Below are 57671 nucleotides of genomic sequence, written 5' to 3'. Positions count from 1 at the left end.
TTGTCGTCGATGAAATGTCCCTTCCCGGTAAGCAGCCGCTGGTCTTCCAGACGCTTGACCGGCTGGCCCGCACCAAAACGCATATTGCCGGGAAGAATGTTCATCGGAGGGTCCTTGATTTCAGAAATTTCGGCGGGTTTTAACGGATTTTCGGCGCGAGACAACACGCCCGGAAACGACGAGGTAATGCGCCTTATGCAACGCGCAAGCCAGCTTCAACCGAGATCGCGCAACGCGGCCTCGACGACCTTGCGCTGCTCGGCGGTGAGCGGCGCCTGCGGCGGCACGGGGTCGCCGACATCGTAGCCCTGGCTCGCGAGCCCGGCCTTGATGCAGGCGGCGAGGTTGAAGCGGGCGAACGCCTCGTTGATGCGCCAGAGCTTGCGCTGCAAGGTCATCGCCTCGTCCCAGCGGGCGCGGCGGCAGAGATTGTAGAGCTCGACGCTCTGGCGCGGGATGATGCAGGCCGGGCCGGCCATCCAGCCATGGCCGCCGATCAGCATCACCGCGGCCGGAATATGGGCGGAGGCCGAGAACACTTTCAGGCTGTCGCCGCAGCGGTTCATGATCGACAGCAGCCGGCCGGTGTTGGTCGAGGCGTCCTTGATGTAGCCGATCCGCGGATGCTGGGCGAGGCGCGCGATGACGTCGAGCGTGAGGTCGGAGCGCTGGAAATTCGGATTGGTGTAGATCACGACCGGGATGTCGACGGCGTCGGCGATGGCGCGGAAATAGGATTCCACCTGCGCGTCACTAAGCGGAAAATACGCCTCCATGATCGCCAGAATGCCGGCAGCACCCCGCTTCTGATAGGCCTTGGCCTGTGCCACCGCATCCGCCGTCGAGGTCGAGGCGACGCCGGCGACCACCGGCACGCGGCCCTGCGCGGCCTCGATCGTGGTCGCCACCACCTGCATGCGCTGCGCATTGTTGAGATAGGCGAACTCGCCGGTCGAACCGAGCGGCGTCAACCCATGGACGCCGGCCTTGACCAGATCGTCGCAGAGCCGGCCCAGCACCTCGGTGCGGACATGGCCGGCGGGATCGACCGGAGACACCAGATACGGAAAGACGCCGTGAAAGTCAGCCATTTGCGAGCCTCGTTGACGGCGAGACATAATCGGGATCGTGCGCAAAGGGAAGCGGCTCGCCGCTGCGCAGGGCGCCGAGCACCGCGGCAAAGTCGGTTACGGCGCGGAAACCGAGCAGCCGTTCGGCCTTGCTCGCATCGTAGATCCGGCCGATCGATTGCGGCAAATGCCAGCCTTGGCGCTCGAACAGCGCCGAAGCATCGGGGAAATGGCGCGCGATCACGCCGGCGGCGTCCGTCTTCAGATCAGCGACGTCGCTGCGCGCAAACGGCGTCGGCGCGCTGATCACCAAGACCTCGAAGCCGCGGATCTTCTCCAGCGCCACGACATGGGCATCGGCGGCATCCTCGACCGTGAGACGGCGATACAGCAGCTCGGTCGCCTTCAGGTTCTCGCCGTGGATATCGCGGATCGTATCGTCGTCCTCGGGGAAGAAGCGGCTGGTGCGCAGCACCGCGCAGTTCAGCCCATGCTCGCGGCTGAAGAGCCGGCACAGCCCCTCGGCAGCAAGTTTCGTCACCCCGTAGATGTTGCGCGGCTCGAGCGGCCCTGTCGCCTCGTCAAGCCACACCGCCGCATGGCCTTCCTCGTCGCGGATCGCCTGCGAGATCATCAGCGAGGTCGTCGAGGTGAACACGAAGCGGTCGTGGCCGGCGGCGGCGGCCGCCTGCAGCAGATTGAGCGTGCCTGACACGTTGACGTCGACAAAGGCCTGCGGCGCGAACCGCGCGATGTCGGGCTTGTGCAGCGCGCCGCCATGGATCACGGCCTCGATGCCGTGATCGCCGAACACCCGATCGATCACCGACCGGTCGACCACGGAGCCGACCACATTGGTCGCCTCGCCCGGGACGACGTCGAGGCCAGTCACGTCATGGCCGGCCTGTCGAAGCCGCAGCGCAAGGAAGCGGCCGAGCCAGCCGGAAGAGCCGGTCAACAATACGCGCATGAATTCCGCCCGGCCTTGTGCTCTCAGAACACCTTGGCGATCGCGGCCTGCGCGTCGCCCTGGATCTGTTTCAGATGATCCGGCCCGCGGAAGGTCTCGGCGTAGATCTTGTAGACATCCTCGGTGCCGGACGGACGCGCGGCAAACCAGCCGGCCTCGGTTTCGACCTTGATGCCGCCGAACGGCTGATCGTTGCCCGGCGCCTTGGTCCTGACCGCGCGCACGGGATCGCCGGCGAGCTCGGTCATGTTGAGCTGCTCGGGCCCGAGCGCCTTCAGCGCATTCTTCTGCTTCGGCGTCGCCGCGACATCGATGCGCTCGTAATAGGGAACGCCGAGTTCGGCGGTCAGCTCGTTGAACAACTCGCTCGGATCGCGACCGGTCTTGGCGATGATCTCCGCCGCCAGCAGGCCGAGGATGATGCCGTCCTTGTCCGTGGTCCACGCCGAGCCGTCGCGCTTCAGGAACGACGCGCCGGCGCTCTCCTCGCCGGCAAAGCCGAAGCCGCCGCTGCCGAGCCCTTCGACGAACCATTTGAAGCCGACCGGCGTCTCGACCAGCTTGCGGTTCAGCTTCTTGGCCACTCGATCTATGATCGAGCTCGACACGATGGTCTTGCCGATCGCTGCGCTCCCGCTCCATTGCGGCCGATGCGCGAACAGATAGGCGATCGCGGTGGCGAGGAAGTGGTTCGGGTTCATCAGCCCGTTCGAGCGGGTCACGATGCCATGGCGATCGGCATCGGTATCGTTGGCAAAGGCGACGTCGAATCGGTCGCGCATCCCGATCAGGCTCGCCATCGCATAAGGCGACGAGCAGTCCATCCGGATCTTGCCGTCCCAGTCCGCGGTCATGAAACGGAAGGTGGGATCGACCGCCTCATTGACGACGGTAGCGTTGATGCCGTAGCGCGCGATGATCGGCTGCCAGTAATGCACCGCCGCGCCGCCGAGCGGATCGATGCCGATCTTGACGCCGGCGGATTTGATCAGCGCCAGATCGACGGTGTTGCCGAGATCGGCAACATAGGGCGTGATGTAGTCGTGCAGATGCGTGGTCGCGGCCTTGCGCGCCCGATCATACGGCATCCGCGCGACGCCCTTGAGACCGGCCTCGATGTAGCGGTTGGCGTTCTTCTCGACCACAGCGGTGACGTCGGTGTCGGCCGGACCGCCATGCGGCGGATTGTATTTGTAGCCGCCGTCCTCCGGCGGGTTGTGTGACGGCGTGATGACGACGCCGTCGGCAAGGCCCGTGCTGCGTCCCTTGTTGTAGCTCAGGATTGCATGCGAGATCACCGGCGTCGGGGTGTAGCCGCCCTGCCCGTCGATCATGATCTCGACGCCGTTCGCCGCGAACACCTCGACCGCGCTGGCCAATGCCGGCTCGGCGAGCGCATGGGTATCGATGCCGATGAACAGCGGCCCGGTCAGCCCCTTCTCGCGTCGGTAATCGCAGATCGCCTGCGTGGTGGCGAGGATGTGGTCTTCGTTGAAGGAATTCTTCAGCGACGAGCCGCGATGGCCCGAGGTGCCGAAGGCAACCCGTTGGGTGGGATTGCTGGCGTCGGGCTTGCCGGCAAAATAGGCCGTGACCAGCCGCGGCACATTGGCAAGCGCTGAGGGATCGACGGGTTTGCCGGCGGCAGGATTAGGTGCAGTCACGTGACCTCTCAGATCTGGTATCGCCGACCATCCGCACAACGAGTGATACTCATTGCGTAACATCCTGGCGTGCTACCATGGCGGCTTACGTTCAATCAAGCCGAGGACTTTTCGTTCCCTGCGAAACGCAGCTATGCTCTACGACACGTCGATCTGCTGCACCTTCTCGCGCAGCTCGTCGACCAGCACCCGCTTGTTCTCGGTATAGTCGATCGGCACCACCACGAGATGCACGCCGCCGCCGGAGAAGGCCCGCTCCAGGGTCGGGACGATCGCCTCCGTGCTCTCGATCCGCGAACCCTTGGCGCCATAGCTCTCGGCATATTTGACGAAATCCGGATTGCCGAAAGTGAGGCCGAAATCCGGGAAGTTGTCGACCGCCTGCTTCCAGCGGATCATGCCGTAGGCAGAATCCTCCAGGATCAGGATCACCAGATTGAGCTTGAGGCGGACCGCCGTCTCCATCTCCTGCGAGTTCATCATGAAGCCGCCGTCGCCGCAGACCGCGAGCACGCGGTTCTTCGGATACAGCATCGCCGCCATCATCGCCGACGGCAGGCCGGCACCCATGGTGGCGAGCGCGTTATCGAGCAGCAACGAGTTCGCGAGCAGCGTGCGGTAGTTGCGCGCAAACCAGATCTTGTACATGCCGTTGTCGAGCGCGACGATGCCGTCTTCGGGAATGACCTGCCGCACATCGTGCACGATGCGCTGCGGCGTCGGCGGCCAGCGGCCTTCGGTGGCGCGATCGGTGATCCTCGCCAGAATTCCTTCGCGCAGGCTGAGCAGCGCGCTGGCGGACGGCAGCTTTCCCGCGACCCGATCGGCCAGCAATTCGAGGCTCGGCCCGACATCGCCGATCACCTCGCATTGCGGGAAGTAGACCTGCTCGACATTCGCCGCCGTGTAGCTGACATGGATCACCTGCGGCCCCTTCGGGCCCATGATGAAGGGCGGCTTCTCGATCGTGTCGTGACCGATCGCGATGATCAGGTCGGCGCGGTCGATCGCCTCGTGCACATAGTCGCGCTCGCTCAGCGCGGCAGTTCCCATGTACTGGTTGGTACCGCCCGATACCGTGCCCTTGCCCATCTGGGTCGTGAAGAACGGGATCTTGGTCCGCCGCACGAAGTCGCCGATCCCGGCGGTCGAGCGCGGGCGCGATGCCGCCGCGCCGAGCATGATCAGCGGGCGCTGCGCCTTCAGGATCATGTCGGCGGCGCGGTCGAGCGCAGCCGCATGCGCGATCGGAATTTCGATCGGATGCGGCGGCACGATCTCGACCGGCGCCATCTCCTCGCGCGCGATATCCTCCGGCAGTTCGAGCAGCACCGGCCCCGGCCGTTCCTGCGTTGCGATCCGGAAGGCGTCGCGGACCAGCGTCGGAATGGTGGCGCCGCTGACGATCTGCAGCGACAGCTTGGTCAGCGGACGGAATGTGTTGACGATGTCGACGATCTGGAACTTGGCCTGCCGGCTGCTCAAGATGCCCTTCTGGCCCGTGAGCATCACCATCGGCATCGCGCCGAGCAGCGCATAGGCGGCGCCGGTGGTCAGGTTGAGCGCGCCGGGACCCAGCGTCGTCATGCAGACGCCGGGCTTTCCGGTCAGGCGGCCATAGGTCGCCGCCATGAAAGCCGCCGCCTGCTCATGCCGGGTCACGATCAGCTTGATCGAGGATTTACGCAGGCTCTCGACGACGTCGAGATTCTCCTCGCCGGGAACGCCGAACACCCGTTCCACGCCCTCATTCTCGAGGGCCGCGACCAGCAAATCGGAACCTTTGACCATATCAGCCTCGCATCGTTGATTGCATGCCGCGCGCGGAGCATAGCCGCATCGCGCGCCGCCGGAAACTCTCTTGCGATCTCACGGCTTGTGCGCCCTGATCCAGGCGTCGGCCACGGGCAGCACACGCGCGGCGAGATCGGCCGAGATCGCGATCGCTTGCAAGGAGCGCGCCACCGTCACCCGCCCGCCGCTGGTCGATTGCGACGGGGCAAACGCGGCGAGCTGTGCCGCGTGGTCCTGATCGGTAAAATTGATCATGAAGTTCGGCACGAACTGGTCGCGGAAATTCGGCCCTTGCCTGGCCAGCAACGTATCGAAATTGGCCTGGACGAAGTCCCAGGCGAGCTGCGGATGCTCGCCTGCGGACGCAACCGAATTGATCATCCCTGTGACGATCGTGTCGGGCAATTCGTTGGTCAGCGTCAACCCCAGCGTCGCGCGCGCCAGCTCAGCATCGCGGGCGCTGGCCACGGCGAAATAATAGCGCAGCCGCTCATTGGTCGCCGTGCTGTTGCGTGCGAGCGCCAGCAGTTTGTCATATGTCGCCCGATCGGCCGTGATGCCGACGACATGGGTGACCGCATCGCGCAGCGTGGTCGGCAGCGATTTGGGATCATCGAGGAACGCCGCAAAGCGCCGCTTCGCCTCGGCGATGATGGCCGCGTCACCGAGGTCGCCAAGCGTCGAGATCAGGCTCGCGCGGAGCAGCGCAGTGTCGTCGTCACCCGAGCCGCCGCCATCCCATCCGATCCGGTCGAACACCGGGCGCAGTTTGGCGCGGGCATAGGCCTGGATCACACCCCGCTCGCTGCGGTCGCGCGACAGGCGGTTGAGCGTGGCAAAGGTCGAGATCACCTGATCCCACACCGCGCGATGGTCGCCGGCATCCAGCGCGTCGAGCAGCGCGAGATAGGACGGCGCTTCGGCGCGGCCCGCCTGCACCAGCGCCCAGCTGTCGGTGACGACATTGAGCCGGTCGGCAACCTGCATTTGCGGGAAGGTGTTCAACAATGCGGCACGGTTCTTGGGGCCGTATTCGACCCTGAAGTAGCCGACATCGCCGAGATTGACCTTGATCGCATCGCCGCATGCGCCGGCCGGAATATCTGTACTACCCTTCAGCAGGATCTCGTCAAACGGCCTGCCCTGCGCCGGTCCAGCCGCAACCGGGATCGGCCAGTCGTGGGCCGGCAGCGGCGGATCGTTGGCCGGGGCGATCACGAAACGGTCCTGCTGCAACGTCAGGCGTTGCGCGGTGCCATCGCAGGCCGTCTCGGCCATGACCAGCGGCACGCCATCCTGCTCCGTGAAGGAGGCGGCGATGCCGGTGATCGTCTTGCCGCCGGACGTCTCGAGCGCCTGCCAGAGATCGGCGGTGGTGGAATTGCTGTGGGCATGTGCGGCCATGTACTTGCGGATGCCGTCGCGGAACGCCTGCTCGCCGAGATAATTCTCGAGCATGCGGATCAGCGCCTGGCCCTTGTTGTAGGTGATGGCGTCGAACGCCGTGACGGCTTCGCTGTGGTCGGCGATCGGCTGCTGCACCGGGTGTGAGGTGCGGCGCGCATCGAGCGCCATGGCAAACTGCTTCGCGCCGTAGCCGTTCAGCCAGCTCTGCCATTGCGGATAGAACTGCTCCGAGGCCTTGGTCGCCATCCAGCTGGCAAAGCCCTCGTTGAGCCAGAGATTGTCCCACCACGCCATGGTGACGAGATCGCCGAACCACATATGCGCCATCTCGTGCGCGATGATGCCGAAGATGCCGCGCCGCGCCGTCTCGGCATTGGTCGCGGGATCGAACAGCAGTCGGCTCTCGAAGAAGGTGATACCGCCCCAGTTCTCCATCGCGCCGCCGAACCCGCCGGGAACCGCGATCAAATCGAGCTTCGGCAGCGGATATTTGACGCCGAAATAGTCGTTGTAATAGGCGAGCAGCTTCACCGCGCTGTCGAGCGCGAACCGGCCCTGCCCGCTCTTGCCCTCCGTCGTCACCACGCCGATGGTGACGCCGCCGGCATCCGCCGTGATCCGCTCAAGTTCGCCGACGGTGAGCACGAACAGATAGCTCGACATTTTCGGCGTCGGCGCGAACGTGACCTTCTTGAGATCGCCGGCGGCCGCCGCCTCGCTCGCGATGGGCATGTTGCCGACCGCTAGCAGATTGCGCGGGATCACGACGGTCAGCGCGAAGCTCGCCTTGAACGACGGCTCGTCCCAGCACGGAAAGATCCGCCTTGCATCGGCCGGCTCCAGCTTGCTGGAGATCAGCCGCTTGATCCCGGTCGGGGTCGGATAGTCGACCACAAACAGCCCGGTGCCGAATTTGTTGATCTGCGCCGTGAACGCGATGCGGAGCTTGTGCCGGCCCACCGCAAGCGGCTTGGCGAAGGTCAGCGTCGCGGTCTGCGCGGTGGCGTCGGTCGCGACCTCCGCGCGCTGCGCGCCGTCATCGATCGTGGCCTCGGCGAATGTCGTGTTGATCGCGTTCAGCGTTAGTTGCGCCGTAGCCTCACGCACCTCGATGTCGACGGTCTCCACGCCAGGCAGCGCCAGGCTGGTGATATCGGGCGTCAGCTCGATCGCGTAGCTCAACGGGACAACCGTCTTCGGCAGCTTCCCGGGTGTGCCGTCGAACGAAAATGTCTGCTCGGCCTGCGCGCCTGCGGCCGTCGCCAGCAGCAAGCCGATTGCCGTGGCAAGACGACGCAGCAGCGCGGTTCGGACATGGGTCGCAGGCTTGTTCATCGCGCAGCTCACCGGGTTCTCGGGATTTGGGATGTCATTGCGGAAGGACGTAGCAGGCAATCTAGTAGAGAAGATGTCGCCACAAAACTGACAACTCCGCGACATCCGACATCGCAACGGGTCGCATCGATTGGTGCGCCGCTCGCTACCGCGGCTCGACCTCGCGGCCTTGTTGCTCAACCGCGGGGTGGAAGGTTAACCTGCGGCTGGCATTCCAGCCGCGGCATCCGGCGACGGGAGACAACAATGTTCGGAAAGTTCTCGCGCCGGCAGTTTGCGGGCCTTGCAGGCCTCTCGGCGCTCGGTTTGACCGGCCCTGCCGAGGCCGCGAACCACGCTCCGCGGCCTGACGGCGCGAACTTTCCCGCCGGCTTCGTCTGGGGCACTGCGACCTCGTCCTACCAGGTCGAGGGCGCGGTCAAGGAGGACGGCCGCGGTCCGTCGATCTGGGACACATTCACCCACACATCGGGCAAGATCGAGGACGGCTCTACCGGCGATCGCGCCAACGAGCACTACCACCGCTACAAGGACGATGTCCGCCTCATCAAGGATCTCGGCGCCAGGGCCTATCGCTTTTCGATCGCCTGGCCACGGGTGTTCCCCGATGGCACCGGCACGCCGAACCCGAAGGGCCTCGACTTCTACAACCGCCTGGTCGACGAGTTGCTCGCGAACGGCATCGAGCCGTACGCCACGCTCTATCACTGGGACCTGCCGCAGGCGTTGCAGGACCGAGTCGGCGGCTGGCGCTCACGCGACACGTCGAGGGCATTTAGCGATTACGCCGGCTATGTGGCGCAGCGGTTGACCGACCGGGTCAAGAACATCTTCACCCTCAACGAGGTCGGGCGTTTCCTCCCGTTCGGCTATGCACTCGGCGTTGACGCGCCGGGCCTGACGCTGCCGCCGGCCGAGGTGAACCAGGCGCGCCACCATGTCGCGCTGGCGCACGGGCTCGCGGTGCAGGCGATCCGCGCCAAGGGCCGCCCCGGCACGCGGGTCGGTCCCGCCGAGAACATCACCGCCTGCGTGCCCGCGGTCAACACGCCGGAGAACATTCGCGCCACCGAGATCGCGACACGCGAACTCAATGCGGGTTTCCTCGGCGTCCTCCTCGAAGGCAAGTACACCGAGGGCTTCCTGCAATATGCCGGTGCGGACGCGCCCAAATTCACCGCCGAGGAGCTGAAGATCATCGCGCAGCCCAACGATTTCGTCGGGCTCAACATCTACGCGCCGCACTGCTATGTCCTCGCCACCGACACTGCCCCCGGCTGGAAGCCGCTGCCGATGCCGGGCTCCTTCCCGCATATGAATTCGGATTGGCTGCGGATCGCGCCGGAGACGATCTACTGGGCGCCGCGGATTGCGGCCAAGCTCTGGAACATCAAGAGCATCTATATCAGCGAGAACGGCACGTCCGGCGAGGACAAGCTGCAGCCGGACGGGCAGATCTACGACCTCGACCGCATCATGTTCCTGCGCAACTACCTCGCCCAATTGCAGCGCGCGACCGCCGACGGCGTCCCGGTCCACGGCTATTTCCTGTGGAGCCTGATGGACAATTTCGAATGGATCTACGGGTACGCGAAGCGCTTCGGCCTGTACCGGGTGGATTTCGAGACCCAGGCGCGCGTGCCGAAACTGAGCGCGGCGTTCTATCGCGACGTGATCGCGCGCAACGCCATCGGCGTGTGATCTATCCCGCCTGCGGCCGCGCGCCCGACCACGCGCGCCGCAGCAGGTCGCTGATGCCGCTGTCCTCGATCGGCCGCGGATTCCAGTAAGGATTCCTGGTAGCGAGTGCGGCCGCCTTTGCGATGCCGTCTTCGGGCATGCCGATCTCGGCGAGCGAGCGCGGCGCGCCGAGCCTTTCCGACAGATCGAACAGGCCATCGGCCGCATCAGCGGCTCCAAGCGCCCGCGCGGCACGGCCGATCGCATCGCGCGCGGCCGGCGTGTTGTAGGCGATGGTGTGCGGCAGCAGCACCGCATGGGTTTCGGCATGCGGCAGGTCGAACAGCGCGCCGACGGTGTGGCAGAGCTTGTGATGCAGCGCCATGCCGACGGTGCCGAGACAGACCGCGCACAGCCAGGCGCCATACAGGGCATCGGATCGCGCGTCGAGGTCGTGCGGCCCCGCGATCACGTTCGGCAGCGATGTCGCGAGTTTTGCGATCGCCTCTTCCGCCATCAGCGAGGTGATCGGATTGCCGTCCCGCGCATACAGCGCCTCGGCCGCATGTGCGATCGCGTTGAGGCCGGATATCGCCGAGAACTTTGCCGGCATCGAGATCGTCAGGTTGACATCGTAGATCACGGCTTCGGGCAATATCTTCGGCGAGGATTGCGTGGTCTTGACGCCGTCGACAGTCTCTCCGAGCACCGGCGTCATCTCGGAGCCGGCATAGCTGGTGGGGACGATCAGTTGCGGCAGGTCGGTGCGCAACGCAATCGCCTTGCTGAGGCCAGTCGCGGCACCCGCGCCGATCGCAACCACGCCGTCGGGCTTCAACTCGCGGACCATCTGCATCGCACGTTCGGTGACCGCGACAGGGGTGTGCACAACAGCGCCGTCGAACGCGCCAGCCATGCGGCCGCCGGTCAAGCCTCGGAGATCGCCGAGCTCGGCCTGCTGCCGCCGGCTTGCGAGCACCAGCGCGCGGCTGATGCCGAGCCGGCCGATTTCGTCCGCCAGCGCGGCAACCGTGCCGGTCCCGAACACGACCCGCATCGGGCTGACCTGATAGGTGAATGATTGTGACATCGTGACTTCCGAACTTTGCGTTAGCTCCGGCGCCAGTCGCGCGGCGTGCAGCCGAAGCGATGCCGGAAGCGCCGGGTAAAATGCGACAGATCGGAGAAGCCCCAATCGAACGCGATGTCGCCGATCGCGCGCCCGGCGATCGCGGGATTCTTCAGATCGCGCGCCGCGCCATCGAGGCGACGGTTCATCACATAGCTGGCGAATGTGGTGCCGGCCCGCTCGAACAATTTGTGGACGTAACGCTCGCTGATGCCGATCGCGGCGGCGATCGCGGCAACGCCGAGGCCGGGCTCGCGCAGCCTGCGGTCGACGGCGCGGCGCAGCGCGAGCCAGGTTGCATCGGCAAGACTCGCGCTCTCGGCAACGCCCGCGCGGCCAGTCCGCGACAGGCTGAGCGCCACCAGGTCGAGCAGCACGCCGAACAGCCGGGCGTTGTCAGTATCCGATGCGCGGAGCGCCGAATTGTTCAGCACCTGCGCGGTCTCGGCGATGAGATGGCCGACGAACGGATCATCGGAGATCCGCGCCGGGGCCACCTCCGGCGCCGACGGCAGCCGCTCATCGAGCGCCTCGGCCGGCACCCAGAACGAGGCGACCTGCAGCGCGGGACCGCGGTCGTGCAGCAGCGAGAACCGCTGCCCGCTGTCGAAGATACCGACCTGCCCGGGCGAGAGGCTGATCTCGCGCCCAGCCTGCTGGATACGGCAGCGGCCGGCGAGCTTGAGATTGAGATAATAACAGCGCCGGCTGGACGCCGCGATATCGGCAGCCGAGCGCCGCACGACATGCTCCGGGAAACTGACCCGGTTGACCGCGCCGTCGCCGAGCCCAACGGGCCAGGAAACCCGGCGTCGCCGGCGGCTCCGGCGTCAAGTTCATGAAGGCCTGGCAGATCGCCTCGCGATAATAGGCGAACTGCTCGCCTGGCCGCGTGTCCGCGGTATTCCAGCTCAGCCTGCGCGAGCGATCCGCGGCGGCGATTTGCTGCATCAGTTCACTCCGAGCCCAATCCGGTTCGGCTACAGCCAAGCGCGTTCCGTGGCCCCGGGTCAATATCCATCAGGAATTGCTTGAGCTCGGCGCTTATCCCGGGCGTTCGGGGGCGCGGCGGCCGATCTCACAAACCACGCAGGGAGGTACAACATGTCGACCTATGTTCTTGTCCATGGCGCCTGGCATACCGGCGCCGAGTTTGAGCCGGTTGCGGCCGCCATCCGCAAGGCCGGCCATGTCGTCCACACCCCGACGATCAAGGGCAACCGCCCCGGCGACCGGAAGGATACTGGTCTTGCCGAGGCGATCCAGTCGATCGTGGATTATCTCGCCGAGCACAATCTGAATGAAATCGTGCTGGTCGGTCACAGCTATGGCGGCATGGTCATCACGGGCGTTGCCGACGCCGCCGCCAGCCGCATCCGCCGGCTGGTGTACTGGAATGCGTTCGTGCCCAACAATGGCGAATGCCTCAACGACATGGTGCCGCCGCACTATGTCGGCCTGTTCGATGCCATCTATGCCGAGCGCGGCGACGGCTCGGTGGTGTTGCCGTTCCCGATCTGGCGCGAGGCCTTCATCAACGACGCCGACCTCGAGACCGCGCAGCGGGCCTATGACAAGCTCAACCCGCACCCGCTCAAGACCTTCCAGGACAAGATCGCGCTGCGGAGCAATCCGGCCGAGATGCCGATCGCAAAATCCTACGTCAACTGCACCGAGGACACGGCGATGCCGCACGGCCTGCCCTGGCATCCGCGGCTGTCGGAGAAGCTCGGGCTATTCCGCCTGGTCCAGGTGCCGGGTAGCCACGAGCTCTGCTTCTCCAATCCCGAGCGTCTGGCGCAAGCCTTCCTCGACGCCGGCCGCGATTAGGCCACGGCCTCGTACATAGGCGCGGTCGCAAGGAAGCGCGCATAGGCGTCCGCGTCCGGCGGCGTGAATTTTTCGACGAACGGGTTGCGGCGCGACGCCTTGGTGCCGATGTCCGCCAACAGCTCGTCGAAATGCTTGAAGTGATAGGGCGCGACGCAGAGCCCGCCATAGACGCCCGCCGCCGGCCGCTCGACGCGCTTGAAGTTCAGCATCATCGCGATGTTGTCATGCATCTCGGCCGCGCTCGGCTGCCGCGCGAGCTGGCCGTCGGCATAGCGCACCAGCCAGTTCGCCGCGAGGTCCGCGCACAGCACGGTGCAGAAGCTCGAATTGAACCCGACAAAGCCCATGTCGGGCAGATCCGGGTTGGCGATCAGCCGATAGAGCCGGTACTGCCCGTCGGGCTCGACCAGCTTGTTCTGATACTCCTCGGGGAGGAACGGCACACCGAGCTTGTAGCCGATCGCGAGCACCGCGACGTCAGCCGCGACACGCTGGCCGCCGCTCATCACGATGGCCTTGCCCTCATAATGATCGAAGGTGCCCTGCACCGCCTTGATCCGGCCGTCGGCGACCATCGGGTAGAAGCCGGGGGTCGCGATCGGCACCGAGCAGTTGACGCCGTCCTCGATCCGCTCCTTCGGCACCATGCCGCACTGCTTCAGCTTGAGCTGCATCTTCAGCATGCTCTCGAGCCCGCGCCAGTTCGCCCAGACGAACGGCTTGGCCACGACATGCGCGAGGCGCGCCATCGGCCCGATGCCCCAGCTCGCGAACATCTGCTCCTGCGCGCGGATGTAGAGGATGCGCTTGAAGTTGACGAGGCCGCCGACGAAATAGGGGATCCGCCAGACCGGCTCGCGAAACACGATGGTGACCTCGCTGGCGCCGGAATTGACCGCATTCACGGCGATGTCGGTCGCCGATTTGGAGCCGCCGAGCACCACCACCTTGCGGCCCTTGGCGAGATCAGGATCGCTGTACTGCGACGAGTGCAGGATCTGGCCGCCCTGCGCCTTGAAGCCGTCCTCGCCGGAAAGCGGCAGCGAGTGCGGCTCGTTGAATTGCCCGGTGCAGACGGCGACGAAGTCAAAATCCTCGTGGCCGGTGGCGCCGTCGGTCGAGCGCAGTTCGAGCGTCCAGCCCGGTCTGCCATCGGCGCGGCGCGTCATGCTCTCGACCCTGGTATCGAACCGCATCGCACCGTCGAGCCCGTGGCTGCGGGCATAGTCCCGCAGATAGGCATGGACCTGTGGGCCCTTCGGCCATTCCGGATAGGACTCCGGCATCGCCTTGTCGGTGTAGCGATAGAGCTCCTTCGGGCTCTGGGTCTGGACGTCGGGGTAGGAGCGCGCCGGCTCCCAGACCCCGCCGAGATCGCCGCTGCGCTCGATGATGGTCACCTTGTGGCCGCGACCGGCAAAGGCTTTGCCGGCGGCGAGCCCGGAAATGCCGGCGCCGATGACGCACACCTGCTTCTGCTTGACCATGAAACGTCTCCGCGATGAATGAACAGGCCCATTTCCCTAAGCGCACGCGTCCCCGTCATCGCCGGAGCCAACTCCGGCGATCGCTGTCTCGGGTGCGCTGTCTGTGTGCTCGCCGGACTAGTCGTTGGCTTCCGGCGGCAGGAAATCCACCTCGTGTTCGGCGGAAATGCGCACCACCTCGACGGGGTCCTGCAGATTATGCAGCTTCTCAAACAGAGCCTCGAGCTTCTGCATCGGCGACACCCAGAACAGCGCCCGCGCCGGCTTGTCTGACTTGTTGAAATAGCCGTGCGGGATGCCGCGCGGCATGCGCACGAGGTCGCCGGCCTTGGCCTGCACCCAGACGCCGTCGAGCTTGAGGTCGAGCACGCCCTCCTGCACCAGGATGAATTCGTCCTGGGTCGGGTGGATGTGGACCGGCACGAACTGGCCGGGATCGCTGTTGGTCTCGAACGCGAAGGTCGAGTCGGTGACCGCCTTCGGATAGTAGACCTGGCCCAGGATATTCCAGGTCTTGCCGCCGTAGCCGGTGCCGGTTCGGGTAATGCCTTTTTCGAGCGTGCCCATGTCAGCCTCTCCAGTTTTGGATGCGTATTGCCGACACGGAGCCTGTCGCCAGCTGGAAGGGCTGTCTAGCCGATAAACGAATCCGCAGCCGGCACGATCATGCTGCAATGCGGGAGCGTCGAGCCCGCGGCTTCTGCCCAATGCTGCCGCATCCGCCTGCGCGCCGATCGGGCAGATTGCGCTACGAAACGGCGTTCCCCTTTGCCGGTGGATGCACTAGGCTGCATGATGTTTTAGACCTCAAACAACTCCGGACGGCCGGCGTGACTGCTGTTGGCAACGAGGTTTCGGCAAGAGGAAGGCTCAAGGATTTCGCGCGCGTCGCGACGGCGCGCGTCGACGACGCGGCTGAAGCGATCGGCCGCATCTTCTGTCCACACGAGCTGACGCCGGTCGATCGTTCTGAGCGTGCTTTCTCGGCGCACCACAATTGCGCCGGGTTCGACGGGTTCTCGGTCAACTATGTCGCCTATGGCGGATCGGTCGCGATCAACCCGGGTTACCTCGACCGTTTCTTCCTGTTGCAGATGCCGCTGTCCGGCTCGGCCACGGTGCGGACCGCCGCGCGCGAGCTCACCACCGGACCACGACACTGTGCCTCGCTGCTGTCACCGACGATTCCGACCGAAATGACCTGGCGCGGCGACTGCGCCCAGCTCATCCTGCTGCTCGACCGCAAGCTGGTCGAGCATCGCGCCGCAGCGCTTGGCGGCGTGGCGGTCCGGCCGGTCGAGTTCGATCCGGCCGTTGCACTGAGCGGGCCACTCGGGCAGACGCTCTCGGCCAGGATCGAGCAACTGGTGACGACCGCCGAGCAGATCGGGCCGCACAAGAGCTTGTCAGCGGTCGCGGCGGCCGATTGGCGCGAGTCGTTTCTCAATGTCCTGCTCAACGAGCAGCGGCACACCTTGAGTTCGGCGATCGATGTCTTCAACGGCCGCGCTGAGGCCCAGCCTGCGGCGCTGAAGCGCGTGCGGGCCTATCTCGAGACCCGCGCGACCGAACCGCTGGATCTCGCCGAGCTTGCCGAGATCGCAGGAACCGGCGTCCGCGCGCTGCAACTCGGCTTCCGCCGTCACTTCGGCACCACCGTTTCCGAGATGCTGCTCGACATCCGCCTCGCCCATCTCAACGCCCGCCTCAAGACGGCGCGGACGGGCGAACGCATCGTCGATATTGCATTCGACCTCGGCTTTACCCATCTGAGCCGAATGGCGAGCGCCTACCGCGCCAAGTTCGGCGAGAGCCCGAAGGCGACCCTGCATCGGCTGAGCTGAGCTGCGATTCCGATCGGCGGGGCCGCGCCCTGCCCATCCGGCCAGTTTCACCGCCGGCCGCAACATCCCAGATTGAGGGAAGCCAACGGAGTTTCCCATGACCGAACCGACCACTCTCGCCTCGCTGTCATCAGCCCTTTCCGAGACCATTGCGCGCGCTGCGCCGGCAATCGTCTCCGTGCATTCGCACCGCGCGCGCGCCTCCGGCTTTGTCTGGAAGACCGGCCTCGTCGTCACTGCGGACGAAGCGCTCGCCGACGAGGGCGAGATCGAAATCCAGTTTGCCGACGGCAGCCGCCGACAGGCCACCGTCGTCGGACGCGACCACACCACCGACATCGCGCTGCTGCGCGTCGACGGCGACGTCGCGCCGATCAAGCTGTCGACCGAAATCCCCGCGCTCGGATCGCTCGCGGTGATCGTCGCGGCCGACCGCGGCGCGCCGATCGCGCGGCTCGGCATGGTCTCGCGGTCGGGCGCGGCCTGGCGTAGCCTGCGCGGCGGCGAGATCGACGCGCGGATCGAGCTCGACGTCCGGCTGCGGCACAGCCAGCAGGGCGGGCTGGCGCTGAATGCCGCAGGTGCGCCGTTCGGCATGGCGGTGCTCGGCCCGCGCCGCGTGCTGACGATCCCTGCCGCGACCATCGAGCGGGTCGCGGCCCAGCTCGAGAAGAGCGGCCGCATCGCACGCGGATATCTTGGCGTCGGGCTGCAGCCGGTCCGTCTCGACGACGGCCTCGGTGCGATGGTGATGAATGTCGACAAGGCCGGCCCGTCAGCTGCCGCCGGCATCCGCCAGGGCGACGTGATCATTGCCGTCAACGGCGAGAAGTTGTCCGGCGTGCGGGCGCTGTCGCGCGGCCTCGGGCCGCAGAGCGTCGGCAGCGTGGTCGAGCTTACCGTGCATCGCGGCGGCGAGCCGTTGAACTTCAAAGTGACGGTCGGCGAAAGGCCCGAGACGTGAGCAGCGAGCCTGCCGCCGACATCATCATTGCACTCGAGATCGACGACCCCGCCCTCGCCGACCGGCTGGCGACGCTGCTCGGCAGCGTCGCCGGCCTGCGGCTCGCCGCTCCGGGCGAACAGGCGACGGCGACGCTCGTCGCGCGCAACCGGGAGACCGCGGGCGGCGGCGACTTCGAGCTGACGCCGCGCGAGCTCGACGTGCTGGCGCTGCTGGCCGAAGGCGCATCCAACAAGATGATCGCGCAGCGGCTCGGGATTTCAGTCCACACTGCCAAGTTTCATGTCGGCTCCCTGCTCGACAAGCTCGACGCCACCGGCCGCACCGATGCGGTGGCGCATGCGGCGCGGCGCGGGGTGATCAATTTGTGAGGGCGGGACGTACAAGGTTGATGCTGGCGGATTGAGACCTATCCCTCCGTCGTCCTGGCGCAAGCCAGGACCCATAACCACCGCATTCGGTGATTAACCGAGCTGCGGCCCCAGCGTCGCGCAACAATTGAGATTTGGGGTAATGGGTCCTGGCTTGCGCCAGGACGACATCAAGTGGGTTGCGCAAGTTGTGAGGCACACATCTGCATTCTCGCGACATGATCACGCAACCACTGGACAACGACCCCCAACTCAGTGATTGCGAAAATTCCGTGATGCGGACACTTAGACCAATTGCGTAGGTAGTCGTCCGGATACAGACGCCTCCTCGATCTGGTTATGCAATCTTCAGCCAACAAAAAGAAACGGCATGAAGAAGCTGATCGATCGTCATCGGGACATTCAATACACGCTCACCAACATCGAACCCGACCTCTGGAGCTGGTCATTCGAAATCAACGGCAAGATCAGGCAGGGTACCACACGCGCGCGGCTCGGCCTGCTGGCGCAGCGGCGGGTCTGCACGCTGATCGATCGCGAATTGAAAAGCGCGGAACGCGACAAGCCGAAGAAGCCTGACTAGGCCACCTGCGTCCTGGCCCCGCTTCTCGGCCGGGCGGGCGCCGCCGACTTTGGCTCATGACAAAGCGAACACGGCCGCAGCGACGTCGAGCCGTGGTCCGGCATATCGCCTGTCGTCCGGTCCATGCTGTCCGCACCCGACGCTCCAGAGCGCGGGCCACGAGAACCGCTCGAGCCCCGTCGCCGATATCGCCGCGAACGACGTCCAGCTGATGTCACCGCTGCGTCGCCACAGCACGCCGCCCGGTCCCATGTCCGGATAGAAGGCGATGTCGAGGTCGAAATCCCGCTCATCGCCGAGATCGGGACCGACCCAGTAATGCGGACTACGCCCGGGCTCGCGCCCGAGGATCAGGGTGAGCGTCTGGTTCGGCCCGCGCAGGCCGAGCCAGAGCGGTGCGATCATGTCCGGCACAGGCGTGCACAGCAGCGTTTGCGGCGCGGCGCTTGCCGCGGCGGTGCGGCCCGATAATTTCAGGGCGACTACCGTCGCGGGCGCCGGCATTCCGGACAATGGCGCGGAGCTGGTCCCGTGCGGCAATGGCGACCACGCGGCGCGGTCGAGAGATGGCAACGGCCATGCGAGCTGCTCGCGCACGGCGCCTTCGGTGTCGAGCACCTGATAGCGAAGACCATCCCGATCGAGCGCCGCCTGCACGCAATGCAGATACTCGACGCCTTCGGGCATCCGGTGTGCGGTGCCCGCCCCCGCCGTGCAGATCTGCAGCACGCCGCGATGGACCTGAACATCGAATGCGAGAATGTGGCTGCACAGATAGGCGGTCACGCCGGCGCCGACCAGGATCTCCCAGAAGCGCGCGCTGTATTCGTGGCCGATCTCGCGCTGATAGCTGCCGCTGAAGCCGTTGATGGGGTACACGGGATGATGACCCAGCACCAGCTTGTGCCGGGCATCCCTGTGCTGTTCGAGCACCGCTTGCAGCCAGTCGGTCTCGACATGCCCCTCGCCGCCCAGCCCGCTCCACAGCGTGTGCACGAACACCATCAGGAGATCGTCGCGGCGGACCCAATAGGACAGGCCCTCCTGACCCGGCGGACCATTGCGTGGCAGCTTGAGGACCTCGCGAAACACCGCCTCGCTCATCTCGTCATAGGTGGTGTGGTTGCCGGTCGTGTGCCACAGCGGCACCGCGCGCCGATCGAGCCAGCCCATTTCGGTGTCGAGCCAATGCCGCCACTGCGCCCGCAACGCGTCGGCATCGGCGGTGAGGCCGATGATCTCGTCGCCGGGGAAGAGAATGAATTCGGGCGCAGGGTGCAGCCGGCGAACCACGTTGTTCACCGACGCGAAGGTACGCTCATGCAGCGCACCTGCTACCCCCGAGCAGGCGTCGGCATAGATCACGAACTGGTGGCCCGAATTTCTCGGCAACAGAGACGGAATTGCATCATGCATGGTCGGACCACGTCCTCGCGAGCCACATCATAGAGGAAGGCAGGCCGATCGCTCAAGACAGACACTTGCGCGCAAGATCGTGGCCGGCCAGCGCTTCTGCGACCGGACACACCAAGACGTGACGCTGCGGAAAAGCTGGTCTGCCGGCACAAGCTAGGCGGCGGCGCGCCAAGCTGCTAGCCTTTTGCGCTTCAGATTGGCCAAAGCGCGATGAATCGTCATCGCACTTTGGCTCATTGTTTGGGCATGATCTTTTCGGAAAACCGCTTCACACTTTTCCTGATCATGCTCCAGCGAGCCAAGGAACCGAAGCAAATGGACAACCGTAATGATGTTTGGCGCGGCGTCGACACGATCAAGCCGCGTTTCATCGAATTGAGCGACCGGGTCTGGGCGATGCCCGAGGTCTGCTACACCGAGGCGCGCTCATCCGCCGAACATCTGGCCGAACTGCGCCACCAGGGTTTTCGCATCACCGAGAACCTCGCCGACATTCCGACCGCGGTGATGGGCGAATGGGGCGAGGGCGGCCCGGTCATCGCTTTCCTCGGCGAATATGATGCCCTGCCCGGCCTCAGCCAGGAGGCCGGCGTTGCCGAACCTCGTCCGGTCGAGAGCGGCGGCCACGGCCACGGCTGCGGTCACAATCTGCTCGGCTCCTCCGCGCTGCTCGCGGCGACCGCGGTGAAGGACTGGCTTGCTGCCAACAAGGTGCCGGGCCGGGTGCGCTACTACGGCTGTCCCGCCGAGGAAGGCGGCGCGGCAAAGGCCTTCATGGTGCGGTGTGGCGCGTTCGAGGACGCCGACATCGCCATCACCTGGCATCCGCACAGCTTCTGGGAGGTGGCGGTGACGCCGTCGCTCGCCAACACCCGCGCCGATTTCATCTTCACCGGCCGGACCTCGCATGCGGCGGCCTCGCCGCACCTCGGCCGCAGCGCGCTCGATGCGGTGGAATTGATGAATGTCGGTGTCAATTACATGCGCGAGCACATGCCGAGCGATGCCCGCGTGCATTACGCGCTGCTCGACACCGGCGGCATTGCGCCCAATGTGGTGCAGGCCCATGCCCGCGTGCGCTACTCGATCCGCGCCCGCGACCTGCCCGGCATGAACGAGCTGGTCGAGCGCGTGCACAAGATCGCGCAGGGCGCAGCCCTGATGACCGAGACCAAGATGGAGATGAAGATCATCTCCGCGGTCTCCAACATCCTGCCCAACACCCCGCTGGAGCAGACGCTGCACCGGATCATGGAAGATCTCGGCCCGCCGCATTTCGACGATGCCGACAAGGATTTCGCCGGCAAGATCCGCGCGACCCTGACCGACAAGGACATCGCCTCGGTCTACTACGCGATCGGCATGGATCCGACCGACCGGCCGCTGGCCGATTTCCTGGTGCCGATCGACGCCAAGCGCAATCCGCTGATCGGCTCGACCGATGTCGGTGACGTCAGCTGGGTGGTGCCGACGGTGCAGGTCCATGCACCGACGGTTGCAATCGGCACGCCGTTCCACACCTGGCAGGTTGTGGCGCAGGGCAAGACGCCGGCCGCGCACAAGGCGATGGTGCAGGCCGCCAAGGCGATGGCCGGCCTCGGCGTCAAGGCGCTGATGGAGCCGGAGCTGATCGCGGCCGCCAAGGCCGACCTCAAGAAGCGGACCACCCGAACGCCCTATGTCAGTCCGCTGCCGGCGAATGTTGCACCGCCGTTGGACATGTCGGTCGCCTGAGCGCCGCATCTGCGGCCGGGCCTGCGCGTCGATGCGCGGCCCGGCCAGCGCCTATTCTGATCCGATTGGAGTGGAGCGAGGGCTCTGCATTTTTGCTTTGACGCGCTTTCGCCACGCGAACCGGCGTCCGCTCCGCTCGAAAACGCGCGCGCGTGACAAAAAAGCATCTCGGAACAAAGGATAACGAACAAATTTTCCGCACTGCGAGGCGTGCGCAGGCGCGCTTTGGCGCCGAAATGCCGAACCGATGTGCGGCGCGGAGCGGTTCTGCACAAGCGATAGCCAAAAGATCTAGTCGCTGAACCTCGGGAGGCGTTGACCTGCGCGGTCATTCGGTGTGCCATCTGCCGCCAGCACGGCGGCCGGTTCCAAGGCCCGCCGCAATCACACGTGAGCCGGACCGAGGGGACAATGTTCGACAACAATCTGCGCGGGATGATCGACGACGTAAGGGACGGACGGATGGACCGCCGCGCCTTCGTCAAGCGAATGATTGCCGTCGGCCTCACCGCACCGTTGGCGAACCAGATTCTGGCGATCGGCGGCGTCGCAATGGCGCAGAGCCCCAACCCCTACAAGCCGACCAAACGCGGCGGCGGCGGTCCGCTGAAGCTGTTGTGGTGGCAGGGCCCGACCCTGCTCAATCCGCATTTCGCCACCGGCACCAAGGACCAGGACGGCTCGCGCATCTTCTACGAGCCGCTGGCCAGCTGGGACGTCGACGGCCATCTCAACCCGATCCTCGCCGCCGAGATCCCCTCGATCCAAAACGGCGGACTCGCCGCCGATGCCAAATCGGTGGTCTGGAAACTCAAACCCGGCGTCAAATGGCACGACGGCAAGCCGGTGACCGCCGACGATCTCGTGTTCAACTGGGAATATGCCAGCGATCCCGCGACCGCGGCCGTATCGATTGAGACCTATAGCGGCCTCACCGTCGAAAAGGTCGACGACCTCACGGTCCGTATCAATTTCAAGAAGCCGACACCGTTCTGGGCCAACGCCTTTGTCGGCGCTTACGGCTGCATCATTCCGAAGCATCTGTTCGCGGAGTACAAAGGCGGCAAATCCCGCGAAGCGCCGAACAATCTGAAGCCGGTCGGCACTGGCCCCTACAAATTCGTCGAATTCAAACCGGGCGATCTGATCCGCGGCGAGATCAACCCCGACTACCACATGGCCAACCGGCCATCCTTCGACACGATCGAGATGAAGGGCGGCGGCGATGCCGTCTCGGCGGCGCGGGCGGTGATCCAGACCGGCGAATATGACTTCGCCTGGAACATCCAGGTCGAAGACGAGGTGCTGCTGCGCCTGGAAAAGGGCGGCAAGGGCAAGTCGCTGTTCGCGGTCGGCGGCGACATCGAGTTCATCGCGGTCAACTTCACCGACCCGAACACCGAGGTCGACGGCGAGCGCTCGTCGATCAAGACCAAGCATCCGATCCTGTCCGACCCGCGCGTGCGCAAGGCGCTGGCGCTGCTGGTCGACCGCGAATCCATCAAGAAGGTGATCTACGGCCGCGCCGGCCGCGCCACCGCCAACTATCTCAACGGCCCCGAGGAGTTCGTCTCCAAGAACACCAAATGGGAGTTCTCGGTCGAGAAGGCGAGCGCGCTGCTCGAGGAGGCCGGCTGGAAAGTCGGCTCGGACGGCGTCCGCGAGAAGGACGGCAAGAAGCTGAAGTTCCTGTACCAGACCTCGATCAACGGCCCGCGCCAGAAGACCCAGGCGATCGTCAAGCAGGCCTGCCAGAAAGCCGGCATCGACGTCGAGCTGAAATCGGTGGTGGCGTCGGTGTTCTTCTCCTCCGACGTCGCCAACCCCGACACCTATTCCCACTTCTATGCGGACATCGAGATGTTCCAGATCCCGATGACCCAACCCGATCCCGCACTGCACATGCGCCGCTATCATTCGCGCAACGTGGCCACCAAGGAGAACAAGTGGCAGGGTCCGAACTTCCCGCGTTGGGTCAACAAGGATTTCGACGCCGCGATCGACGCGGCGGAGATCGAGACCGATCCGCTCAAGCGGGCAGACCTCTATATCAAGGGCAATGATTTGATGTGGCAGGACACGGTGATGATCCCCGTGATGCATCGCCTCGCGGTCGAAGCCTGCTCCAACACGCTGCGGCCCGCGCTGTCCGGCTGGGCCAACCAGACGGACAATCTGCAAGACTGGTATCGTGAAACCTGAGACGTCACGGGCTCGGGAATTGCTCCTCCCTCTCCCCGTTCTTATCGGGAGAGGGTTGGGGTGAGGGGCTCTATCCGCAAATGCATTGGAAGGTGAGTTCGTGGAGAGTGCCCCTCACCCGGAATTCAAGCTGCGCTTGAATTCCGACCTCTCCCCGCACGCGGGGTGAGGTGAAGGTCGCCTTTCGATTGGAAGCAAAATCAACGTGCTCTCAAGGTGCAAGCGTTAGTCAGATGATCTCCCGATGAGTCAGTATATCCTGCGCCGTCTGATGATCGCGATCCCGAGCTTGCTCGGGATCTCGCTCGTGCTGTTCGTCGTGCTGGCGCTCGCGCCGGGCGATCCGTTCAGCGAGCTCGCGACCAATCCGAACGTGCCGCCCGAGGTGCAGGCCGCGCTGCGCGCCAAGTTCGGCCTCGACGACCCGATCTATCTGCGCTACCTGCACTGGCTATCGGCGATGGCGCAGGGCGACTGGGGCTTCTCCTTTGTCAGCCGGATCAATGTCGACACGCTGATCCTGCAGCGGCTGCCGACCACGCTGTACGTGATTGGCTCGGCGCAGCTCTTGGCGCTGCTGATCGCGATCCCGGTCGGCGTCTACGCCGCCACCCGGCCTTATTCGCTGTTCGACCAGCTCGCCAACACTTTCGCCTTCATCGGCTTCTCGCTGCCGACCTTCTTCACCGGCATCCTGTTCATCCTGGTGTTCTCGGTGAAGCTGGACTGGCTGCCCTTCGTCTACACCGACGTGCCCGGCAGCGGCATCCCCTGGCTGCTGGAGATGATCCGGCAGGCCATCATGCCGGTGATGGTACTCGCCCTGTTCCAGGCGGCGTCGATGACCCGCTTCGTGCGCTCTGCGATGCTCGACGTGATCCGACTCGACTATGTCACCACCGCCCGCGCCAAGGGGCTCGGGCAGGCCAAGGTGATCGTCAAGCATGTGATGCGCAATGCGATGATCCCGGTGGTCACGCTCATCGCGCTCCAGATGCCTGCCGTGTTCGGCGGTGCCATCGTCACCGAGCAGATCTTCCGGATTCCCGGCATCGGCTCGCTCCTGATCTCCTCCATCCTCGCCAACGATACGCCGGTCGTGATGGCCGTGACCTTCGTGTTCGCGTGTCTCGTGGTGCTCTTCAACCTGATTGCAGATGTCCTCTATGGCTGGCTTGACCCTCGCATCTCCTTCCGCTGAGCGGCGCGGCTACTCGCCCTGGCGCGAAACCTGGCGGCGCTACCGCCGGCACCGGCCTGCCGTGGTCAGCGCCGTGCTGCTGCTGCTGCTGATCGCGGCCGTCGTGATCGGCCCGTTCATCTGGCGCGTCTCGATCAGCGACATCGACGTGGTGGCAGGCATGCAGGGCCCCTCACTGGCGCATCCGTTCGGCACCGACGATCTCGGCCAGGACCTGCTTGCCCGCATGATCTATGGCGGCCGCATCTCGCTCGCGGTCGGCCTCGCCGCGATGCTGGTCTCGGTGTTCGTCGGCACGCTGATCGGCGCGCTCGCCGGCATGTCGCGCGGCCCGCTCGGCTACGCGCTGATGTGGCTGACCGACCTGTTCCTGTCGTTGCCGCAACTGCCGCTGCTCTTGATGCTGATCTATCTGTTCCGCGACGGGCTCAAGGCCATGTTCGGCCCCGAGGGCGGCATCTTCATCCTGATCGTGCTTGTGATCGGCGGCCTGCGCTGGATGCCGGTCGCCCGCCTGGTGCGAGCCCAATTCCTGTCGCTGCGCGAAAAGGAATTCGTCGAGGCCGCGCGCGCGCTCGGCGCGAGCCCGACGCGGCAGGTGGTGCGCCACATCCTGCCCAATGCGCTGGGACCCGTGATCATCGCCGGCACGATCGATGTCGCCGCCGCGATCATCGCCGAATCGACGCTGTCGTTCCTCGGCCTTGGCTTCCCGCCTGATACGCCGACCTGGGGCCGCATCCTCTATGACGCCAAGGACTTTCTCGATATCGGCCCGCACTGGGCGCTGTTTCCGGGCGGCGCGATCTTCATCGCGGTCGTCGCCATCAACTTCATCGGCGACGGGCTGCGCGACGCGCTCGACGCGCGCAAGGTGATCTGATGGCGCTGCTCGACATCAAGGGCCTGAAAACCCATTTCACCACCGACGACGGCATCGTCCAGGCGGTCGACGGCGTCGACATCAGCATCAACCGCGGCGAGACGCTCTGCGTGGTCGGCGAATCCGGCTGCGGCAAGACCGTCACCGCGATGTCGATCCTGAAGCTGATCGCGATGCCGCCGGGCAAGATCGTCGCCGGCGAGATCATGTTCGAGGGCCGCGATCTGGCGCCGCTGACCAGCCATCAGCTCGACGAGATCAGGGCCAAGGAGATCGGCTTCATCTTCCAGGAGCCGATGACCTCGCTCAACCCGGTGCTGACCATCGGCGAGCAGATCGCCGAGAGCCTGCGCCGGCACGAGGCGGTGACCAGGAAGCAGGCGCTCGAGCGCACCATCGAGATGCTGCAGCTCGTGCAGATCCCAAATGCCGCAGGCCGCGTGCATCACTATCCGCACCAGTTCTCCGGCGGCATGCGCCAGCGCGTGATGATCGCGATGGCGCTGGCCTGCCGGCCCAAGCTCGTGATCGCGGACGAGCCGACCACCGCGCTCGACGTCACCATCCAGGCGCAGATCCTCGACCTGCTGCAGGACATGAAGGAGCGCCTCGGCATGGCGGTGATGCTGATCACCCACGCGATGGGCGTGGTCGCGGAGACCGCGCAGCGCGTCGTCGTGATGTATGCCGGCAAGGTGGTGGAGGAAGCGCCGGTCGACGAACTGTTCGGCAATCCGAGCCATCCCTACACCCAGGGCCTGATCCGTTCGATCCCGCGCATCGATCTCGACGCCGAGCACAAGACCCGGCTGGAAGCGATCGGCGGCTCGGTGCCGATCCTGATCAACCCGCCGCCTGGCTGCCGGTTTGCTTCCCGCTGCAAACACGCCATGAGCATCTGCACCGAGCAGGAGCCGCGGCTGCGCGAGATCGCGCCCGGCCATCGCATGGCCTGCCACCTCGGAGACGCGTCATGAGCGAACCGCTGCTGCGCGTCAGCAATCTGAAGAAGCACTTTCCGGTGCTCGGCGGCCTCTTGTCGCGCGAGGTCGGCCAGGTCTATGCGGTCGATGGCGTGTCGTTTGCGGTCAACCGCGGCGAGACGCTGGGACTGGTCGGCGAATCCGGTTGCGGCAAGTCGACCACCGGCCGCTGCGTGCTGCGGCTGATCGAGCCGACCTCGGGTGAAGTCGTGTTTGACGGCCAAAACGTGATCGGGCTTGGCGGCAGCGACCTGCGCGCCATGCGGCGCAACATGCAGCTCGTCTTCCAGGACCCGTTCGCCTCGCTCAATCCGCGCATGACGGTCGGCGCAATCCTCGCCGAACCCTTCATCATCCATAACCTCGTGACCTCGGCCAGCGAGCGCGAGGACCGCGTCGCGCGCCTGCTGGTCAAGGTCGGGCTGAAGGCCGAGCACATGCGGCGCTATCCGCATGAATTCTCCGGCGGCCAACGCCAGCGCATCGCGATCGCCCGCGCACTGACCTTGGAGCCGAAGCTGATCGTGTGCGACGAGCCGGTCTCGGCGCTCGACGTCTCGATCCAGGCCCAGGTCATCAACCTGCTCGAAGATCTGCAGGCCGAGCTGAACCTAACCTACCTGTTCGTCGCCCACGATCTGTCTGTCGTCGAACACATCTCCGACCGCGTCGCGGTGATGTATCTCGGCCGCATCGTCGAGCTCGCCAAGGCCAGCGATCTCTACCGAAATCCGCAGCATCCCTACACCAAGGCGCTGCTCTCGGCCGTGCCGGTGGCGGATCCCAAGGCGAAAAAACTGCGCATCCGCCTCAAGGGCGACGTGCCGAGCCCGATGAATCCGCCGAAGGGCTGCCACTTCCACACCCGCTGCCCGATCGCCGAAGAGCGCTGCCGGCAAACCGCGCCCGAGCTGCGGCAAGGCAGCAATGGGCATTCTGTGGCGTGCCATCTGGCGTAGGGCTGCACGCAGGCGGCTGCCGAACTGCCGACGCTCCCCACTCCCTCACCGTCACCCTGAGGCGGCCGCTTCTTCAGCGGCCCTCGAAGGGTCGACGGCCCGACCGGGGCCGTGCATCCTTCGAGGCTCGCTCCGCTCGCACCTCAGGATGACGGGGCAAAAGCCCTTGCTCACCGCCGCTTCTTCACAGCCTTTGTCTTGACCTGCGCTTTGGCCTTCGCTTTGGCTTTCGGCTTGGGCCGTGCGGCAGGCACCTGCGGCGCGCCGCTCACCTCCTCGCTCTCATTTGCCTCCGTCCGCAGCGTGTCGAGCAGCCAGTCGCGGAAGGCGCGCATGCCTGGCGTCACCTCGCGCGACTTCAGCCAGGTCAGCCAATAGGACCCCGCCGGCACTTCGGCCGCGAATGGCCGCACCAGCCGGCCGGAGGCCAGCTCATTGCCAAACATCGCAGTCGGCACCAGCCCGACGCCGACGCCGCGCGCCGCGGCCTCGGCCATCGCCACCGAACTGTCGAAGATCGGTCCCTGGATTTTCGGGCACGGCGCGCCGGCCACCGCAAACCACAGCGGCCATTCCTCGGCGCGGTAGGAGCGCAGCAAGAATTCCTGCGCGAGATCCGACGGCTTGCGCAGCCGGCTCGCCACATCGGCGCAGCACACCGGCGAGAGCGGCGCGGACAGCAGGTGGATCGCCTCGGTGCCGTGCCAGGAGCCGTCGCCGAAGCGCAGCGCAAGATCGAGCCCGTCGCCCGCGATGTCGACGCGGTTGTTGTTGGTGAGCAGGCGCAGGTCGATATAGGGATGCGCGCGCTTGAACCGGTCGACCCGCTGCAGCAGCCATCCGGTCGCAAACGTCGTGACGCAGCCGACGGTGACGACCTCGCGCGTGCCCTTGGCCTCGATGCGGTCGATCGCCGCACCGATCCGGTCGAGCGCGTCTGACAGCACCGGCAGCAGCGCCAGCCCCTCGTCGGTGAGCACCAGCCCGCGCGGCAGGCGGCGGAACAGGCTCGCGCCCAGGAGATCCTCGAGCTGCTTGACCTGGTGGCTGATCGCGGTCTGCGTCACGCGCAGCTCCAGGCCTGCGCGGGTGAAGCTCAATAGCCGCGCAGAGGCCTCGAAGGCGCGCAACGCGTTCAGCGGGAGGTGCCGGCGCACGGCGTCATGACCAAGTTTTCCTCATGCCTCGTTGTATAAATGATTGTTTGTGCTCCGTCACGCCGCCCGGCAGGTTCGCGCCGCCAACGGAGACGAGAGATGCTGACGAGACGGACATTTGGATTGCGCGCGCTGGGCCTTGCAGTTTCCTGCACTTTGCCGCGGTCAGGCGCAGCGGCCGGACAGAGCGCAGCGGCGGGACCAGGCGGACCGGCAAAACGGCTGCAGGAGGAGTTTGCACGCATCGAGCTCGCGACCAGCGGCCGGCTCGGCGTCGCCGCGCTCGACATGGAGACCGGATTGCGCGCGAGCCGGCGCGGTGACGAGCGGTTCCCGATGTGCAGCACCTTCAAGGCGCTGGCTTCTGCCGCGGTGCTGCACCGGGTCGACCGCGGCGAATCCAGCCTCGACCAGCGCGTGCAGGTTGAGGCCAAGGATATCTTGGCCTACGCGCCGGTGGCCAAGCAACACGTCGGATCGAGCATGACGCTGTCCGAACTCTGCGAGGCCGCCATCACTCTCAGCGACAATACCGCCGCCAACCTGCTGCTGCGCGAGATCGGCGGGCCTGCCGGCTTCACAAGCTTCTTCCGCACCATCGGCGATAATGTCAGCCGGCTCGATCGCTGGGAGGTGGCGCTGAATGAAGCCGTGCCGGGAGATCTGCGCGACACCACGAGTCCGGTTGCGATGCTGAAAAGCTTGCAGCGCGTGGTGATCGGTGATGTCCTGAAGGCCGCCTCGCGCCAGAAGCTCGTGGACTGGATGGTCGCCAACAAGACCGGCGACACGAGGCTGCGCGCCGGCGTGCCGCGCGACTGGCGGGTTGGCGACAAGACCGGCACCGGCGAACGCGGCACCTATAACGATATCGGCGTGTTCTGGCCGCCCGGCCGCAAGCCGATCGTGGTGACGGTCTACCTGACTGGGGCAAGTGCTCCGATGGAGAAGTGCAACGAGGTGATTGCCAACGTCGCGCGCGCCGTTGCCAATGCGAGCACCGGGCAGACCGGCTAGAGTGGCACAACGCCGCGCGGCTTGGCAGCATCCAAGGATCATGCGACGCTCAATCGGAATGGCCGACCTGTCAGCAGACCATACGGAGGACACGTATTGTTTCGCCGCATCGCTCTCGCCGTGCTGCTTGTTGCGGGCCACGTTCACAGCAGCTTTGCTGCGGCCGACCCGGCACGCTGCCGCGAGTTGATCCGCAAATACGAAACCGACAAGGCGCAGTTCAGCGCGGTCGAGATCTCGCTGACCTTGTTCGCGGCGGCCAATGCCGATTGCATCAATCTCGCCACCGAGCTGCTCGATGGCGGCGCCTCGGTCGATGCCCGCGACCGGCTCGGCGCAAGGCCGCTGAGCCACGCCGCCCGTTCCGGCCATCTCGACATGGTCGACCTGCTGCTGGCCCGTGGCGCGCCGGTCGATGCGCGCAACCTCGCGGGATCGACCGCGCTGTATCTTGCCGCCGAGCGCGGTCATGTCGCGATCGTGCAGCGCCTGATCGACCGCGGCGCCGACGTCAATCTCACCGGACGCAGCGGCGCATCGGCGGTCGCGGCCGCCGCCTATGCCGGCCGGGACATGGTGGTGCGCATGCTGCTGGCCCGCGGCGCCGACGGCCGCAAGGCCGATGACACTGGCAAGCCGCCGGTCGTGTATGCGGCCGCCGGCGGCCAGATCGGCATCGTCAAGCAACTGCTCGCGCTCGATATCGACATCAACGCCCGCTACGCCAATGACCTCACGCTGCTGATGTGGGCAGCCGGGCCGGATGAGACCGTGCCGGAGGCGCAGGCGCTCGAGGTTGTCGCGTATCTCCTGGACGCGGGCGCCGGGGTCGACGAACGCGACGCGCGGGGACGCACGGCGCTGATGATCGCCGCCGAAGGCAACCACCCGGCGATCGCGAAAGCGCTGCTCGCTCACGGCGCCGACGCGGCGCTGGCCGACAAGGCCGGCAAGCACGCCGCCGATCTCACCGTCCTGTCCGCGCTGCGCGAGGAGCTGACGCCGCGCTGAAGCATGACGCGATGGACTCATTGGTTGCGGAAGGTCCGCAGGTCGGCTAAATTCTCCTCTACGAAGAGTCTCCGTGCTCATTCGTCCTATCGCGCGACTGGCGAGCTAACGTGGAATCGACCACGGGGAAGCGCGAAGGGTTCCAACGCCGATCGCCTGGGCAACCAATCTGCTGGAAAAACAGCGTGTTGAGGAGCCCGAGCATGCCGTCATTTTACAACGAACTGTTCATCAACGATCAAGAGATCGCTGCTGCCCTTATAGGGGAAGAGCGCCGTCAACAGGACGGCGTCGAACTGATTCCGTCCGAGAATTACACCTACCCGGAGGTGCTTGAGCTGCTCGGATCGGTCTTCACCAACAAATACTCCGAGGGCTATCCGGGACGCAGATACTACGGCGGCCAGCAATATACCGACAGCATCGAGAACCTCGCACGCCAGCGGGCCTGCTCGCTTTTTCGTGCCGAGCACGCCAACGTTCAGCCGCTTTCCGGATCACCGATGAATCAGGCCGTCTATCTCGGCCTGTTGCAGCCCGGCGACACGATTCTCGCCATGGACCTGTCCCACGGCGGTCATCTCACCCACGGCGCGCCGGTGTCCCACATGGGGCGTTTGTTCAACTTCGTTCGCTACAAGACGGCCCCGTCAAACGGCGCGATCGATTTCGATGAGCTGCGCGCGATTGCGCGTGAAGCACGTCCGAAGATGGTGTTGTGCGGCTACAGCTCCTATCCGCGCGACCTGGACTATGCGGCGTTCAAGAATATCGCCGACGAAGTTGGCGCGCTCACGATGGCTGACGTGAGCCACTATGGCGGATTGGTTGCCGCGAACGTCATGCGCAATCCGCTTGATGCCGGCTTCGACATCATGACGACGACATCCCACAAGACACTGCGCGGCCCCCGCGGCGGGATCATCCTGTGCCGGAAGGAGAATGCCGGTCGGATCGATGCTTCCGTCTTTCCCGGGTTGCAGGGCGGACCTCACATGAACGTCGTGGCCGGGATTGCCGTGACGCTCAAGAAGGCGGCGACCTCGGACTTCCAGGTTTACGCGCGACAGGTTCTGCGCAACGCGAAGGTTCTTGCCGGCGCGCTGATGGAACGCGGGATGAAGCTGGTCACGGACGGGACGGACAATCACATGATGGTCGTCGATACGGTAGCTTCCGTCGGACTGGACGGGCGAGCAGCCGAGGACGTGCTCGATGCCATCGCCATCACCACAAACAAGCAAGTTATTCCAGACGATCCGCGTCCGCCGCTCAGGCCAAGCGGTATTCGAATTGGGACACCGGCAGCGACCACGCGTGGCATGGGAGATTCCGAAATGCGCCGTATCGGCGAGTTCATTGCGGGGGCTCTGCAGGCGAACGGAGACGATGCGATCCTCGCGCGTCTCAGGTCGGAGTGCATCGAGATGTGCCGAGCTTTTCCCGTTCCAGGCGTGGTGTCCCGGTCTCGACCAAACTGACCGGCTGTACGACCGGAGCTTTGACGCGCAGATATGCAGAACGTGGTCGGGCGCTCGCGCCCGACCCCAACCGCCAAACGCATATGCGACAGCCCTGCGCTCGCGTGAGGGTCAACCTGCCCGCCGCTACAACCCCGCCAGATAGTCCACCAGCGCGGCGAGGTCGTCCGGCGACGTCGCTATCATAAGGTCCGACATGCCGGGATTGTTGCCGCGGGCGCGGGTGCGGAAATCGGCGATGGTTTTCGCGAGGTAATCCCGTCCCATCCCGGCAAGCCGCGGCACCGTGCCGTCGCCCTGGAAGCGATCGAGGTGGCAGGCCGGGCAACCGACGGAAGCGCTGGCGCTGAGCGCCTTCGCGGCGACGTCCTTGGGCGCGCTGGGCTGGCCGAGATTCGGCCATGGCTTCTGCGAAAAATATTCCGCGATCGCCAGCATGTCGTCGCGCTCGAACTGGGTCGCGATCGGCTGCATGATGTCGCTCTTGCGATCGCCGCGCTTGAAATCGCGGAGCTGGATATAGAGATAGCCGGCCTGCTGACCCCAGATCGTCGGAATGGTCTTGTCGACGGGCTTGCCGTCCTCGCCGTGGCAACCGGTGCAGACCTGCACCTTCTCCTCGATCGTCTCCGCGCGCGCTTGCGCCACCATCAGCAGCAGCGCGGCGCCGCACATCATCAATTTACCGAACATTGGCCCATCCGAAGAAAACAGAGGCGGGACCGAACCGGTCCCGCCTCGCCGTCAGTGCTTGCACGCGCGATGATGCATCCCGCCCCGGCTCAGTCGAGTGTGAAGGCGATGATGTTGTTGCCGCGCTTGTAATCGAGCTGGGTGTTGCCGCCGGCGCCGACCACGACGTATTGCTTGCCGCCGATCATGTAGCTCGACGGCGGCGCGTTGACGCCGGCGCCGGCGCGGAAGCTCCACAGCTCCTTGCCGCTCGACGAATTATAGGCCGCGAACTTGCCGTTGCCTTCGCCGGTGAACACCAGGCCGCCGGCGGTGGCGAGGATGCCGCCGATCATCGGCTCGGGCGTCTTGACCTGCCATTTGATCTTGCCGGTGTTGTAGTTCACTGCGGTGATGTTGCCCGACTGCTTCTCGCTCGGGATCACCTTGAAGGCACCGCCCAGCCACAGCTTGCCGTTTGGATAGGCCGAGCTTTCGACGTGGTAGGTCATCGGCTGGTGCAGGTTGATGGCGTAGGCCAGCTCCTGTCCCGGATCGGTCGCGATCGGCGACCATTCGACGCCGCCATTGGCGCCAGGCAGCATGCGCGCGCCTTCCTTGGTCGGCAGCACCCACATGTTCTCCTGCGGCACCATCGCCTCGGAGAAGCGGATCAGGCTGCAGTCCTTGCGATCGTGCACATAGATGTGCCCGGTCTTGCCGGCATGGATGACGCCGGGAATGGTCTTGCCGTCCTTGTCCTTGACATTGACCAGCACCGTCGGGCTGACCGCGTCGAGATCCCAGACGTCATGGGCGATGTACTGGAAGTGGCAGACATACTTGCCGGTATCGAGATCGAGCGAGACCAGCGAGTTGGTGTAGAGGTTGTCGCCGGGCCGGTTCGAGCCATCGAGGTCGGGCGACGGATTGCCGACGACGAAGTAGATCCGGTTGGTCGCCAGATCGACCGACGGATTCTGCCACACGCCGCCGCCGAGCTTGGCATAGGGATCGCCGATCTTGGCGAGCATGTCCTTCTCGGCCTGGATATTGCGATGCATGTCGCGGCCGGTGGCGTCCTTGGTCGCCCAGACGCCGACGGAGTTCTCCGGAATGGTGTCGAAATTCCAGAGCTGCTTGCCGGTCTTGGCATCATAGGCGCGCACGAAGCCGCGGATGCCGTATTCGCCGCCATTGGTGCCGATCAGTACCTTGTCCTTGACCACGGTCGGCGCCATCGTCTCGCTGTAGCCGAGCTCGGGATCGGCGATGTTGGTGGTCCAGACCACCTCGCCGGTCTTGGCGTTCAGCGCCATCAGCTTGGAATCCAGCGTCGCCAGATAGACCCGGTCGCCGAGCACCTGGACGCCGCGATTGTTGGGACCGCAGCAATAGACGGTGATCGGGCCCATCTTGTGGGCATAGTGCCAGAGCTGCTGGCCGGTCTTGGCGTCTAGCGCATAGACATGGCTGAACGACGTCGTGACATACATCACGCCGTCGACGACGATCGGCGATGTCTCGAGCGACTCCTTGACGTCGGTCTGGAAAATCCAGGCGACGTGCAGGTTCTTCACATTGTCCCGGCCGATCTGCTTGCCCGGATAAAACCGCGTCTGGGCGTAATTTCCGTTGGTGAGCAGGAAGTCCTTGCCGTTCTTGTCGGCGGCGTTGAGCTGCTCCTGGGTCACTGGAGGCACATTGGCGTTACCCAGGACCGACTGCTTCTCCTGCTTGACTTCTTGTGCGATGGCAGCACCGGACAACAGGCCAACGCCGACCGCTGCGGCGAATGCCGCAAGCCCTTTCACGTACATAGTCTCCCCCGTTATTTCTTGGTTGCAGTATCAGGGATGATGTTTGCTACTTCCCCCTCGAGGCCTGGCCGCCGTAGCGAGCGCACACCGTGGTGGCCCTTGGTTGCGCTGCAATAGGTGATCAAAAAAGACAACGACAGGTATCGATGGACGGGTTCCATGTTAGCGCTGTCCTTCACAAAGACAACCGATGCGCTCAATGCGAAACCGCAACAGCATGCGGTCGCGCGCCCGAAGTGCTGCGACCGCGGGCTTGCATCAACCTGAGCAATATCGGTGGCTTCCGGCGCCTTCGCGCATCGCCGGACACATTCGCCTTCGCAGGCGCAGCACGCAAAATGAGACTAAGCGTCAAGCGACGGCGTCGCGCGAGGGGCGGCGCCGGCTGAGGCCATTGGTCTCCACCGGCGCGATCGCTTCCTCCCGGATTACTCCCAAGCCCAGGTCGAGAAATCATTCTCGAACTGCGGCACGTCCTTCCACACGCCCTTCAGCTTCTTGCTGGCGATCGTGATCAATTGCGGCTGGAACAGGAAGCCGGCAACCGCATCGGTTGCCAGCAGGCGCTGCGCGTCGCCGAGCAGCTTGGCCCGGCCGGCTTCGTCAGGCGTCGCCATGATCTGCTGATAGAGCGCGTTGAACGCCTCGGACTTGTAGCCGAGATAGTAATCCGGCTCGGTCAGCTTCACGAGGTCGAACGGCTCGACATGCGCGACCATGGTGAGGTCGTAATTGTGCGGGCCGGTGAAGACCTGCGACAGCCACTGCGCCCATTCCACGTTCTCGATCTTGGCAATGATGCCGATCTTTGCGAGCTGGGCCGCGAGCACCTCGCCGCCCTGTCGCGCGTAGGACGGCGGCGGCAGTTTCAGGCTGAGTTCAAGCGGCGTCTTGACGCCGGCCTCGGCCAGCAGCTTCTTGGCGAGTTCAGGATCGTAGGGATTGATGCCGGTGGTATCGACATAACCGAGCGATCCCGGCGCGTAGAAGCTGCCGATCGGCGTGCCGAAGCCGTCGACCGCGCCGTCGATCATCGCCTTGCGGTCGATCGCCGCCAGGATGGCGCGGCGAACGCGGACGTCGTCGAGCGGCTTCTTGCGCTCGTTGATGCCGACGATGGTTTTTGTTCGCGAGCCGCCGATCAGGACATTGAAGCGCGGATCGGCCTTGAACTGCGCCAGGCTGCGCGCCGCCGCAACCCGCGGAAACGCGTCGACGTCGCCCGACAGCAAGGAGGCGACCTGCGCGGCGGGATCGCCGATGAAGCGGATCGTCACCTTGGCGAGCTTGATCGCGGCGGCGTTGCGATAATCCGGCCATCTGACCAGCGTGATCGACGAGCCCTTGGCCCAGCTGCCGAGCGTGTAGGGTCCGGTGCCGACCGGCTGCGTCGCGTCGGTCGGCGCGCTCTTCGGCTCGACGATCGAGCCCGACGCCTGACCGAGCAGGAACGGCAGGTTCGGCTCGGAATACTTCAACGCGACGACGATCGTCTCCGGATCGGGCGCCGTCACCGACGCGAAGGCCTGGTACAGGCTCCTGTCCTTGTTGGTCGAGGTCGGCGCCGCGGCGCGGTCGAACGTGAACTTCACCGCCGCGGAATCGAACGGCTCACCGTTGTGGAATTTGACGCCCTTGCGGAGCTTGAAGGTGTAGGTCTTGAGATCGGGCGACGCTTGCCAGCTCTCGGCGAGCAGCGGCGACACCGAGCCGTCCTCGTTGATCTTGGTCAGCGTCTCATAGACGTTGTAGAGCGTGACTTCGGCGATCGCCGCAGCCGCCGCGTTGGTGGGATCGAGTCCCGGCGGCTCCAGCGTCATGCCCATCACGACGCTGTCCTTCTTGCCTTGCGCGAGGCTCGGCAGCGGCGCTGCGGCGAGTGCGGCAGCGGCCGCGATGACGCACAATTTCCTCAACATTGGTCTGCTCCCCGGACGTGCTATTTCATCAGCCTGGGCTGGTCCCGCACAATAGACTAACCGGCCTCCGCGACCACTGGCGGCAACGTCATCACGGATTCGGCGTAATGGCAGGCAGCCAGATGGGCGTCTCCCACGCTGCGTAGCGCAGGCGCGGTCTCGCGACAATGCTGGTCGGCGAGCGGGCAGCGCGGCGCGTAGGGACAGCCGGTCACAGCGGACGCCTGCGAGCCGATCGCCTGCGCGCCGCGGCGGCGCCGGACGCCACCTGCCCGGGCGCGCGGAACCGCATCCAGCAGCGCGCGCGTGTAAGGATGTGCGCTGTGGGCGAACAGATCGGCAGGCCGGCCCTGCTCGACGATCCGCCCGAGATACATCACCGCGATCTCGTCGCAGAGCAGATCGACCACCGCGAGGTCATGGCTGATCAGGATGTAGCTCAGGCCGAACTCGTCCTGCAGGTCCTGCATCAGATTGAGCACCTGCGCCTGCACCGAGACATCGAGCGCCGAGACCGGCTCGTCGGCAACGATCAGCTTCGGCTGGGTGATCAGCGCCCGCGCGATCGCGATGCGCTGGCGCTGACCGCCCGAGAATTCGTGCGGGAACTTGTCCATGTCGGCATCGCGCAATCCGACCTGCCGCAGTGCCGTGGCGACGCGCTCGCGCAGGCTGCCGCGATCGATCCGCCCGAGCGCAGTCAGCGGCTCGGCCACGATCCGCGCGATGGTCTGCCGCGGATCGAGCGAGCCATAGGGATCCTGGAACACCATCTGGAAATCGCGGCGCGCGTGGCGCAGTTCGTCCGGCGGCATCCGGTTGAGGTCGCGGCCCATCATGACGACTTGCCCCGACGACGGCCGCTCCAGCGCCATCACCAGCCGCGCAAAGGTCGATTTGCCCGACCCGGACTCACCGACGACGCCGAGGCTCTTGCCCGGCATGACCCGCACCGTGACGCCATTGAGCGCATGCACCTGCGCTGCGGGCTTGAACAGGCTTTCACGCGGCAGGGTGTAGCGCTGCGCGAGGTCCGTCACCTCGAGCAGCGGCGTCGCGGGCGCGGGCTGAGGCTGATCGAGCACAGTCATGTGCCAACGCCCCCGGCCGCCATCGAGACGTCGGTCCTGATGCAACGCACGCCATGCGCCGCGCCGACATCGACGACGGCCGGCAGCGCCGCGCGGCAACGCGCTTCGGCGATCGCGCAGCGATCGGCGAAGGTGCAGCCCGCGGGCAGGTCAGCCAGCTCCGGCACGGTGCCGGCGATGGTCGTGAGCCGCGTCCCCTTGCGTGCGCCGAGCCGTGGGCGGGCGCGGAACAGGCCCTGCGTATAGGGATGGCCCATCCGCGTGAACACGGCATTAGTTTCGCCGCTTTCGACGACGGTGCCGCCATACATCACCATCATGCGCTCGACATTCTCGGCGATCACGCCGAGATCGTGCGAGATCAGGATCATCGACATGCCGCGCTCCGCGACGAGATCGGCGATCAGATCGAGGATCTGGCCCTGGATCGTGACGTCGAGCGCGGTCGTCGGCTCATCGGCGATCAGCACGTCGGGCTGGCAGGCGAGCGCCATCGCGATCGTGATGCGCTGGCGTTGGCCGCCGGAAAACTGGTGCGGATAGGCATCGACCCGCTTCGCTGCATCGGGCAGCCCGACGCGATCGAGCAAGGCAATGGCTTCCAGCCGCGCCTCTGTTGCCGAGACACCGGTATGACGCCGCAGCGGCTCGGCGACCTGGTGCCCGATCGTGTGCATCGGATTGAGCGCGGTCATTGGTTCCTGGAAGATCATGCTGATGCGGTTGCCGCGCAGCTTGCAATAAGCCGTGTCAGGCAGGCCGACGAGCTCTGCGCCTTCGAGCCGGATGCTGCCGCTGATCACAGCGCTGTCGGGCAGCAGCCCCATCAGGGCCAGTGCCGTGACCGACTTGCCGCAACCGGATTCGCCAACCAGGCCTAGCGTCTCGCCGCGGCGAAGCGCGAAGCTGACGCCGCGGACGGCCTGCGCCGGGCCGCGGCTGGTGTTGAGCCGGACACCCAGGTCCTTCACCTCGATCAGCGGCACGCCTACCTCACGCATGCTCAACGCTCCCGCGCCAGACGGGGATCAAGCAGATCGCGCAACCCGTCACCGAGCAGGTTGAGCCCGAGCACCGCGATCGCGATCGCAACACCGGGATAGACCGCGAGCATCGGCGACTGGAACAGCAGGGTCTGCGCATCGTTGAGCATGCGGCCCCAGGACGGCTGCGGCGGCTGGGTGCCGAGCCCGAGATAGGACAGCGCGGCCTCGGCGAGGATCGCGAGCGCGAACTGGATCGTCGCCTGCACGATCAGGATCGACAGGATGTTCGGCAGCACATGCTCGATGGTAATGCGGACCGAGCCCTTTCCCGCGGCGCGCGCGGCCAGCACGAATTCGCGGGCCCAGATCGCATTGGCCGAGCCGCGGGTGACGCGGACGAAGGTCGGGATCTGGAAGATGCCGATCGCGGTGATCGAGGTCACCATGCCCGGACCCGCGACCGCGGCCAGCATGATGGCCGACAGCACGGCCGGGAAAGCGAAGGCGAAGTCGCTCATCCGCATGATGAGCTCCTCGGTCCAGCCCTTGCGAGCCGCCGCGATCAGGCCGAGGCCGACGCCGAAGGTCAGGCCGATGCCGACGGCGATGACGCCGACCATGATGGTGGAGCGCGCGCCGACCAGCAGCAGCGAGACGATATCGCGGCCGAGCACGTCGGTGCCGAGCCAGTGCGCCGCCGACGGCGCGTGCAGCTTCGAGGCGACGTCGATGTCGTAGGCCGACCACGGCGTCCAGACCAGCGACAGCAGCGCCGCGCCGAGCACGAGCAGGCTGAGCACCGCACCAAGCACGAAGCTGCGATGGCGCAGCGCGCGGCGCCAGAAGCCGGTCGCCGGCCGCGCGCCCGGTGCGATCGCCGCTGTGGCGGATGCGGTCAGCGGCGCGCTCACAGGTTGGCGACCTTGATGCGCGGATCGATGAAGGCATAGAGCACATCGACCACGAAATTGACTGTCACGACCATCGCGGCGAGCAGCATCACGCAGTTGCGCACCACGATCAGGTCGCGGTTGGCGATCGACTGGAAGATCAGCCGGCCGAGGCCGGGCAGATAGAACACGTTCTCGATCACGATGGTGCCGGCCAGCAGGTTGGCGAATTGCAGGCCCATGACAGTCATGACCGGGATCATGGCGTTGCGCAGCACATGGCGCCACAAGACCTCGCGCTTGCCGAGCCCCTTGGCGCGGGCGGTGCGGACGAAATCCTCGCGCAGCACCTCCAGCACCGCCGAGCGGGTGACGCGGGCCAGGATCGCGGCCTGCACCACGGCGAGCGAGATCGCGGGCAGCAGCAGCGAGCGGATCCCGAGCCAGATGCCGTCATCCCAGCCGGCAAATCCGCCGGCGGACAGCAATTGCAGCTTCACCGAGAACAGCAGGATCAAGAGGATCGCGAACCAGAAATTCGGCAGCGCGATGCCGATCTGGGTCAGCGACATCACGCCGACGTCGCCGATCTTGTTGTGGTTGGCCGCGGTGTAGATGCCGGCGGACAGCGCCAGCACCACCGTGATCAGCATCGACATGATCGCGAGCGGGATGGTCAGCACCAGCCGCTCCGCGATCAGGCCGGCCACCGGCGTGCCATAGACATAGCTGTTGCCGAGATCGCCGACCGCCATGCCCTTGATCCAGAGCAAATAGCGAACCGTGAGCGGCTGGTCGAGCCCGAGCTTGACGGTGAGCGCGCGCACCGCATCGGGCGAGGCGTCGGCGCCCATCAGCATCTGTGCGGCATTGCCCGGCAACGCGTCGAGCACCAGGAAAATGATCAGCGAGGCCGCGAACAGCGTCGCCACCAAGGTCAGGATCCGCCGCAGGAAGAATACGCTCATGCCCGCCCGAAGGGTAAGGAACAGGCCGCAGGTTTCAACATGTTCGCGAACGAATGCAAGCCCTTCGCCGCGTCATTCATGATTTCAGCGCCGGCCAGCGGCCGAGCAGATCGCTCGCCTCTTCGAACAGCGCCGCAACGCGCAGCAGGTCCGCGTCGGCCCGGAAGCGGCCGACCAGATGCAGGCCGATCGGCAGGCCGTCGCGGCCGAAGCCGGAGGGAATGCTGACCGCGGGATGCCCGGTCATGTTGAACAGCATGGTCCAGGGAAACCAGTGCGGCCGCACGCTGTCGAAGCTCTGGCCATCGATGTCGATGGTGCCGAACAGATCCTGATCGATCGGCAGCGCCGTGCGGGTCAGGGTCGGCATCGCCAGCAGGTCGCCGCGCGCAAGCAGCGACTGCACGCGGCGGAACAGCGCGGTGCGGTTGAACATCGCCTGCTGGTATTCGACGCCGCTGACCTTTGCGGCGAGCGCGAGCTGCTTCAGGAAGGTGGGGCTGAGGTCATCGGGATGATCGGCCGCGAGCTTCTCGAAGCGGGTGCGCCAGACCGTGTGATTGATGGCTCGCCAGATCGGCTCGATGTCGAATCCTTCACCGGAGAATTCCTCGAGTTCAGCACCGAGGCTGGCCAGCCGGTCGAGGCTCGCCTTGAAGTCAGCGGCGACGTCCGATGTCACCGGGCGGCCCGGCGGCGACAGGCAGTACAGCACCCGCCTGCCCCGGAGATCGCCGCGCGGCGTCGCGCGATCGAGATAGTCAGGCACCGGCACGCCAATCGACCAGGGATCAGACGGATCCTCGCCGGCCATCGCCTGCATCATCAACGCGGTGTCGGCGACGGTGCGGGTGGTTGGCGTGACATAGGTCTGGTTGCCGAACGCGTCCTGCACCTGGCTGTGCGGGATCACGCCGTTGCTCTGCTTGATCCCGACCACGCCGTTGCAGGCCGCCGGAATCCGGGTCGAGCCGCCGCCATCGGTCGCAACCGCCAGCGGCGCGATGCCGCTTGCGACCGCCACCGCCGCGCCGCCGCTGGAACCGCCGCTGGAGCGATCGGCGCTCCACGCATTGCGGGTGCGGCCGAACAGCGGCGAGTCGGTCAGGCACTTGCTGCCGAACTCCGGCGTCGTGGTCTTGCCGATCAATATTCCGCCCTGCGCACGGAGCCGGGCTACCGCCACGGCGTCATGATCGGGCACATTGTTCCGGTACGGCACCGCACCGAAGGTCGTGCGTACGCCTTTGGTGCTGACGATGTCCTTCACGGTGAACGGGATGCCGTGGAGCAGGCCGAGCGGCTCGCCGGCCATGACCTGCCGCTCCGCGGCCTTCGCCTGCGCCATCGCCTCATCAACGCACAGCGTAATGAAGCAGTTCAATTCGGGTTGCAGCCGCTCGGCGCGGGCCAGCACCGCAGCCGTCACCTCAACGGGAGATATTTCCCTGGCGCCGATGCGCGCGCGCAATTCGATCGCCGGGAGCAAACATGGATCTCCGCTCATCCCCAAACACGCTCCAAAAGCCGGCCAGCACGTTCGACCGCGTTGACAGGCAGAATGCCCCCCATGTTAACTCGGCGTCCAATACGAATTTAAAGGCCAACCCATACATTTTCGGTATGTCTATGGATTTGCGTCGGCTTCGTTACTTCGTGGCCGTGGCTGAGGAGCGCAGCGTTGGCAAGGCTGCCGAGCGGCTGCGGATGGCCCAGCCGCCGCTGTCGGTACAGATCCGCAAGCTCGAGGCCGAGCTCGGCACGCCGCTGTTCCGTCGCGGCACGCGCGGCATGGATTTGACCGAGGCCGGTCTCGCGCTGCTGTCGCGGGCGAGCGAGGCGCTGGCGCTGGCCGAGGAAGGCGTCGAGGCGGCGCGCGCGATCGCCTCCGGACAGCGCGGACGGCTCTCGGTCGGCTACATGTTCGTGCTGGCGAGCGCGGTGCTGCCGCGCCTAGTGCCAGAGCTGCGCCGCTCGCTGCCCGGCGTCGATCTCGATTTCGTGGAGCTTTCCGCATCGACCCGCGAGACGCTGCTGCTCGACCGCGCCGTCAGCGTGGCTCTGTGCATGCCAGCAATCCATCACCCGGAAATCCAGGTCGCCCAGATCGGCACGCAGCCGCTGATGCTGGCGATGCCGGCCCGCTCGCCGCTCGCCCGCCTCCCTGCGGTACCGGTCAGCAGATTGCAGGGACGTCCGCTCATCGCCCTGCCGCGGCCGGAGGAGCCCACCTCGTCGGCGGTATCGGCGATGCTGCGCCGGCATCAGGTCGTGATGCCGATCGTCAGCCGGGTGGAGACCGTGCACTCGGCGCTCAGCCTTGTGCTCGCCGGCGAAGGGCTCGCGATCCTGCCGGCCTGCGCCAAGCTCGGCGCGCCACCCGGCATCGCGTTCCGGCGCTTTGTCGACATCGCCGACACGATCGAGATCGCGGCTTGTTGGCGGCGCGATTCCTCCAGCCCGTTGATCCCAAATTTCCTCAAGAGCGCCGAGAAGGTCGTTGCGCGGCTGTGACGCGAGGTCTTTTCTGCTGTGGAGCAGCTACCAGGTGTCCGCGGGCAACTCCCGGCTCCGCGGCGGATCAGCGCCGGCGCGCGTGCAGGTGAAGGCGGCGCATTTGCAGGCAAAGGACAGCGCGCGCGTGAGCTCGGCCGCGCTGATCTCGCGCAGACGTTGTCGCGCGATCCGATCCAGCCGATGCAATGCGGCGAGCAGCGCGGCCTGAAAACTGTCGCCGGCGCCGATTGTATCCACGACCTTTACGGCCGGCGATGCGACCTCGATCGGTCCGGCCTCGCGATGCCAGGCACAGGCGCCATCATTGCCGCGCGTAATGACGACGAGCGACGCCCCGCCGGACAGCAGCGCCTCGGCCCGCGCAGCATAGGCCTGATCGCCGAACAGATAGGCGAAGTCGACGTCGGACATTTTTACAATGTCGGCCTTGCCGCAGAATGCCAGCATGCGGGCGCGATAGGCGTCCTTGTCCTTGACGAGGTTCGGCCGGCAGTTCGGATCGAGTGAGATCGTCGCGTTCGTCCGCGCATCTTCGATAAAGGCCAGCGTCTCGGCTGCGCCCTTGTCATGGACCAGCGTGGTCGAGCCGGTATGAAGGCACGTGACGCGGTCAAGCGCGATCGCCTCACGCCGATAGGTCCAGTTCCGCGATGCGGTGTCGGCGTCATAGAACGCGTATTGCGTCTCGGTGCCGGTCACGCGGGCAAAGGCGAGCGTGGCCTGGCGATCGCTGCGCGTCGCGCGGCTGAGATCGACGCAGGAATCCGTGGCATGATCGGCGATCATCCTGCCGAACGTGTCGGTAGAGATGCCACCGACAAAGCCGGTGGGAACATCGAGCCGGGCGGCGCCGATCGCGATGTTGAGACAGGAGCCGCCAACGGCGGGCGTCAGGGCCTCGCGTCCATCCGCCGTCCGCGACGGCAGGAAATCGATCAAGGCATCTCCGCAACTCAGCAGCATGCAAACACCTCAACCCGGCGCCGCACCGGGCGCCCGCTTCATCGCCTCGCGGCTGTCGCGATCAAGCTGACGCAGCATCTTGTGCACGCCGCGCTTCTTGCGATGGAAATCGGCAAGCTCGGGCCTGGTCGGCTCGCTCAACCGCCCGAGCGCCGACATGCCGGCCATCGCCGCATTGATCGAGTTGTGCGCACCGCTGGCGACCGCGCCCAGCATGGCGGCGCCGAGCAGGACGGGTTCTTGCGTCTGCGGCAACGCTACCGTGTAGCCGGTGGTGTCGGCCATGATCTGGCGCACCAGGGGGCTGCGGCTGGCGCCGCCGCCGATCACGATGGTCTTGCCGCTGACGCCGTGGGCCTGCAGCGCCTCGATGACGTCGGCGAGGCCATAGGCCAGCCCGCACAGGCCGGCGATGAACAACCGCTCCAGCGCCGACACGTCGGTGTCGAGATCAAGCCCCGCGATCACGGCGCGCGAGCCGGGATCGGCATAGGGCGAACGGTTGCCGAGAAATTCCGGCAGAACGTGAACGTTGCGCGCGAGGAGCGCGGCCGCGCCGGCATTGCCGCTGCGCGCCAGGATGCGCTTTTCGAGGTACTCGATGACATCGACGCCGTCGTGCTTCGCGGCAAGTAAAACCTCGGCATGCGCCGGATGCGATTTGAGCAGATGATCGATCGCGGCACCCGCCGCGGATTGACCGCCCTCGTTCAGCCAGAAGCCCGGCACCATGCCTTCGAAATAGGGGCCCCAGACGCCGGGCACGAAGCAAGGATCGACGGTCGTCGCCATGATGCAAGCCGACGTCCCCATGATGTAGGCCAATCGCTGGCAGACATCGACGTCGGCGCCGGAGCCATCACGGCCGCCGATCGCGCCGACGCCGCCGGCATGGGCATCGATCAGCGAGGCGCCGACCGCGGTTCCCGGCACCAGGCCGAGATCGCGCGCGGCATCTTCCGACAAACCCCGGCCGAGCGGCGAGCCCGGCGGCACGATCTCGGTGCCGATCCGGGCGAAGCGATCCGCTGCGAGCGCCTCGAGCCCGACCCGCTTCAGGAACGATTCGCTCCAGCCGCCCTCACCCGCCACATAGGTCCATTTGCAAGTGACCGTGCAGGTCGAGCGCGCCAGCGAGCCGGAGGCGCGGAACGAGAGATAGTCGGCGAGATCGAAGAAATGCCCGGCGGCCTCGAAGGTCGCGGGCAGATGCCGCTTCAGCCAGAGGATCTTCGGGATCTCCATCTCCGGCGAGATGGCGCCGCCGACATAGCGCAGCACGCGATCGCCGGTCGCGTTGACGAATTCGGTCTCATCCATCGCGCGGTGGTCCATCCAGACCACGACGTTGCGCGCGGGATCGCCGGACGGGCTGACGGTGAGCGGCCGGCCTGCTCTGTCGAGCACGACCAGCGAGCAGGTCGCATCGAAACCGATGCCCTTGACCTGCTCGGCGGCGACCGCTGCCTCCCGCATCGCGTGACGCACGGACGTCACGCAGGCCGCCCAGATGTCATCGGACGATTGCTCGACGATATCGCCCGGCTCGTGCCAGACCCGGATCGGATGCCGGGCCGAACCCAGTAGCTTGCCGGCCTCGTCGAATACCCCCGCCCGGGCGCTGGTGCTCCCGACGTCCACCCCGATATAGGCTTGCCGCATGGCCGCTCCGTTATTTCCGGCGCAAGCTTACCAGCAAGTGTAGCCGCCATCGACCAGAACGATGCTTCCGGTCATCAGGCTCGCCGCCTCGGAGGCCAGGAACAACACCACCGAGGCGATCTCGTCGACCTGCCCCATCCGCGCCATCGGGGTTCCGCCGATCCAGGCGTCGTACATTCGCGGGCTGTTCTTCACAAAGGCGTTCAGCGGGGTCTCGATATAGGTCGGCGCCACGGCGTTGACGCGAACCCCGCGCGCGCCCCATTCGGCGGCGAGCGATTTGGTCAGATGATGCACCGCGGCCTTGGATGCATTGTAGAAGCACTGCTCCTGCGGCTTGTTGACGATGAAGCCGGACATCGAGCCGACATTGACGATGGTGCCGGACTTCGCCTTCAGCATGTGATTGCCGAACGCGCGGCAGCACCAGAAGGTGCCGTTCAGATTGACATCGATGACGTTGAGCCAGTGCTCGTCGGTCACCGTCTCGGCCGGGGTCTCGCTGCGCGCGATGCCGGCATTGTTGACGAGGATATCGACCTTGCCGTACTTGCGGACCAGCTCGTCGGCGACCGCGGAGACGCGCCCGGAATCCGTCACGTCCATCAGCGCGATATCGGCGTCAAAACCCTTGGCCTTCAGCGCCGCCTGCGCGTCATTGGCCGCCTTGGCGTCGCGGTCGCCGATGACGACCTTGGCGCCGGCCTCCGCCAGTGCCTCGGCGCAGGCGAGCCCGATGCCCTGACCGGCGCCGGTGATGATGGCGGTCTTGCCGCCGAGCCTGAATTTCTCGAGATACATTTTCTTCTTCCTTACGCGTGGATCGACTTTCCGCTGTCGTCGAAACGATGGATGCGCGCCGGATCCGGGATCAGCGACACCTTGTCGCCGGGATGCAGGTCGAGCTCGCCGACATAGCGCGCGGTCAGCATCCCGAGCGGTCCGGCATCGACATAGAGAAAGGTGTCGCTGCCGAGATGCTCGGCGACCGCCACCGTCCCCTGCCAGCCGCCCTGCCCGTCGCGCTCGACCTTCAAATGCTCGGGCCGCACCCCGATGGTGGTCGCGCCCTGCTGCTTGGCGAGTTCGCCGGTGACGAAATTCATCTTCGGCGAGCCGATGAAGCCTGCAACGAACAGGTTGTTAGGCTTCTCATAGAGCTCGAGCGGCGAGCCATATTGCTCGATCTTGCCGCCGTTGAGCACGACGATCTTGTCGGCCATGGTCATGGCCTCGACCTGGTCGTGGGTGACGTAGATCGCCGTGGTGCCGAGCTGCTTCTGCAATCGCGTCACCTCGAGCCGCATCTGCACCCGCAGCGCGGCGTCGAGATTCGACAGCGGCTCGTCGAACAGGAACGCCTTCGGCTCGCGCACGATGGCGCGCCCGATCGCGACGCGCTGGCGCTGGCCGCCGGAGAGCTCGCGCGGCTTGCGCTCGAGATAGGGCGTCAGGTTGAGGGTGGCCGCGGCGGCCTCGACCTTGCGGTTGATCTCGTCCTTGGCGACCCCGGCCATTTTCAGGCCGAACGCAATGTTGCCGCGCACGCTCATATGCGGATAGAGCGCGTAGGACTGGAACACCATCGACAGCCCGCGCTTGGCCGGCGGCACATCGACCACGTTGCGTCCGTCGATCAGGATGGCGCCGCCGGTGACGTCCTCGAGCCCGGCGATCAGCCGCAGCAGCGTGGTCTTGCCGCAACCCGACGGACCGACGAAGACGACGAAGGAGCCGTCCGTGATCTCGAGGTCGGCGCCCTTGATGATGTGGACCGGCCCGAATGATTTTTGCACACCCTGCAGCGTAATCTGACCCATGGCGAAAGCCTTTCTGCTACTTGACCGCGCCGAAGGTCAGGCCGCGGACGAGCTGCCGCTGACTGAACCAGCCGAGCACGAGAATGGGCGCGATCGCGAGCGTCGACGCCGCCGACAATTTCGCCCAGAACAATCCTTCCGGGCTGGAATAGGATGCGATGAACACGGTGAGCGGCGCGGCCTCGAGGGTCGACAAATTGAGGGTCCAGAACGCCTCATTCCACGCCAGGATCAGATTGAGCAGCAAGGTCGAGGCGAGCCCCGGCACGGCCATCGGGGTCAGCACATAGATCAGCTCGCGCCCGATCGTGGCGCCGTCCATCCGCGCCGCCTCGAGGATGTCCTTCGGGATCTCCTTGAAATAGGTGAACAGCATCCAGATCACGATCGGCAGATTGCCGAGGCACAGGATGAAGATCAGGCCGCTTCGGGTATCGAGCAGGCCGAACGTTCGGTAGATCAGGTAGATCGGCACCAGCACGCCGACCGGCGGCATCATCTTGGTGGACAGCATCCAGAGCAGCACATCCTTGGTCCGCTTGGTCGGCGAGAACGCCATCGACCATGCGGCCGGAATTGCGATCAGCATCGCGATCAGCGTCGAGCCGCCGGCGATGATGATCGAGTTGAGCGCGTGGTGCAGGTAGTCGCTGCGCTCCTGCACCGTGACGTAGTTCTCCGTCGTCCAGTGGAAGAACAGGAACGACGGCGGGATGGCGAAGGCCTCAAGTTCGGTCTTGAAGCTCGCCAGCACCATCCAGAGGATCGGGAAGAAGATCAGGAAGCCGACCAGCCAGGCCGCCGCCGTCGAGATCACCTTGTTCCGTGTCGTGACCATCCGCGCCATGACGTTACGCCTCCAGATTCCGGCCGACGATGCGAACGAGGAAGAACGCCACGATGTTGGCGAGGACCACCGCGACCAGGCCGCCCGCCGACGCGCTGCCGACGTCGTACTGGATCAGCGCCTGCGAATAGATCAGGAAGGCGATGTTGGTGGTCTGCAGGCCGGGGCCGCCGCCGGTGGTGACGAAGATCTCGGCAAACACCGTGAGCAGGAAGATGGTCTCGATCAGGATCACCACCGTGATCGGGCGCGCCAGGTGCGGCAGCGTGATGTAGATGAAAGTCGAGATCGCACTCGCGCCGTCCATCTCGGCCGCTTCCTTCTGCTCCTCGTCGAGCGATTGCAGCGCGGTCAAGAGGATCAGGGTCGCGAACGGCAGCCACTGCCAGGAGACGATCAGGATCACCGAGAACAGCGGCGCATCGTTGAACCAGTCGATCGCCGGCAGCCCGAACAGATGCGCGATCCAGGCGAACAGGCCCGACACCGGATGCATCAACAGGTTCTTCCAGACCAGCGCGCTCACCGTCGGCATCACGAAGAACGGCGCGATCACCATCAGCCGGACGATCGAGAGCCCGACCACCTGCTGGTCGAGCAACAGCGCCAGTGGCACGCCGAGGATGATCGTGATCGCGAGCACTGAGCCGACCAGCACCAGGGTGTTCTGCAACGAAGCGAGGAAAGCCGGATCGGTCAGGAAGTAGCGGAAGTTCTCCAGCCCGACGAAGGATTCGGAGCCGGGATCGAGCAGGTTGTAGTGCAGGGTCGCGAAGTAGATCGTGAGCGCCAGCGGCACGATCATCCAGATGAACAGCAGCGCCACGGCGGGCGTGAGCAACGTGCGTGCGAGCAGTTGGGTCTGCTGGGTCGCCATCCCCGCCTCCTTCTCTCGAAAGGAGCGACCATCCCGCTGCGGGACAGGATGGTCGCAAGTAGCCCAGCTCGGGAGGTTTGAGCTAGGTCGGGCGGCCAAGGCGCGTGCTGCGCCCTGGCTTTGTCTGGGCGTGGCTTATTTGATGTAGCCCGCGCGCTTCATCTCGCGCTCGGTCACGGACTGCGCAGCGGTGAGCGCCGCATCGACGGTGGTCGAGCCGGACAGCGCGGCCGAGAACTGCTGGCCGACCTGGGTGCCGATGCCCTGGAATTCAGGGATTGCCGCATACTGCACGCCCACGTAAGGCACCGGCTTCACCGTCGGCTTGTTCGGATCGGCGGCGTCGATCGAGGCCAGGGTCAGCTTGGCGAAGGGCGCGACCTTCAGATAATCGGGGTTCTTGTACAGCGAAGTGCGCGTGCCGGGCGGCACGTTGGACCAGCCTTCCTTCGACGCGACGAGCTTGGTGTAATCCTTGCTGGTCGCCCAGGCGATGAACTTCTCGGCCGCATCGACCTTCTTCGAGCCGGCGGGGATCGCGAGGCTCCATGCCCACAGCCAGTTGGCGTTCTTGCCGAGCCCGGTGTTCGGGGCCAGCGCGAAGCCGACCTTGTCGGCAACCTTGGAATCCTTCGGGTTGGTCACCATGGACGCCGCCACCGTGGCATCGATCCACATCGCGCATTTGCCGGCGCTGAACAGCGCGAGGTTCTCGTTGAAGCCGTTGGATGAGGCGCCGGGAGGTCCGGCCTGCTTCATCAGGTCGACATAAGTCGTGAGCGTCTTCTTCCATTCCGGCGAATTGAACTGCGGCTCCCACTTCTCGTCGAACCAACGCGCGCCGAACGAGTTGGACATCGCGGTCAGGAACGCCATGTTCTCGCCCCAGCCGGCCTTGCCGCGCAGGCAGATGCCGTAGACGCCGCCCGACTTGTCGGTCAGCTTCTTGGCCGCATCGACCACGAAGTCCCAGGTCGGGCTTTCCGGCATCTTCAGGCCGGCCTTGTCGAACAGGTCGGTGCGGTACATCACCATCGAGCTCTCGCCGTAGAACGGTGCGGCGTAGAGCTTGCCGTCGACCGAGACCGCATCCTTGATCTTCGGCAGCAGGTCGTTGACGTCGTAGTCAGCGCCGAGCTTGTCGAGCGGCACCAGCCAGCTCTTCTTGGCCCAGATCGGCACCTCGTAGGTGCCGATGGTGAGCACGTCGAACTGGCCGCCCTTGGTGGCGATGTCGGTGGTCACGCGCTGGCGCAGCACGTTCTCCTCAAGCGTCACCCATTTGACAGTGATGTCGGGGTTCTTCGCGGTGAATTCGCTGGTGAGCCCCTGCATGCGGATCATGTCGCTGTTGTTGACGGTCGCCACCGTCAACGTGGTCTGGGCGATCGAGGGGGCAGAGATCAAAAGAGCAGCCGCGCCCGCAACGGCGCAAAGGACGTTTTTCAAGGTGACCTCCCTTATGTCACGTTGAGCATATGCCCACGTGTTGAGCGTATGTTCAACCCGTCGTTAAAATTTGTCAAGCACGCGACTACGCCGTCCCGCGCGATTGCGGGTTCCACTGCAGCCTGGGATGGAGGTTTGTGCGGAGGTGAAGGGAGGCGACAGCGCCTGGGAAGGCGGCTAGCATCGCGACGGCAACGGGACGGCGCTCCCTCGCCCCGTTCTTACGGGGAGAGGGCTGGGGTGAGGGGCTCTCTCCGCGCATACGAAATCAAAGGAATGCGCGGAGACTCCCCCTCACCCGGAACGCATCTGACGATGCGTTCTGGCCTCTCCCCGCGCGCGGGGCGAGGCGAAGCGTAGCGCGTGGTTCGCTTCGAATAGACTGATACAGCGCCTAGCGATCCAGCACCGCGCGTGCGGTGGCCTCATCCGTGATGAGGCCGTTGATCACCCGGCCCGCCAGCGCAGCCTTGATCGACGGCACCTTGGCGGCGCCGACGGCCGCCGCGATCGTGGTCGACACCGCAGGGATCTGCGGCGGAATGCTGGTCAGGCGCTTGTTGGTGCCGCCCTTGATCAGGCGGCCCTTGGCGTCATAGGCCCAGCCGGTCACCTCGCCGATCGCGCCGAGCCGCATCATCTCCAGCAATTCTTCGCGGGTGACGAAGCCGTCGACATGGACCTGGGCCTTCTGGTCCATCTGGCCGATGCCGATCAGGCGCAGATCGGCCTTGGCGGCGACCGCCCTCACCCGCGCGATCGGATCGATGCGGATCATGCGGTTGCGCTCGTCCTCGCTCGACATCAGGAACGGCAGCGGCATCGGGTAATGGCGTGCACCGGTGCGGTCGGCGAGCCGTCCGACCGTGTCGTAGAAGCTCGCCGAGCCGTCGGCGGAGATGTTGCCGACCAGCGAGACGATCTGATGATCGGGCCGCTCGATCGGCGAGACCCGCTCGACCGCGGCGCGCACCGCGCGGCCGGTGCCGAGCGCCACGATGACCGGCGTCTCCGAGCGCAGCGTCAGCTCCAGCAGATTGGCGCTGCGCTCCGCAATCCCGGCATTCGACAGCGGCGCCGCCGGATCCGATGGCACGACGTCGCAATGCACCAGATCGAACCGCGCCTTCAGCCGGGACGCGAGCTCCATGCAGGCCGCAATGGGGTGCTCGAGACGAAACGTGATCAGCCGCTCGGCAAGGCACAGCGACACCAGGCGCTGCGCCGAGGCGCGCGACACCTGCAGCATTTTTGCAATCTCGTCCTGGGTGTGGCCCGCGATGAAATACAGCCAGCCGGCGCGCGCCGCATCGTCAAGGCGAGACTTTTCGTTGTCGGGCGCAGCCATGATCGTACGTCAGCCTTCGTTCCAGAAATCGGTCATCGCGGCGAAGATTCGATCCGCCCCGGCCTGCTTCAGCAGAGCACTGCCGTCCGTCAACCGATAGTGGGCGCCGCCGACAAATCCCCACACTTTCATGCCAGCGGCCTTTGCCGCCGTCACCCCGCTGACGCTGTCCTCGATGACAAGCGTGCGGCGCGGCTCGGCTCCCATTTTGCCGGCGGCAAACAGGAATAGATCCGGCGCCGGCTTGCCACGCTCGACCATCTGCGCGGTATAGAGCCGCTGTCCGAAGCTCGCCGCAAGACCGGTCAGCTCCAGCGAGAACCTCACGCGGTCAAGATCGCTCGATGAGGCGACGCAATACGGCAGGTGCAATTCCGCGAGCACGGCGGCGATGCCCGCAATCGGCTTGAGCCGCGAGCGGAAGGTCTCGCGCACCTGGTGCGCCAATTCGGGCAGGAAGGTCGCAGGCAACGGCTTGCCCACGCCCCGGCAATAATCGATCAGGGCCGTGGTGCTGCGCCCGAGGAAGAGTTCGAGCGCCCGCTCGGTGCTCATCTCGATGCCGGCCTTCGCCATCGCCCCGGCGAGGCAGCGGCAGCTCAACTCCTCGCTGTCGACGAGCACGCCGTCGCAGTCGAAGATGACCAGATCGGTCTTGGGCAGCCGCGGATCCATCCCGGCATGAGATCATATGCTCACGCCATGAGCAATAGATCACCATTCCGCGCGCGGAATGCCGCGCCTCAAATGGTCGCGGTGCACCGTCAACCATGCTGTGCGACAAGGCGAAATGCCGCATGACACACCTCTGATCGCGACCATCGTCGCGGGCCTCGGACTCGCCTTCGTCTTCGGAACCATCGCCCAGCGCTTTCGGGTTCCGCCACTGGTCGGTTATCTGCTCGCGGGTGTCGCCGTCGGTCCGTTCACGCCCGGCTTCGTCGCCGATCAGGCGCTGGCAACCGAGCTCGCGGAGCTCGGTATCATTCTCCTGATGTTCGGCGTCGGCCTGCATTTCTCGCTGAACGACCTGCTGTCGGTGCGCGCGATCGCGGTGCCCGGCGCCATTGCGCAGATTGCGGTCGCCACACTCTTGGGCCTCGGCCTCGCGCTGGTGATGGGCTGGACCGTCGGTGCCGGGCTGGTGTTCGGGCTCGCGCTGTCGGTCGCAAGTACCGTCGTGCTGTTGCGCGCATTGCAGGAGCGCCGCCTGATGGACACCGAACGCGGCAAGATCGCGGTCGGCTGGCTGATCGTCGAGGACCTCGCCATGGTGCTCGCGCTGGTGCTGTTCCCGGCGGTCGCGAGCTTCCAGGGCGGCGACGGCGCGGCCCTCACCTCCGACCCGCTCGCCACCCGCTTCGGGCTTGGGCTGACCGGCGTGCTGGTGCTGACGCTGGTCAAGATCGCCGTGTTCATCGCGCTGATGCTGGTGGTCGGACGCCGGCTGATCCCATGGGCCCTGCACTACATCGCGCATACCGGTTCGCGCGAGCTGTTCCGGCTGGCCGTGCTTGCGATCGCGCTCTGCATCGCGTTCGGCGCGACCAAGCTGTTCGGGGTGTCGCTCGCGCTCGGCGCCTTTTTTGCCGGGATGATGCTGCGGGAATCGCCGCTGAGCCAGCGCGCCGCCCAGGAGACCCTGCCGCTGCGCGACGCATTCGCGGTGCTGTTCTTCGTCTCGGTCGGCATGCTGTTCGATCCGCTCAGCGTGGTGCGCGAACCCTGGCCGTTTCTCGCGACACTGTTCGTGATCGTGGTCGGCAAGTCGCTCGCCGCGCTCGTGATCGTTCTGCTGTTCCGTCACCCGATGGCGACCGCCCTGATGATCTCGGCGAGCCTTGCCCAGATCGGCGAATTCTCCTTCATCCTGGCCGAGCTCGGCGTTGCGCTCAATCTGCTGCCGAAGGCCGGCCGCGACCTGATCCTGGCCGGCGCGATCTTCTCGATCATGCTCAACCCGCTGGTGTTCGCGGTGGTCGACTGGCTGACCTCGCGGCTCGAGAAGCCGCAGGCTTCCTCGCCAACCGTTGAAACCGCTGAACCGATCCCGATCACCGACTTGCAGGATCACACCATCCTGGTCGGCTACGGCCGGGTCGGCAGCATCGTTGGCGATGCGCTGCATCAGCGCAACGCGCCGTTCCTCGCGGTCGAGGCATCCGACGACATGGTCGCAAAGCTCAGGCAGCGCGGCATCCAAGCCCTGATGGGCAACGCCGCGCGCGCCAGCGTGCTGCGCGCGACCAATCCCGCCGGCGCGCGATCGCTGGTGATCGCCATTCCCGAAGCGTTCGAGGCCGGACAGATCGTCGAGCAGGCCCGCGTGGCGAATGCCGCCATCCGGATCATCGCGCGCGCGCATTCCGACGCCGAGGTCGATCATCTGAAGGGCCTCGGGGCCGACATCGTGATCATGGGCGAGCGCGAGATTGCCCGCGGCATGATCGAGGAGCTCGACCGCAGACACTCTGGCGTTGCCGCACAAGATGCGGCAACCGCGCGGGAAGATTCTGCGGCCTGAGGTAACGGCGTCCACAGCGCGACGAAAGGAGATCAAGACATGGCGTTCAAGAGCCCGCACGTTTCGCTGGTGTCGTTCTCGATCGAGCTCGGCGCCGAGGCCACCACCAATGTGATGCAGATCGAGACCGATTTGCATCTGAACACCCGTCATCCGAGCTATGACGCCGCGGCGATCGAGCGTCTCGTGCGCGACGCGCAGGCCTATCTTGCCGGCAATGCCGACCAGATCACGCAAATCCGGCTGGTCTCCAACCGCAGCGGCCAGACCTGACGAAATCAACCGCCGAGGAATGCCGGCGCCAGGTCTTCCTGCACGATGATGTTGGCGGCTTCCGTCGTCAGCTCGCTGCCGACAAGGTCCAGATTTTTCGCGGCCTCGAACAACATCGCGCGGACGTCGTCCGGCGTCAGCACGCCCTTTGCGATCAGCTTGCGCACCAGCGCCTGCAAGATCAGAACGTCGATCTCGCCATGGGCCAGCGGCGTCGGCTTGTCCGTCATGATCGTCTCCCGGGACCGAGGTTCGCCGTAAGCGAGGCGGCTAGCGCGGCGATGACGCGATATCCTTGTGCAACTCTTCGAACGCCCGGCGCAGGCCGTGCAGTTGGTCGACCAGATGGAGGATGACGTCGATCCCCTCGTCGTTGACGCCGAAATCACCTTTCAGATCCCGGATCAGATGCGCGCGCGCCAGGTCGGTGTCGGAAAAGCTGATCTCGTGCGTCGTCTCGTCCGGAACGAGCCATTGCTGCTCGATCCAGAACTCCAGGGTCTGCACCTCCAGACCCGCATCGATCAGGAACTGCTGCTTGTTCATGATGCACCATCATCGCGTGGATTGAATCCCTTGCGATCCCAGTTCGACACGAACGCCTCGAGCGCGGGATCGGGTCCCTTGGGCAGGACCACCTTGAGTTTGACGAACTCATCGCCATGACCACCGCCGGCCCGGGGCGCGCCCTTTCCGCGCAACCGCAGCGTCGTGCCGGTGTTCGAGCCTTTCGGAACCGTCATGGTCACGGCGCCGGTCGGCGTCGGAACGTTGACCTTGCCGCCGAGCACCGCCTCTGACAGCGAGATCGGCAATTCCAGCGAAATGTCATCGCCCTCGCGGGTGAAGCGCGGATCGGGCCTGATCTCCACTTCGATCAGCGCGTCGCCGGGGCCGCCCTTGCCGGTGCCGGGCATGCCCTTGCCGCGCAGACGAATGACCTGACCGTCGATCAGTCCCGGTGGGATCGTCACATCGAGCGTGCCGCCATCGGGAAGCGCCAGGCGCTTGCTCGCGCCGGCGATCGATTCTGCGAAATCGATCACAAGGCTGTAGTGCAGGTCGCGGCCGCGCCGGTTGGCACGCGCCTGCTCGGTGCGGCGTAGCAGCTCGGCGAACGCGTCGTCCTGGTCCATGTAATCGGCGTAACCGGAACTGTCGGCGTAGGAATGCCCCCCATCCGCGGTGGCGAAATCCCGGTAGTAGCGATGCTGCGGCCGCTCGGTGCCATCAGCGTCGATCTCGCCGGCGTCGAAGCGCTTGCGCTTGTCGGCATCTGAGAGCAGATCGTTCGCCGCAGCGACTTCCTTGAATTTTTCTTCAGCCGCCTTGTCACCCGGATTGAGATCCGGATGCAGCTTCTTCGCCAGCTTTCGATAGGCCTTCTGGATATCGGCCGAGGACGCCGTCGGGGCAACGCCAAGAACCTCGTACGGATTTCTCACAACCTGCTCCGCAACACCGTGAGTGCACCTGCAATCATGAGGGCGCAAAAGCAGCCGATTTGCAAGTGCGCTCGCACATCGCCCGGCAATGGGCGACGCAGCATGCGCTCAGATCGCGGCCCGCTACGAGGTATGTCCGGGATCGAGATAGTTCGGCATGTTCTTTTTCTGCTGCGGCGTCATCCTGGCGGGATCCGGCTTGCCCGGCACACCCCGCGGGCCAAGCAGGGCTCGCTGCATATCGTCCTCGCTCAGGCGTGGCTTGCCGTCGTCAAGCTGTCCGCTGCCACCGTGACTCTGTGCCATGACCGACCTCCAGTGATGATCGCCTGCGCGCGGGCAGAAGAGAGTGCGCGCTCCGCCGGAACGAGCCGGCGGAGCGCGATCTTACCTCAGCGTTGCTCCTGCCGCTTCTCCTCTGCGGGGTGACCTGCGGCCGGCGCAGCATGCGGCGGCGCCTGAACGTGCGGCGCGGCCTGAACGTGCGGCTCGGGCCGTGCCGCCGGCTGCGGATGCGCCTCAGGGCGTGCCATGGTCTCCGGCCGCGCTTCCGGCCTTGCCGCAGGCTCCGGTCGTGCTTCAGGCCTTGCTACCTGCTCCGGCCGCGCGACCGGCTTCGCGGCAGGCTCGGGCCGCGGCTCCTCCTTGCGCACCTCTTCAGGCCGCCTCTCCGGTGCGGCAGGACGCGCCGCTTCCGTTGCAGGCCGCGGCTCAACCTTCGGCTCGGCGGCAGGCGCTGCGCGCTTTTCCTCGACCGCAGGCCTGCTCACCTCGGCGGGCGGATGCGCCGCAATCCCCTTCTCGGGGACCGGAAGCGCATGGGATTCGGCAGGCGCCGGTGCGGCGGGATGCGGCTCAACCTTCGTCTCGGGAGTTGCGCGCTTCTCCTCGGCCGCAGGCTTGGTCTCCTGAGCGGACGGATGCGCCGCCGGAAGCTCCTTGCCCGGCACGGGGAGCGCATGGGAGTCAGCCGGTGCGGTTGCGGCGCCTGGCCGCGCCGGCTCCCCGGCTGCCGGCCGTGCAGCGTTGGCAGGCACCACCTCGCCGGCCGGCCGCGCGCGGACCACGCCCGGTCCCTTCAACTCGCCGGGTCGCGCCGTTGCGGCGACGGCGGGCACGCCGTTGTTGGTCCGCTTGAACAGGCTCGGATCCTGGCTTGCGGTCTCGACCTGCTTGCGTTGCAACGGCGTCGCCGCGAAATGCTGTTCCTTGGCGACCGCACGTTCGGCCGGAGTCGGCCGCACCTCGATGCCGCCGCGGCCGCCATTGTAGCTGACGTTGTTGACGGTGGTCTGGTTGATCGTGACGTTCTTCTCGTAGACGTTGGTGATGCGCGCGCCCTGAAGCTCGTTTTAGGTCAGTTGGCAACCGTCTTTCTGAAATGAAGCGGTTGATCCGATAGCGACATTTTCTGAAGGACACTTC

The 57671-nt window shown here is 65.7% G+C and carries 51 protein-coding genes, 1 pseudogene and 1 riboswitch (1 of these 53 running past the window's edge); of the genes and pseudogenes, 18 read left to right on the top strand and 34 right to left on the bottom strand.

Annotated elements, in window-relative coordinates; translation table 11 throughout:
• The 6 genes from JQ573_RS35345 to JQ573_RS35320 all read right to left on the bottom strand — a co-directional run.
• Nucleotides 1–104 carry the beginning of a xanthine dehydrogenase family protein molybdopterin-binding subunit gene (locus JQ573_RS35345; protein ID WP_212319432.1) on the bottom strand. 2224 nt of this gene lie to the left of the window's left edge, so only the first 104 of its 2328 coding nucleotides appear in the window; it begins with the start codon at nt 102–104; its stop codon lies off the left edge, out of view.
• A 111-nt stretch (nt 105–215) separates the two neighbouring features.
• A complete protein-coding gene (locus JQ573_RS35340; protein ID WP_212319430.1) occupies nt 216–1091 on the bottom strand; it encodes a dihydrodipicolinate synthase family protein in 876 nt (291 codons plus the stop codon).
• On the bottom strand, nt 1084–2040 hold the full coding sequence (locus JQ573_RS35335; RefSeq protein ID WP_212319428.1) for an NAD(P)-dependent oxidoreductase: 957 nt from the start codon (nt 2038–2040) through the stop codon (nt 1084–1086). Before JQ573_RS35335 ends, JQ573_RS35340 begins: the two co-directional genes overlap by 8 nt.
• Nucleotides 2041–2063: 23 nt before the next feature.
• Nucleotides 2064–3704, bottom strand: coding sequence for a phosphoglucomutase (alpha-D-glucose-1,6-bisphosphate-dependent) (pgm, locus tag JQ573_RS35330; protein WP_212319426.1), 1641 nt, complete (start codon nt 3702–3704; stop codon nt 2064–2066).
• Between the two features lie 138 nt (nt 3705–3842).
• Entirely contained in the window at nt 3843–5495 is a 1653-nt protein-coding gene (locus tag JQ573_RS35325; protein ID WP_212319424.1) for an acetolactate synthase large subunit, read from the bottom strand.
• Nucleotides 5496–5573: 78 nt separating this feature from the next.
• On the bottom strand, nt 5574–8240 hold the full coding sequence (locus tag JQ573_RS35320) for a M1 family metallopeptidase (RefSeq protein ID WP_212319422.1): 2667 nt from the start codon (nt 8238–8240) through the stop codon (nt 5574–5576).
• A 246-nt stretch (nt 8241–8486) separates the two neighbouring features.
• On the opposite strand from JQ573_RS35320, the gene JQ573_RS35315 reads away from it, so the two are divergent.
• Nucleotides 8487–9941 carry a GH1 family beta-glucosidase gene (locus tag JQ573_RS35315; protein ID WP_212319420.1) on the top strand — a complete coding sequence of 485 codons (1455 nt, stop codon included), beginning with the start codon at nt 8487–8489 and terminating at the stop codon, nt 9939–9941.
• A 1-nt stretch (nt 9942) separates the two neighbouring features.
• Here the strand turns inward: JQ573_RS35315 and JQ573_RS35310 are convergent, their stop codons facing one another.
• The gene (locus JQ573_RS35310) at nt 9943–11010 is read right to left on the bottom strand and encodes a maleylacetate reductase (protein WP_212319418.1); all 1068 of its coding nucleotides are present in this window, start codon (nt 11008–11010) and stop codon (nt 9943–9945) included.
• 20 nt (nt 11011–11030) lie between these two features.
• Nucleotides 11031–12000 (bottom strand): annotated as a pseudogene (locus JQ573_RS35305) (helix-turn-helix domain-containing protein).
• A 153-nt stretch (nt 12001–12153) separates the two neighbouring features.
• Here JQ573_RS35305 and JQ573_RS35300 point away from each other — a divergent pair.
• Nucleotides 12154–12879, top strand: coding sequence for an alpha/beta hydrolase (locus JQ573_RS35300; RefSeq protein ID WP_212319416.1), 726 nt, complete (start codon nt 12154–12156; stop codon nt 12877–12879).
• Here JQ573_RS35300 and JQ573_RS35295 read toward each other — a convergent pair.
• A complete protein-coding gene (locus JQ573_RS35295) occupies nt 12876–14369 on the bottom strand; it encodes an NAD(P)/FAD-dependent oxidoreductase (protein WP_212319414.1) in 1494 nt (497 codons plus the stop codon). The genes JQ573_RS35300 and JQ573_RS35295 overlap by 4 nt on opposite strands.
• A 117-nt stretch (nt 14370–14486) precedes the next feature.
• Nucleotides 14487–14936: a cupin domain-containing protein gene (locus JQ573_RS35290; RefSeq protein WP_021079721.1), complete on the bottom strand. Its 450-nt coding sequence runs from the start codon at nt 14934–14936 to the stop codon at nt 14487–14489.
• 263 nt (nt 14937–15199) lie between these two features.
• Here JQ573_RS35290 and JQ573_RS35285 point away from each other — a divergent pair, with 263 nt between their 5' ends.
• From JQ573_RS35285 to JQ573_RS35270, 4 genes are all read left to right on the top strand, one after another.
• On the top strand, nt 15200–16213 hold the full coding sequence (locus tag JQ573_RS35285) for an AraC family transcriptional regulator (protein ID WP_212319412.1): 1014 nt from the start codon (nt 15200–15202) through the stop codon (nt 16211–16213).
• Between the two features lie 97 nt (nt 16214–16310).
• Nucleotides 16311–17177, top strand: a complete 867-nt coding sequence (locus JQ573_RS35280) for a S1C family serine protease (RefSeq protein WP_212319410.1) — start codon at nt 16311–16313, stop codon at nt 17175–17177.
• Nucleotides 17174–17548: a response regulator transcription factor gene (locus tag JQ573_RS35275; RefSeq protein WP_212319408.1), complete on the top strand. Its 375-nt coding sequence runs from the start codon at nt 17174–17176 to the stop codon at nt 17546–17548. The genes JQ573_RS35280 and JQ573_RS35275 overlap by 4 nt, the downstream gene beginning before the upstream one ends.
• 370 nt (nt 17549–17918) lie before the next feature.
• Nucleotides 17919–18131, top strand: a complete 213-nt coding sequence (locus JQ573_RS35270) for a hypothetical protein (RefSeq protein ID WP_212319406.1) — start codon at nt 17919–17921, stop codon at nt 18129–18131.
• Nucleotides 18132–18185: 54 nt separating this feature from the next.
• On the opposite strand, the gene JQ573_RS35265 is transcribed toward JQ573_RS35270, so the two are convergent.
• Nucleotides 18186–19547: a metallophosphoesterase gene (locus JQ573_RS35265; RefSeq protein ID WP_212319404.1), complete on the bottom strand. Its 1362-nt coding sequence runs from the start codon at nt 19545–19547 to the stop codon at nt 18186–18188.
• Nucleotides 19548–19862: 315 nt separating this feature from the next.
• On the opposite strand from JQ573_RS35265, the gene JQ573_RS35260 reads away from it, so the two are divergent.
• The 6 genes from JQ573_RS35260 to JQ573_RS35235 all read left to right on the top strand — a co-directional run bounded on the left by JQ573_RS35260 (nt 19863) and on the right by JQ573_RS35235 (nt 27509).
• Nucleotides 19863–21281, top strand: a complete 1419-nt coding sequence (locus JQ573_RS35260; RefSeq protein WP_212319402.1) for a M20 family metallopeptidase — start codon at nt 19863–19865, stop codon at nt 21279–21281.
• A gap of 411 nt (nt 21282–21692) precedes the next feature.
• Entirely contained in the window at nt 21693–23483 is a 1791-nt protein-coding gene (locus JQ573_RS35255) for a peptide ABC transporter substrate-binding protein (protein WP_212319400.1), read from the top strand.
• Between the two features lie 244 nt (nt 23484–23727).
• Nucleotides 23728–24684: an ABC transporter permease gene (locus tag JQ573_RS35250; protein WP_212319398.1), complete on the top strand. Its 957-nt coding sequence runs from the start codon at nt 23728–23730 to the stop codon at nt 24682–24684.
• Nucleotides 24650–25567 carry an ABC transporter permease gene (locus JQ573_RS35245; RefSeq protein WP_212319396.1) on the top strand — a complete coding sequence of 306 codons (918 nt, stop codon included), beginning with the start codon at nt 24650–24652 and terminating at the stop codon, nt 25565–25567. Before JQ573_RS35250 ends, JQ573_RS35245 begins: the two co-directional genes overlap by 35 nt.
• Entirely contained in the window at nt 25564–26544 is a 981-nt protein-coding gene (locus tag JQ573_RS35240) for an ABC transporter ATP-binding protein (protein ID WP_092116610.1), read from the top strand. The genes JQ573_RS35245 and JQ573_RS35240 overlap by 4 nt, the downstream gene beginning before the upstream one ends.
• The gene (locus tag JQ573_RS35235) at nt 26541–27509 is read left to right on the top strand and encodes an ABC transporter ATP-binding protein (protein ID WP_212319394.1); all 969 of its coding nucleotides are present in this window, start codon (nt 26541–26543) and stop codon (nt 27507–27509) included. Before JQ573_RS35240 ends, JQ573_RS35235 begins: the two co-directional genes overlap by 4 nt.
• Before the next feature lie 170 nt (nt 27510–27679).
• Here the strand turns inward: JQ573_RS35235 and JQ573_RS35230 are convergent, their stop codons facing one another.
• A complete protein-coding gene (locus JQ573_RS35230; RefSeq protein ID WP_212319392.1) occupies nt 27680–28666 on the bottom strand; it encodes a LysR family transcriptional regulator in 987 nt (328 codons plus the stop codon).
• Nucleotides 28667–28765: 99 nt separating this feature from the next.
• On the opposite strand from JQ573_RS35230, the gene bla reads away from it, so the two are divergent.
• The 3 genes from bla to glyA all read left to right on the top strand — a co-directional run bounded on the left by bla (nt 28766) and on the right by glyA (nt 32175).
• The gene (gene bla / locus JQ573_RS35225) at nt 28766–29683 is read left to right on the top strand and encodes a class A beta-lactamase (RefSeq protein ID WP_249132670.1); all 918 of its coding nucleotides are present in this window, start codon (nt 28766–28768) and stop codon (nt 29681–29683) included.
• 96 nt (nt 29684–29779) lie between these two features.
• Nucleotides 29780–30694 (top strand): ankyrin repeat domain-containing protein, encoded by a 915-nt coding sequence (locus tag JQ573_RS35220; RefSeq protein WP_212319390.1) that lies wholly within the window; start codon nt 29780–29782, stop codon nt 30692–30694.
• Between the two features lie 83 nt (nt 30695–30777).
• Nucleotides 30778–30863, top strand: a riboswitch (ZMP/ZTP riboswitch).
• A gap of 34 nt (nt 30864–30897) precedes the next feature.
• The gene (glyA, locus tag JQ573_RS35215; protein ID WP_212319388.1) at nt 30898–32175 is read left to right on the top strand and encodes a serine hydroxymethyltransferase; all 1278 of its coding nucleotides are present in this window, start codon (nt 30898–30900) and stop codon (nt 32173–32175) included.
• A 126-nt stretch (nt 32176–32301) separates the two neighbouring features.
• On the opposite strand, the gene JQ573_RS35210 is transcribed toward glyA, so the two are convergent.
• The 8 genes from JQ573_RS35210 to JQ573_RS35175 all read right to left on the bottom strand — a co-directional run bounded on the left by JQ573_RS35210 (nt 32302) and on the right by JQ573_RS35175 (nt 42028).
• Nucleotides 32302–32868, bottom strand: coding sequence for a c-type cytochrome (locus tag JQ573_RS35210; RefSeq protein WP_249132669.1), 567 nt, complete (start codon nt 32866–32868; stop codon nt 32302–32304).
• A gap of 89 nt (nt 32869–32957) precedes the next feature.
• Complete coding sequence (locus JQ573_RS35205) at nt 32958–34667, bottom strand: PQQ-binding-like beta-propeller repeat protein (RefSeq protein ID WP_212319386.1); 1710 nt, start codon at nt 34665–34667, stop codon at nt 32958–32960.
• Nucleotides 34668–35095: 428 nt separating this feature from the next.
• A complete protein-coding gene (locus JQ573_RS35200; RefSeq protein WP_212319384.1) occupies nt 35096–36586 on the bottom strand; it encodes an ABC transporter substrate-binding protein in 1491 nt (496 codons plus the stop codon).
• 56 nt (nt 36587–36642) lie between these two features.
• Nucleotides 36643–37677: an ABC transporter ATP-binding protein gene (locus JQ573_RS35195; RefSeq protein WP_212319382.1), complete on the bottom strand. Its 1035-nt coding sequence runs from the start codon at nt 37675–37677 to the stop codon at nt 36643–36645.
• Nucleotides 37674–38678: an ABC transporter ATP-binding protein gene (locus JQ573_RS35190; RefSeq protein WP_212319380.1), complete on the bottom strand. Its 1005-nt coding sequence runs from the start codon at nt 38676–38678 to the stop codon at nt 37674–37676. The genes JQ573_RS35195 and JQ573_RS35190 overlap by 4 nt, the downstream gene beginning before the upstream one ends.
• Before the next feature lie 2 nt (nt 38679–38680).
• Complete coding sequence (locus tag JQ573_RS35185; RefSeq protein ID WP_212319378.1) at nt 38681–39574, bottom strand: ABC transporter permease; 894 nt, start codon at nt 39572–39574, stop codon at nt 38681–38683.
• Nucleotides 39571–40521, bottom strand: coding sequence for an ABC transporter permease (locus JQ573_RS35180; RefSeq protein WP_212319376.1), 951 nt, complete (start codon nt 40519–40521; stop codon nt 39571–39573). Before JQ573_RS35180 ends, JQ573_RS35185 begins: the two co-directional genes overlap by 4 nt.
• Before the next feature lie 76 nt (nt 40522–40597).
• The gene (locus JQ573_RS35175; RefSeq protein WP_212319374.1) at nt 40598–42028 is read right to left on the bottom strand and encodes an amidase; all 1431 of its coding nucleotides are present in this window, start codon (nt 42026–42028) and stop codon (nt 40598–40600) included.
• 122 nt (nt 42029–42150) lie between these two features.
• On the opposite strand from JQ573_RS35175, the gene JQ573_RS35170 reads away from it, so the two are divergent.
• Nucleotides 42151–43035 (top strand): LysR family transcriptional regulator, encoded by an 885-nt coding sequence (locus JQ573_RS35170; RefSeq protein ID WP_212319372.1) that lies wholly within the window; start codon nt 42151–42153, stop codon nt 43033–43035.
• A gap of 27 nt (nt 43036–43062) precedes the next feature.
• Here the strand turns inward: JQ573_RS35170 and JQ573_RS35165 are convergent, their stop codons facing one another.
• From JQ573_RS35165 to JQ573_RS35125, 9 genes are all read right to left on the bottom strand, one after another.
• Complete coding sequence (locus JQ573_RS35165) at nt 43063–44001, bottom strand: carbohydrate kinase (RefSeq protein ID WP_212319370.1); 939 nt, start codon at nt 43999–44001, stop codon at nt 43063–43065.
• A gap of 9 nt (nt 44002–44010) precedes the next feature.
• Nucleotides 44011–45663 (bottom strand): FGGY-family carbohydrate kinase, encoded by a 1653-nt coding sequence (locus JQ573_RS35160; protein WP_212319368.1) that lies wholly within the window; start codon nt 45661–45663, stop codon nt 44011–44013.
• Between the two features lie 27 nt (nt 45664–45690).
• Nucleotides 45691–46464, bottom strand: coding sequence for an SDR family NAD(P)-dependent oxidoreductase (locus tag JQ573_RS35155; RefSeq protein WP_212319366.1), 774 nt, complete (start codon nt 46462–46464; stop codon nt 45691–45693).
• 11 nt (nt 46465–46475) lie between these two features.
• Nucleotides 46476–47483, bottom strand: a complete 1008-nt coding sequence (locus JQ573_RS35150; protein ID WP_212319364.1) for an ABC transporter ATP-binding protein — start codon at nt 47481–47483, stop codon at nt 46476–46478.
• A 16-nt stretch (nt 47484–47499) separates the two neighbouring features.
• Nucleotides 47500–48330, bottom strand: a complete 831-nt coding sequence (locus JQ573_RS35145) for a carbohydrate ABC transporter permease (RefSeq protein ID WP_092116645.1) — start codon at nt 48328–48330, stop codon at nt 47500–47502.
• Nucleotides 48331–48334: 4 nt separating this feature from the next.
• On the bottom strand, nt 48335–49207 hold the full coding sequence (locus tag JQ573_RS35140) for a carbohydrate ABC transporter permease (protein ID WP_171947724.1): 873 nt from the start codon (nt 49205–49207) through the stop codon (nt 48335–48337).
• A 135-nt stretch (nt 49208–49342) separates the two neighbouring features.
• Nucleotides 49343–50656 (bottom strand): sugar ABC transporter substrate-binding protein, encoded by a 1314-nt coding sequence (locus JQ573_RS35135; RefSeq protein ID WP_212319362.1) that lies wholly within the window; start codon nt 50654–50656, stop codon nt 49343–49345.
• 394 nt (nt 50657–51050) lie between these two features.
• Nucleotides 51051–52004: a sugar-binding transcriptional regulator gene (locus JQ573_RS35130; protein WP_212319360.1), complete on the bottom strand. Its 954-nt coding sequence runs from the start codon at nt 52002–52004 to the stop codon at nt 51051–51053.
• A gap of 9 nt (nt 52005–52013) precedes the next feature.
• Complete coding sequence (locus JQ573_RS35125) at nt 52014–52679, bottom strand: HAD family hydrolase (protein WP_212319358.1); 666 nt, start codon at nt 52677–52679, stop codon at nt 52014–52016.
• Nucleotides 52680–52794: 115 nt separating this feature from the next.
• Between JQ573_RS35125 and ybaL the strand changes: the two genes are divergently transcribed.
• Together ybaL and JQ573_RS35115 are read left to right on the top strand one after the other, a co-directional pair.
• Nucleotides 52795–54528 carry a YbaL family putative K(+) efflux transporter gene (ybaL, locus tag JQ573_RS35120; protein WP_212319356.1) on the top strand — a complete coding sequence of 578 codons (1734 nt, stop codon included), beginning with the start codon at nt 52795–52797 and terminating at the stop codon, nt 54526–54528.
• A 39-nt stretch (nt 54529–54567) separates the two neighbouring features.
• Nucleotides 54568–54801, top strand: coding sequence for a hypothetical protein (locus JQ573_RS35115; RefSeq protein WP_212319354.1), 234 nt, complete (start codon nt 54568–54570; stop codon nt 54799–54801).
• A 5-nt stretch (nt 54802–54806) separates the two neighbouring features.
• Here the strand turns inward: JQ573_RS35115 and JQ573_RS35110 are convergent, their stop codons facing one another.
• The 5 genes from JQ573_RS35110 to JQ573_RS35090 all read right to left on the bottom strand — a co-directional run bounded on the left by JQ573_RS35110 (nt 54807) and on the right by JQ573_RS35090 (nt 57490).
• A complete protein-coding gene (locus JQ573_RS35110; protein ID WP_021081495.1) occupies nt 54807–55031 on the bottom strand; it encodes a hypothetical protein in 225 nt (74 codons plus the stop codon).
• Nucleotides 55032–55071: 40 nt separating this feature from the next.
• Nucleotides 55072–55347 (bottom strand): chaperone modulator CbpM, encoded by a 276-nt coding sequence (locus JQ573_RS35105; protein ID WP_092116655.1) that lies wholly within the window; start codon nt 55345–55347, stop codon nt 55072–55074.
• Nucleotides 55344–56246, bottom strand: coding sequence for a DnaJ C-terminal domain-containing protein (locus JQ573_RS35100; protein ID WP_212319352.1), 903 nt, complete (start codon nt 56244–56246; stop codon nt 55344–55346). Before JQ573_RS35100 ends, JQ573_RS35105 begins: the two co-directional genes overlap by 4 nt.
• A 123-nt stretch (nt 56247–56369) precedes the next feature.
• Nucleotides 56370–56552 carry a hypothetical protein gene (locus JQ573_RS35095; RefSeq protein ID WP_092116659.1) on the bottom strand — a complete coding sequence of 61 codons (183 nt, stop codon included), beginning with the start codon at nt 56550–56552 and terminating at the stop codon, nt 56370–56372.
• A gap of 86 nt (nt 56553–56638) precedes the next feature.
• On the bottom strand, nt 56639–57490 hold the full coding sequence (locus JQ573_RS35090) for a hypothetical protein (protein WP_212319350.1): 852 nt from the start codon (nt 57488–57490) through the stop codon (nt 56639–56641).
• Nucleotides 57491–57671: the final 181 nt, after the last annotated feature.

The organism is Bradyrhizobium sp. AUGA SZCCT0105 (assembly GCF_018129565.1).
Classification (GTDB): Bacteria; Pseudomonadota; Alphaproteobacteria; order Rhizobiales; family Xanthobacteraceae; genus Bradyrhizobium.
This window is presented reverse-complemented; position numbering and strand designations above follow the sequence as displayed.

Coding starts and splice junctions, on each gene's coding strand:
- JQ573_RS35340 (WP_212319430.1), bottom strand. CDS start 1,091: ATGGCTGACTTTCACGGCGTCTTTCCGTATCTGGTGTCTCCGGTCGAT.
- JQ573_RS35335 (WP_212319428.1), bottom strand. CDS start 2,040: ATGCGCGTATTGTTGACCGGCTCTTCCGGCTGGCTCGGCCGCTTCCTT.
- JQ573_RS35325 (WP_212319424.1), bottom strand. CDS start 5,495: ATGGTCAAAGGTTCCGATTTGCTGGTCGCGGCCCTCGAGAATGAGGGC.
- JQ573_RS35320 (WP_212319422.1), bottom strand. CDS start 8,240: ATGAACAAGCCTGCGACCCATGTCCGAACCGCGCTGCTGCGTCGTCTT.
- JQ573_RS35315 (WP_212319420.1), top strand. CDS start 8,487: ATGTTCGGAAAGTTCTCGCGCCGGCAGTTTGCGGGCCTTGCAGGCCTC.
- JQ573_RS35310 (WP_212319418.1), bottom strand. CDS start 11,010: ATGTCACAATCATTCACCTATCAGGTCAGCCCGATGCGGGTCGTGTTC.
- JQ573_RS35300 (WP_212319416.1), top strand. CDS start 12,154: ATGTCGACCTATGTTCTTGTCCATGGCGCCTGGCATACCGGCGCCGAG.
- JQ573_RS35295 (WP_212319414.1), bottom strand. CDS start 14,369: ATGGTCAAGCAGAAGCAGGTGTGCGTCATCGGCGCCGGCATTTCCGGG.
- JQ573_RS35290 (WP_021079721.1), bottom strand. CDS start 14,936: ATGGGCACGCTCGAAAAAGGCATTACCCGAACCGGCACCGGCTACGGC.
- JQ573_RS35280 (WP_212319410.1), top strand. CDS start 16,311: ATGACCGAACCGACCACTCTCGCCTCGCTGTCATCAGCCCTTTCCGAG.
- JQ573_RS35270 (WP_212319406.1), top strand. CDS start 17,919: ATGAAGAAGCTGATCGATCGTCATCGGGACATTCAATACACGCTCACC.
- JQ573_RS35265 (WP_212319404.1), bottom strand. CDS start 19,547: ATGCATGATGCAATTCCGTCTCTGTTGCCGAGAAATTCGGGCCACCAG.
- JQ573_RS35260 (WP_212319402.1), top strand. CDS start 19,863: ATGGACAACCGTAATGATGTTTGGCGCGGCGTCGACACGATCAAGCCG.
- JQ573_RS35255 (WP_212319400.1), top strand. CDS start 21,693: ATGTTCGACAACAATCTGCGCGGGATGATCGACGACGTAAGGGACGGA.
- JQ573_RS35250 (WP_212319398.1), top strand. CDS start 23,728: ATGAGTCAGTATATCCTGCGCCGTCTGATGATCGCGATCCCGAGCTTG.
- JQ573_RS35245 (WP_212319396.1), top strand. CDS start 24,650: ATGGCTGGCTTGACCCTCGCATCTCCTTCCGCTGAGCGGCGCGGCTAC.
- JQ573_RS35235 (WP_212319394.1), top strand. CDS start 26,541: ATGAGCGAACCGCTGCTGCGCGTCAGCAATCTGAAGAAGCACTTTCCG.
- bla (WP_249132670.1), top strand. CDS start 28,766: ATGCTGACGAGACGGACATTTGGATTGCGCGCGCTGGGCCTTGCAGTT.
- glyA (WP_212319388.1), top strand. CDS start 30,898: ATGCCGTCATTTTACAACGAACTGTTCATCAACGATCAAGAGATCGCT.
- JQ573_RS35210 (WP_249132669.1), bottom strand. CDS start 32,868: ATGTTCGGTAAATTGATGATGTGCGGCGCCGCGCTGCTGCTGATGGTG.
- JQ573_RS35205 (WP_212319386.1), bottom strand. CDS start 34,667: ATGTACGTGAAAGGGCTTGCGGCATTCGCCGCAGCGGTCGGCGTTGGC.
- JQ573_RS35200 (WP_212319384.1), bottom strand. CDS start 36,586: ATGTTGAGGAAATTGTGCGTCATCGCGGCCGCTGCCGCACTCGCCGCA.
- JQ573_RS35195 (WP_212319382.1), bottom strand. CDS start 37,677: ATGACTGTGCTCGATCAGCCTCAGCCCGCGCCCGCGACGCCGCTGCTC.
- JQ573_RS35190 (WP_212319380.1), bottom strand. CDS start 38,678: ATGCGTGAGGTAGGCGTGCCGCTGATCGAGGTGAAGGACCTGGGTGTC.
- JQ573_RS35180 (WP_212319376.1), bottom strand. CDS start 40,521: ATGAGCGTATTCTTCCTGCGGCGGATCCTGACCTTGGTGGCGACGCTG.
- JQ573_RS35175 (WP_212319374.1), bottom strand. CDS start 42,028: ATGAGCGGAGATCCATGTTTGCTCCCGGCGATCGAATTGCGCGCGCGC.
- JQ573_RS35170 (WP_212319372.1), top strand. CDS start 42,151: ATGGATTTGCGTCGGCTTCGTTACTTCGTGGCCGTGGCTGAGGAGCGC.
- JQ573_RS35165 (WP_212319370.1), bottom strand. CDS start 44,001: ATGCTGCTGAGTTGCGGAGATGCCTTGATCGATTTCCTGCCGTCGCGG.
- JQ573_RS35160 (WP_212319368.1), bottom strand. CDS start 45,663: ATGCGGCAAGCCTATATCGGGGTGGACGTCGGGAGCACCAGCGCCCGG.
- JQ573_RS35155 (WP_212319366.1), bottom strand. CDS start 46,464: ATGTATCTCGAGAAATTCAGGCTCGGCGGCAAGACCGCCATCATCACC.
- JQ573_RS35150 (WP_212319364.1), bottom strand. CDS start 47,483: ATGGGTCAGATTACGCTGCAGGGTGTGCAAAAATCATTCGGGCCGGTC.
- JQ573_RS35145 (WP_092116645.1), bottom strand. CDS start 48,330: ATGGCGCGGATGGTCACGACACGGAACAAGGTGATCTCGACGGCGGCG.
- JQ573_RS35140 (WP_171947724.1), bottom strand. CDS start 49,207: ATGGCGACCCAGCAGACCCAACTGCTCGCACGCACGTTGCTCACGCCC.
- JQ573_RS35130 (WP_212319360.1), bottom strand. CDS start 52,004: ATGGCTGCGCCCGACAACGAAAAGTCTCGCCTTGACGATGCGGCGCGC.
- JQ573_RS35125 (WP_212319358.1), bottom strand. CDS start 52,679: ATGGATCCGCGGCTGCCCAAGACCGATCTGGTCATCTTCGACTGCGAC.
- ybaL (WP_212319356.1), top strand. CDS start 52,795: ATGCCGCATGACACACCTCTGATCGCGACCATCGTCGCGGGCCTCGGA.
- JQ573_RS35115 (WP_212319354.1), top strand. CDS start 54,568: ATGGCGTTCAAGAGCCCGCACGTTTCGCTGGTGTCGTTCTCGATCGAG.
- JQ573_RS35110 (WP_021081495.1), bottom strand. CDS start 55,031: ATGACGGACAAGCCGACGCCGCTGGCCCATGGCGAGATCGACGTTCTG.
- JQ573_RS35105 (WP_092116655.1), bottom strand. CDS start 55,347: ATGAACAAGCAGCAGTTCCTGATCGATGCGGGTCTGGAGGTGCAGACC.
- JQ573_RS35095 (WP_092116659.1), bottom strand. CDS start 56,552: ATGGCACAGAGTCACGGTGGCAGCGGACAGCTTGACGACGGCAAGCCA.